The 55927-nt window shown below is 65.2% G+C and carries 55 protein-coding genes and 1 pseudogene (2 of these 56 cut by a window edge); 34 read left to right on the top strand and 22 right to left on the bottom strand.

Annotated elements, in window-relative coordinates:
* The 3 genes from MRBLMI1_RS15580 to MRBLMI1_RS15570 form a co-directional block, all read left to right on the top strand.
* Positions 1-451, top strand: the 3' portion of a protein-coding gene (locus MRBLMI1_RS15580; RefSeq protein ID WP_160897557.1) for a hypothetical protein. Its footprint begins 113 nt before the window's first position; 451 of the gene's 564 nt are visible here — the last part of the coding sequence; its start codon lies off the left edge, out of view; it ends in the stop codon at positions 449-451.
* A gap of 988 nt (positions 452-1439) precedes the next feature.
* Positions 1440-2840, top strand: a complete 1401-nt coding sequence (locus tag MRBLMI1_RS15575; RefSeq protein ID WP_367734383.1) for a ParB/RepB/Spo0J family partition protein — start codon at positions 1440-1442, stop codon at positions 2838-2840.
* Between the two features lie 114 nt (positions 2841-2954).
* The gene (locus MRBLMI1_RS15570) at positions 2955-3377 is read left to right on the top strand and encodes a hypothetical protein (RefSeq protein ID WP_154921736.1); all 423 of its coding nucleotides are present in this window, start codon (positions 2955-2957) and stop codon (positions 3375-3377) included.
* A 102-nt stretch (positions 3378-3479) separates the two neighbouring features.
* Here the strand turns inward: MRBLMI1_RS15570 and MRBLMI1_RS15565 are convergent, their stop codons facing one another.
* On the bottom strand, positions 3480-3728 hold the full coding sequence (locus MRBLMI1_RS15565; protein WP_139168174.1) for a hypothetical protein: 249 nt from the start codon (positions 3726-3728) through the stop codon (positions 3480-3482).
* 249 nt (positions 3729-3977) lie between these two features.
* On the opposite strand from MRBLMI1_RS15565, the gene MRBLMI1_RS15560 reads away from it, so the two are divergent.
* The 13 genes and pseudogenes from MRBLMI1_RS15560 to MRBLMI1_RS15500 all read left to right on the top strand — a co-directional run.
* Complete coding sequence (locus MRBLMI1_RS15560; RefSeq protein ID WP_058233665.1) at positions 3978-4364, top strand: ArsR/SmtB family transcription factor; 387 nt, start codon at positions 3978-3980, stop codon at positions 4362-4364.
* Complete coding sequence (locus tag MRBLMI1_RS15555) at positions 4364-5305, top strand: cation diffusion facilitator family transporter (protein WP_058233664.1); 942 nt, start codon at positions 4364-4366, stop codon at positions 5303-5305. Before MRBLMI1_RS15560 ends, MRBLMI1_RS15555 begins: the two co-directional genes overlap by 1 nt.
* Before the next feature lie 116 nt (positions 5306-5421).
* A complete protein-coding gene (locus MRBLMI1_RS15550) occupies positions 5422-5853 on the top strand; it encodes a hypothetical protein (RefSeq protein ID WP_139168173.1) in 432 nt (143 codons plus the stop codon).
* Positions 5854-5931: 78 nt separating this feature from the next.
* Positions 5932-6600 (top strand): DsbA family protein, encoded by a 669-nt coding sequence (locus MRBLMI1_RS15545; protein WP_154921735.1) that lies wholly within the window; start codon positions 5932-5934, stop codon positions 6598-6600.
* The gene (locus tag MRBLMI1_RS15540; RefSeq protein ID WP_154921734.1) at positions 6549-7601 is read left to right on the top strand and encodes an NAD(P)-binding domain-containing protein; all 1053 of its coding nucleotides are present in this window, start codon (positions 6549-6551) and stop codon (positions 7599-7601) included. The genes MRBLMI1_RS15545 and MRBLMI1_RS15540 overlap by 52 nt, the downstream gene beginning before the upstream one ends.
* A 412-nt stretch (positions 7602-8013) precedes the next feature.
* The gene (locus MRBLMI1_RS15535; RefSeq protein ID WP_292892874.1) at positions 8014-8556 is read left to right on the top strand and encodes a signal peptidase II; all 543 of its coding nucleotides are present in this window, start codon (positions 8014-8016) and stop codon (positions 8554-8556) included.
* On the top strand, positions 8553-8885 hold the full coding sequence (locus tag MRBLMI1_RS15530) for a DUF6804 family protein (protein WP_154921732.1): 333 nt from the start codon (positions 8553-8555) through the stop codon (positions 8883-8885). The genes MRBLMI1_RS15535 and MRBLMI1_RS15530 overlap by 4 nt, the downstream gene beginning before the upstream one ends.
* The gene (locus MRBLMI1_RS15525; protein ID WP_292892869.1) at positions 8882-9469 is read left to right on the top strand and encodes a TlpA family protein disulfide reductase; all 588 of its coding nucleotides are present in this window, start codon (positions 8882-8884) and stop codon (positions 9467-9469) included. Before MRBLMI1_RS15530 ends, MRBLMI1_RS15525 begins: the two co-directional genes overlap by 4 nt.
* Entirely contained in the window at positions 9466-10233 is a 768-nt protein-coding gene (locus tag MRBLMI1_RS15520; protein ID WP_154921730.1) for a cytochrome c biogenesis CcdA family protein, read from the top strand. Before MRBLMI1_RS15525 ends, MRBLMI1_RS15520 begins: the two co-directional genes overlap by 4 nt.
* Positions 10214-11899, top strand: a complete 1686-nt coding sequence (resB, locus tag MRBLMI1_RS15515) for a cytochrome c biogenesis protein ResB (RefSeq protein WP_154921729.1) — start codon at positions 10214-10216, stop codon at positions 11897-11899. The genes MRBLMI1_RS15520 and resB overlap by 20 nt, the downstream gene beginning before the upstream one ends.
* A 10-nt stretch (positions 11900-11909) precedes the next feature.
* A complete protein-coding gene (locus tag MRBLMI1_RS15510; protein WP_154921728.1) occupies positions 11910-12836 on the top strand; it encodes a cytochrome c oxidase assembly protein in 927 nt (308 codons plus the stop codon).
* Positions 12837-12949: 113 nt separating this feature from the next.
* On the top strand, positions 12950-14395 hold the full coding sequence (lnt, locus tag MRBLMI1_RS15505; RefSeq protein ID WP_261742765.1) for an apolipoprotein N-acyltransferase: 1446 nt from the start codon (positions 12950-12952) through the stop codon (positions 14393-14395).
* Between the two features lie 722 nt (positions 14396-15117).
* A pseudogene (locus MRBLMI1_RS15500) lies at positions 15118-15504 on the top strand (copper resistance CopC family protein); the annotation flags it as partial.
* A 129-nt stretch (positions 15505-15633) separates the two neighbouring features.
* On the opposite strand, the gene MRBLMI1_RS15495 reads toward MRBLMI1_RS15500, so the two are convergent.
* On the bottom strand, positions 15634-15786 hold the full coding sequence (locus tag MRBLMI1_RS15495) for a hypothetical protein (RefSeq protein WP_261742736.1): 153 nt from the start codon (positions 15784-15786) through the stop codon (positions 15634-15636).
* 220 nt (positions 15787-16006) lie between these two features.
* Between MRBLMI1_RS15495 and MRBLMI1_RS15490 the strand changes: the two genes are divergently transcribed.
* The 4 genes from MRBLMI1_RS15490 (at position 16007) to MRBLMI1_RS15475 (ending at position 20041) form a co-directional block, all read left to right on the top strand.
* Complete coding sequence (locus tag MRBLMI1_RS15490) at positions 16007-16654, top strand: M23 family metallopeptidase (protein WP_261742735.1); 648 nt, start codon at positions 16007-16009, stop codon at positions 16652-16654.
* Positions 16630-17103 carry a DUF4307 domain-containing protein gene (locus MRBLMI1_RS15485; RefSeq protein WP_318278021.1) on the top strand — a complete coding sequence of 158 codons (474 nt, stop codon included), beginning with the start codon at positions 16630-16632 and terminating at the stop codon, positions 17101-17103. The genes MRBLMI1_RS15490 and MRBLMI1_RS15485 overlap by 25 nt, the downstream gene beginning before the upstream one ends.
* 11 nt (positions 17104-17114) lie before the next feature.
* Positions 17115-18098 (top strand): c-type cytochrome biogenesis protein CcsB, encoded by a 984-nt coding sequence (gene ccsB, locus MRBLMI1_RS15480; protein WP_261742733.1) that lies wholly within the window; start codon positions 17115-17117, stop codon positions 18096-18098.
* Between the two features lie 110 nt (positions 18099-18208).
* Positions 18209-20041, top strand: a complete 1833-nt coding sequence (locus tag MRBLMI1_RS15475; protein ID WP_367734368.1) for a cytochrome c oxidase assembly protein — start codon at positions 18209-18211, stop codon at positions 20039-20041.
* A 71-nt stretch (positions 20042-20112) separates the two neighbouring features.
* Here the strand turns inward: MRBLMI1_RS15475 and MRBLMI1_RS15470 are convergent, their stop codons facing one another.
* Positions 20113-20784, bottom strand: a complete 672-nt coding sequence (locus MRBLMI1_RS15470) for a cation diffusion facilitator family transporter (RefSeq protein WP_058233657.1) — start codon at positions 20782-20784, stop codon at positions 20113-20115.
* Positions 20781-21158, bottom strand: coding sequence for an ArsR/SmtB family transcription factor (locus tag MRBLMI1_RS15465; RefSeq protein ID WP_076677834.1), 378 nt, complete (start codon positions 21156-21158; stop codon positions 20781-20783). Before MRBLMI1_RS15465 ends, MRBLMI1_RS15470 begins: the two co-directional genes overlap by 4 nt.
* 89 nt (positions 21159-21247) lie before the next feature.
* On the opposite strand from MRBLMI1_RS15465, the gene MRBLMI1_RS15460 reads away from it, so the two are divergent.
* The 8 genes from MRBLMI1_RS15460 (at position 21248) to MRBLMI1_RS15425 (ending at position 29021) form a co-directional block, all read left to right on the top strand.
* Positions 21248-21529, top strand: a complete 282-nt coding sequence (locus MRBLMI1_RS15460; protein ID WP_058233655.1) for a metal-sensitive transcriptional regulator — start codon at positions 21248-21250, stop codon at positions 21527-21529.
* Between the two features lie 28 nt (positions 21530-21557).
* Positions 21558-21881 (top strand): cation transporter, encoded by a 324-nt coding sequence (locus tag MRBLMI1_RS15455; RefSeq protein ID WP_367734366.1) that lies wholly within the window; start codon positions 21558-21560, stop codon positions 21879-21881.
* Entirely contained in the window at positions 21878-24139 is a 2262-nt protein-coding gene (locus MRBLMI1_RS15450; RefSeq protein WP_367734364.1) for a heavy metal translocating P-type ATPase, read from the top strand. Before MRBLMI1_RS15455 ends, MRBLMI1_RS15450 begins: the two co-directional genes overlap by 4 nt.
* Positions 24140-24179: 40 nt before the next feature.
* Entirely contained in the window at positions 24180-26330 is a 2151-nt protein-coding gene (locus tag MRBLMI1_RS15445; RefSeq protein ID WP_414685926.1) for a heavy metal translocating P-type ATPase, read from the top strand.
* A gap of 93 nt (positions 26331-26423) precedes the next feature.
* On the top strand, positions 26424-26828 hold the full coding sequence (locus MRBLMI1_RS15440; protein WP_108320501.1) for a four-helix bundle copper-binding protein: 405 nt from the start codon (positions 26424-26426) through the stop codon (positions 26826-26828).
* A 108-nt stretch (positions 26829-26936) separates the two neighbouring features.
* Positions 26937-27389, top strand: a complete 453-nt coding sequence (locus tag MRBLMI1_RS15435) for a DUF6153 family protein (protein WP_108320502.1) — start codon at positions 26937-26939, stop codon at positions 27387-27389.
* An 89-nt stretch (positions 27390-27478) separates the two neighbouring features.
* Positions 27479-28084 carry a DUF305 domain-containing protein gene (locus MRBLMI1_RS15430; protein ID WP_108320503.1) on the top strand — a complete coding sequence of 202 codons (606 nt, stop codon included), beginning with the start codon at positions 27479-27481 and terminating at the stop codon, positions 28082-28084.
* A gap of 64 nt (positions 28085-28148) precedes the next feature.
* Positions 28149-29021, top strand: coding sequence for a F510_1955 family glycosylhydrolase (locus tag MRBLMI1_RS15425; protein WP_239277143.1), 873 nt, complete (start codon positions 28149-28151; stop codon positions 29019-29021).
* 81 nt (positions 29022-29102) lie between these two features.
* Here MRBLMI1_RS15425 and MRBLMI1_RS15420 read toward each other — a convergent pair whose 3' ends face one another.
* The 3 genes from MRBLMI1_RS15420 to MRBLMI1_RS15410 are packed head-to-tail and all read right to left on the bottom strand — an operon-like array spanning position 29103 to position 30567.
* Complete coding sequence (locus MRBLMI1_RS15420; RefSeq protein ID WP_164878281.1) at positions 29103-29630, bottom strand: signal peptidase II; 528 nt, start codon at positions 29628-29630, stop codon at positions 29103-29105.
* Complete coding sequence (locus MRBLMI1_RS15415; RefSeq protein WP_108320784.1) at positions 29627-30238, bottom strand: cadmium resistance transporter; 612 nt, start codon at positions 30236-30238, stop codon at positions 29627-29629. The genes MRBLMI1_RS15420 and MRBLMI1_RS15415 overlap by 4 nt, the downstream gene beginning before the upstream one ends.
* Positions 30235-30567 (bottom strand): ArsR/SmtB family transcription factor, encoded by a 333-nt coding sequence (locus MRBLMI1_RS15410; protein WP_108320785.1) that lies wholly within the window; start codon positions 30565-30567, stop codon positions 30235-30237. Before MRBLMI1_RS15410 ends, MRBLMI1_RS15415 begins: the two co-directional genes overlap by 4 nt.
* A 302-nt stretch (positions 30568-30869) precedes the next feature.
* Here MRBLMI1_RS15410 and MRBLMI1_RS15405 point away from each other — a divergent pair, with 302 nt between their 5' ends.
* Positions 30870-31475: a recombinase family protein gene (locus tag MRBLMI1_RS15405; protein ID WP_367734359.1), complete on the top strand. Its 606-nt coding sequence runs from the start codon at positions 30870-30872 to the stop codon at positions 31473-31475.
* A 505-nt stretch (positions 31476-31980) separates the two neighbouring features.
* Here the strand turns inward: MRBLMI1_RS15405 and MRBLMI1_RS15400 are convergent.
* Complete coding sequence (locus MRBLMI1_RS15400) at positions 31981-32355, bottom strand: hypothetical protein (RefSeq protein WP_367734357.1); 375 nt, start codon at positions 32353-32355, stop codon at positions 31981-31983.
* A gap of 205 nt (positions 32356-32560) precedes the next feature.
* Here MRBLMI1_RS15400 and MRBLMI1_RS15395 point away from each other — a divergent pair, with 205 nt between their 5' ends.
* The 3 genes from MRBLMI1_RS15395 to MRBLMI1_RS15385 are packed head-to-tail and all read left to right on the top strand — an operon-like array spanning position 32561 to position 35553.
* Positions 32561-32959 (top strand): MobC family plasmid mobilization relaxosome protein, encoded by a 399-nt coding sequence (locus MRBLMI1_RS15395; RefSeq protein WP_367734354.1) that lies wholly within the window; start codon positions 32561-32563, stop codon positions 32957-32959.
* On the top strand, positions 32959-34695 hold the full coding sequence (locus tag MRBLMI1_RS15390) for a relaxase/mobilization nuclease domain-containing protein (protein ID WP_367734352.1): 1737 nt from the start codon (positions 32959-32961) through the stop codon (positions 34693-34695). The genes MRBLMI1_RS15395 and MRBLMI1_RS15390 overlap by 1 nt, the downstream gene beginning before the upstream one ends.
* Before the next feature lie 12 nt (positions 34696-34707).
* The gene (locus MRBLMI1_RS15385; RefSeq protein WP_367734350.1) at positions 34708-35553 is read left to right on the top strand and encodes a hypothetical protein; all 846 of its coding nucleotides are present in this window, start codon (positions 34708-34710) and stop codon (positions 35551-35553) included.
* A 2012-nt stretch (positions 35554-37565) separates the two neighbouring features.
* Here MRBLMI1_RS15385 and MRBLMI1_RS15380 read toward each other — a convergent pair.
* A complete protein-coding gene (locus MRBLMI1_RS15380) occupies positions 37566-37904 on the bottom strand; it encodes a hypothetical protein (RefSeq protein WP_367734348.1) in 339 nt (112 codons plus the stop codon).
* A gap of 128 nt (positions 37905-38032) precedes the next feature.
* Here MRBLMI1_RS15380 and MRBLMI1_RS15375 point away from each other — a divergent pair, with 128 nt between their 5' ends.
* On the top strand, positions 38033-38284 hold the full coding sequence (locus MRBLMI1_RS15375; protein ID WP_367734346.1) for an RNA polymerase sigma factor: 252 nt from the start codon (positions 38033-38035) through the stop codon (positions 38282-38284).
* On the opposite strand, the gene MRBLMI1_RS15370 is transcribed toward MRBLMI1_RS15375, so the two are convergent.
* The 10 genes from MRBLMI1_RS15370 to MRBLMI1_RS15325 all read right to left on the bottom strand — a co-directional run bounded on the left by MRBLMI1_RS15370 (position 38245) and on the right by MRBLMI1_RS15325 (position 49186).
* The gene (locus tag MRBLMI1_RS15370) at positions 38245-38607 is read right to left on the bottom strand and encodes a hypothetical protein (RefSeq protein ID WP_367734344.1); all 363 of its coding nucleotides are present in this window, start codon (positions 38605-38607) and stop codon (positions 38245-38247) included. The genes MRBLMI1_RS15375 and MRBLMI1_RS15370 overlap by 40 nt on opposite strands.
* Before the next feature lie 767 nt (positions 38608-39374).
* Entirely contained in the window at positions 39375-39662 is a 288-nt protein-coding gene (locus tag MRBLMI1_RS15365; RefSeq protein WP_367734342.1) for a hypothetical protein, read from the bottom strand.
* 201 nt (positions 39663-39863) lie between these two features.
* A complete protein-coding gene (locus MRBLMI1_RS15360) occupies positions 39864-41111 on the bottom strand; it encodes an AAA family ATPase (protein ID WP_367734340.1) in 1248 nt (415 codons plus the stop codon).
* Positions 41112-41539: 428 nt separating this feature from the next.
* On the bottom strand, positions 41540-42247 hold the full coding sequence (locus MRBLMI1_RS15355) for a 7-carboxy-7-deazaguanine synthase QueE (RefSeq protein WP_367734338.1): 708 nt from the start codon (positions 42245-42247) through the stop codon (positions 41540-41542).
* Complete coding sequence (locus MRBLMI1_RS15350) at positions 42244-42606, bottom strand: 6-pyruvoyl trahydropterin synthase family protein (RefSeq protein ID WP_367734336.1); 363 nt, start codon at positions 42604-42606, stop codon at positions 42244-42246. The genes MRBLMI1_RS15355 and MRBLMI1_RS15350 overlap by 4 nt, the downstream gene beginning before the upstream one ends.
* Positions 42607-43299: 693 nt before the next feature.
* The gene (locus tag MRBLMI1_RS15345) at positions 43300-43917 is read right to left on the bottom strand and encodes a 7-cyano-7-deazaguanine synthase (protein WP_367734334.1); all 618 of its coding nucleotides are present in this window, start codon (positions 43915-43917) and stop codon (positions 43300-43302) included.
* Positions 43898-45091, bottom strand: a complete 1194-nt coding sequence (locus tag MRBLMI1_RS15340; RefSeq protein ID WP_367734332.1) for a PfkB family carbohydrate kinase — start codon at positions 45089-45091, stop codon at positions 43898-43900. Before MRBLMI1_RS15340 ends, MRBLMI1_RS15345 begins: the two co-directional genes overlap by 20 nt.
* On the bottom strand, positions 45088-45408 hold the full coding sequence (locus tag MRBLMI1_RS15335; RefSeq protein ID WP_367734330.1) for a hypothetical protein: 321 nt from the start codon (positions 45406-45408) through the stop codon (positions 45088-45090). The genes MRBLMI1_RS15340 and MRBLMI1_RS15335 overlap by 4 nt, the downstream gene beginning before the upstream one ends.
* 65 nt (positions 45409-45473) lie before the next feature.
* A complete protein-coding gene (locus tag MRBLMI1_RS15330) occupies positions 45474-46202 on the bottom strand; it encodes a hypothetical protein (protein WP_367734328.1) in 729 nt (242 codons plus the stop codon).
* 176 nt (positions 46203-46378) lie between these two features.
* Positions 46379-49186: a DNA methyltransferase gene (locus MRBLMI1_RS15325; protein ID WP_367734325.1), complete on the bottom strand. Its 2808-nt coding sequence runs from the start codon at positions 49184-49186 to the stop codon at positions 46379-46381.
* Positions 49187-49369: 183 nt separating this feature from the next.
* Between MRBLMI1_RS15325 and MRBLMI1_RS15320 the strand changes: the two genes are divergently transcribed.
* A complete protein-coding gene (locus MRBLMI1_RS15320; protein WP_367734323.1) occupies positions 49370-51424 on the top strand; it encodes a hypothetical protein in 2055 nt (684 codons plus the stop codon).
* A gap of 242 nt (positions 51425-51666) precedes the next feature.
* Here the strand turns inward: MRBLMI1_RS15320 and MRBLMI1_RS15315 are convergent, their stop codons facing one another.
* The 3 genes in view from MRBLMI1_RS15315 to MRBLMI1_RS15305 are tightly spaced (at most 36 nt apart) and all read right to left on the bottom strand, a layout consistent with a single transcriptional unit that may run on beyond the window.
* Complete coding sequence (locus MRBLMI1_RS15315; protein ID WP_367734320.1) at positions 51667-53421, bottom strand: amylo-alpha-1,6-glucosidase; 1755 nt, start codon at positions 53419-53421, stop codon at positions 51667-51669.
* A gap of 36 nt (positions 53422-53457) precedes the next feature.
* On the bottom strand, positions 53458-55413 hold the full coding sequence (locus tag MRBLMI1_RS15310) for a glycoside hydrolase family 127 protein (protein WP_367734318.1): 1956 nt from the start codon (positions 55411-55413) through the stop codon (positions 53458-53460).
* Between the two features lie 3 nt (positions 55414-55416).
* Positions 55417-55927: the 3' portion of a carbohydrate ABC transporter permease gene (locus MRBLMI1_RS15305; protein WP_367734316.1), read on the bottom strand. 308 nt of this gene lie beyond the right edge of the window; 511 of the gene's 819 nt are visible here — the last part of the coding sequence; its start codon lies beyond the right edge, outside the window; its stop codon occupies positions 55417-55419.

Here is a 55927-nt window from a genome sequence, read left to right as displayed (position 1 = left end):
GCACGTGCGCAACACCCTCACCCTGCCGGGCGAGGGCGCGCCGGGCGGGCATCCCGTCACCGACAACGGCACCGAATACGCCGCGGCGCTTGTCGCGTTCCTGACCCCGACCCCGAGCGCTGACGCCCTGCTCGCCACGATCGAGCAGCTACAACAACAGGTGTGGGCCGCGGCCCCGGTCCTCATGGTCGTCACGGTGACCGATGACGGGGAGACGTACCGCGCGCTGCGCTGCCCGGTCTGCGACCAGCTCGTCACCGACTCCTACGGCGACCTGTACGCCGTGGACGTCTCGACCAGGTGGAACATCGCGGAAACGGACGACGATCACCAGCAGATGAGCGTCAGCCGAGGGGACGACGATTACAGCAGCACCCTGTACTACCTGCACACGACAGGCCAGCCGCACGCCGTCGTCCCGCCCGAGGACTGGACCGAGAGCTGGAGCTGACCCAGCGGGGGAGGGGCCGGCCTCCGGGCCAGCCACGAGGGGCGACCCCCTCGCGCTCCCCAGTGTTCCGCCTGCGGCGGGGCGCGAGCTCCGCCCGCACAGCAGTGACGGAACGCCTTGGTGAGGCGTGCCGTTGTGGGCGGGTTTTATTTGAAGGTCGCCGTCCGAAGCGTCGCAGGTTCGATCATCTTCCCCGTCGTTCGCCCGAGAAGCCGTCTCGTCCCGTGATCAAAGTGACCAGTGCATATAGGTCGAGACAGATTCCTACGAAGATCAGCCCTCCTGGGGGGCGGGTCATCGGCTCAGGAAGCATTCCTTGGCTTCCCAACCACATGCCGAGGATGCCAAGGCCGATGAGGACGAAGCCAACCGACATGACCACGAAAGACCCGAACCGAGGGCTGCGTGCACCTCCCATGAGGTTGCCTCCGTCCCCGTCAGCTCAGGCCTTCCTCTGGAGGAATAGTGTCGACCGGCGTCGTTGACGGCAATCGGTTGACTTCGACTTTCGTCGGCCGCAAGCGATGGCGTTCGGGTACGAGGGTTCGTTGGTTCCGCACCACAACCGTCCGTCGCGCGCTGGCTCGGCTCTATATGCGAGGGCTGGCCGGCGGCACCGGCCACGAGGGGCGACCCCCTCGCGCTCCCCGGTGTTCCGCCTGCGGCGGGGCGCGAGCTCCGCCCGCGCAGCGGTGACGGAGCACCGCCGGCAGGAGCCGCTACGCGGCAGAATTCCCCGTTTTCTTCACCTCTCCGCGGTTTCAACCTACTTCGCTCCAACGGCTACGTGCCGTCTTTCTCGGACGCGGTCGCAAGCTCCCTTATTTCGCCCGAGAAAGACGTCACTCCGCCGCCTCCACTCAGTTGGTTTTCACTCGCCGGAGAGGCAAAGAAAAACGATCTGGAAGACGACAAAAGCCCCGTAGTAATGGAAGTACCACGGGACCCGTCGCCTTCATGATCGCACACCGATCAAGGAGAAACCATCGTGAGCATCACCACCGGAACCGGGACCATCGAGCACATCGACCCGACCACCCTCGTCATCGAGGCGAACGTGCGCACCAGCGCTCCCGTTACGAAGGATTTCATCGCGTCGATCCGCGAGAACGGCGTCATCACCCCGATCCTCGCCCGCCGCGACGAGCACGGAAACGTCATCGTCCGCGCCGGTCAGCGCCGCACCCTCGCCGCCCGCGAGGCCGAAGTGCCGACCGTCCCCGTCTACGTCGTGGAGGGCGACGACACCACCGCGGACCGGATCATTCAGCAGATCATCGAGAACGACCAGCGCGCCGACCTCAGCACCGCGGATCGCACCGCCGCATGGGCGCAGCTGGCGTTCGAGGGCATCAGCGCCGCGCAGATCGCCAAGCGCACCGGCACCAAGACCGACGCGGTGAAGAAGGGCCTCGCCGTCGCGGAGTCCGCGACCGTCACGTCGGCTCTGCACGAGCACGCGCTGACCCTGGACCAGGCCGCGGTGTTGTTGGAGTTCGAGGGCGACGCCGATGCCCGCGCGCACCTGATCGAGGTCGCCACCACCGACCCGACCCAGTTCGAGCACACCGCGCAGAGCCTTCGCGAGGACGCCGCGGAGAAGGCCCGCCTCGCCGCCGTCGAGCAGGAGCTGACCGCGGGCGGGTTCCAGGTGCTCACCCGTGGTGAGGCGTACGGGGAGGAAAGCCCGTGGGTGATCCTTCGCAAGCTCCACACCGCGGACGGCGTACAGGTCACCGCCGAGCACATCGCCACCGTCGCGGAGCGCGGCGCGCTCATCGACGTCAACTGGCGCGGCGAGATTGACGTGACCTACTTCGTTCAGAACCCCACCGATGCGGGCTTCACCTACGCCTGGGGCGCACCCGGCACCCCCGCCGAGCCGCTGACCGCGGAGCAGATCGAGGAAGAGCGCGTCGAGAAGTCCGCCGAGCGCAAGGCGCTCATCGCCAACAACAAGGCGTGGACCGCCGCCGAGACGGTGCGCCGCGAATGGATCGCGACGTTCCTCTCCCGTAAGACGCTCCCGAAGGACGCTGACCGGGTGATCGCGCTGGGCCTGACCGCTCACCGGTTCTCGGTGTCGTCCGCGATGTCGGGCGGCAACGACCTCGCGCACACGTTCCTCGGCGTCGAGCGGCCCTCCGGTTACCGCATGGACGCCCTGGCCGCGCTGGTGGAGGCCAACCCCGGCAAGGCCCGCCTGGTGGCCCTGGCGGTCGTTCTCGCCGGTGCCGAGGCAGGCACCAGCAAGGAATCGTGGCGACGCGGCGACGAGCGCGCCGCCGCCCTGTTCCGCCAGCTCGCCGCGTGGGGATACGCCCTCTCCCCGGTCGAGCAGATCGTCACCGGCGACACCACCCCCGCCGAAGCCGCGGGCCTCGCCTGACCAACCGGACGGGGACCGGCTCACGCCGGTCCCCGTCACCCCCGGCATCACCCCGCCTCATCACCCTTTTTCTCACCCCCCGGCATCACCCTCAGCTGCACAGAAAGGCTCACCATGACCACCACCACGACACCCGCCGTCGACGTCGACGAGTGGGGACACACCGCGGCCCTGCGCGAAGCGGAAGCCGCCGTCGACGCCGCCACAACATCCGGCGACGTCGACCAGATCGCCGCGGCCGCGCACGCGCTCATCGTCGCCGCGGCCGCGCACGGCTGGCACACCGCGACCGCCCTGGTGTTCACGTACGAAACGACCGGCCCCGTCGCTCACCTGTGGGGGCTGTGGCGCGTGGTCGACGTCGACGGGCGCGTGCTGCGCGAATGGGAAGACGAACCCGGCGACATGACCGACGAGTCCGAGGAAGAGCTAGTTGCGCTCGACCTCATCACCAACCGCGCCGCGACGCTGCACGCCACGGACTACGGCACCCCGACGGGCACCGCGGCGACGGTGCTGCACACGCTCACGCTTTGAGCATGGCGGCGGGCCGACCCTGCTCGGGCCGGCTCCCGCACGAGGGGGAGACCCCCTCGACCCCCCTCCAACGCAGGTCGCGGGTTCCCCGCTCGAGCGCGCTCAGCTGCGCGGCCGCGGCTTGTACTTCTTACCCGCCCGGATGTTGACGTTCTCGATGACGCCGACAACGGCCAGACCCGTGGCGACGAGAAGGATGATCGTCCACCCGAGCACGTTCAGCCACGTGCCGGCGAACACCGCCGCCGTCTGCTCCGCCGCGATAGCGACAAGCATGAACGACGCCCCAAACCACACCATGCCGTTGGAGACCAACGCCGCTTGAGCGAGCTTCGACCGCTTCTTAGACATGCGCACACCATCCCACCGGGCGCGCATGGTGTCCACGGGGTGCGGGGCTACCGCGCCCGAGGCTCCGCCCAGCTTGTCCATTTCTTTCGCTGCGATTGCTGCGAGGAGTTGCATCAACCTTCTCGGTGACGCCGGAGCATGTTCGAAGCTGGCACACGTCGTGTGGCCCGCGATGTCGGGTGAGAATGAGCACCGTTCCCAACTCGGTTTGAAAGCGACGGCGACGGTGCCCGGCGATATCATCGTCTTATGGCGATGATTGAAGAGGGCGGTCTGCTCGACTCCCGCGCGACCGCCGTGTATGCGCACCTATTCGACGCACTGGGGGACCCCACGCGATTGGCGGTCCTCCAGCATCTGGCTTCTGGCGAGCACCGTGTCCGCGATCTCGTCCAGCACCTCGGACTGGCTCAATCGACTGTGAGCAAGCACCTCAGCTTTCTGCGGGACTGCCGCTTAGTTACTGTTCGCTCGGAGGGGCGCGCGTCCTGGTTTGATCTCGCGCAACCTGTCGCGACTGCGGCCCTCATCAACGCCGCCGAACTCTTGCTGAAGGACACCGGAACGCGTGTCACGCTATGTGCCCACCTCCATCAGCCTGGTGAACACTTCGCCGTCGGAACGGACGCGGCCTGATGGGCGCCGGTCACACGCACGCACCGTCTGCCGGCGCAGCCGGAGAACCCACCGACCACCGCGTGCGTCTTTGGATTGCCTTTGGAATCACCGCGGCAATCACCGCGACTCAAGCGATTGGATCCTTTCTCACTGGCAGTCTCGCCCTCCTCACGGACACGGCCCACGCGCTCACTGACGCATCCGGACTTCTTGTTGCACTCATTGCCGCGACGCTGATGCTGCGCCCAGCTAGCGCGCGACGCACCTGGGGGTTCCGTCGTATCGAAGTCATCGCTGCCTTCGGGCAAGCGGCTTTGTTGATGGCGGTAGGGGGCTACACCGCCATCGAAGGGATACGACGGCTCTTCGAGCCCCCTGAGGTGCCAGCTGCCGAGCTGCTGGTTTTCGGAGTCATTGGGCTAGTCGCGAACATCATCGCCATCTTCGTGCTGTCGTCCAGTCGTGGAGCCAACTTCAACATGCGGGCGGCGTTCTTGGAAGTGCTGAACGACGCGCTGGGATCGCTTGGGGTCATTATTGCGGCTGTTCTCATCTGGACCACAGGTTTCCTTCAAGCTGACGCCATCGCCGGTCTCTTCATCGCTGCACTCATCGTGCCGCGTGCATTCAAGTTGCTGCGCGAGACGTCGCGGGTGCTCATGGAGTTCACCCCCGACGGTTTGAACCTGGACCATGTGCGATCACACATCCTCGAACTCGACCACGTCATAGACGTCCACGACCTACACGCCTCGACGGTCGCCACCGGCCTACCGACGATCAGCGCGCATGTCGTCGTCGAGGACGAATGTTTCACGGACGGACACGCAGCCGCTGTCCTCAGGGACGTCAGAGCCTGCGTGGCCCAGCACTTCGAGGTATCCGTAAGGCACTCCACCTTCCAGATTGAGACAGCCGACCTGCAAGATTCGGAACCCGGGGATGTCCGCCACGCTTAACCGCACACGGCGTCGATCCTCTGGGACAGGCGTGGTCGCCGCCCGAATCGCATGTCAGCATCAACGTCAGCTGTTTCCAGCATCTCGTGCGGAACCGCTACGTACACTGGCTACCGATGTCTATTGACGCTCGCTCACGGCGCTCCGTGCTGATGAAAGAGCACGGTGCGATAACGCGACTCATTACCATCATCGCCCTCGGGGCACTCATGCTGCTCGGGTTCGTGGCGCTCAGTCACGGCGACAACGGCCCGGTAAGCGGTACGGTCGTGACGGCATCTGACGCTGCGCCGCAAGAACCCGGCGCACCCGTCTCTACTTCAATCATTGAATCGGGCGTGTACGACGTGTCGCCGGGAATGGCGCTGTGCGTTCTCGGGGTCGTCTGCGGATTCGTTCTGTACCTCGTCATCCATCTCCTGGTACGTCGCCAACGGGCCGGGCTCACACTCTGGCGCGCCCTTCCGCCGTCTTTCATCCACGCTGTAACCGTCAGACGTGGGGGCCACGCCCTCACAATCGCGCAACTGGGCATCTCCAGAACCTGACATCGGCACGTCGCCCCCGCGGCGACACTCATCCCGGGCAACCCGGGCTTCCTTGTGCCGTTAAGTGCTGGAGTACCCATGAAAATCAATTGGAAGGCGACGGTCATTACCGCCGCTGCTGCCGTCGCCGTCGTCGCGGGGGCTGTCATCTACATCCTCGTCGATCAGAACAACACTCGCGTCGCCGCCGAGGAAAGGGGAGGAGGGACGGTAGCAGTCGTTCGAGACGACTCCCACGTCCTCGACGACGCCGGCGACGACGCCATCACCATCGTGGAGTTCTTGGACTTCGAGTGCGAAGCTTGCGGCGCTTATTACCCCGTCGTGGAAGAGCTCCGTGTGAAGTACGCGGGACAGATCAACTACGTCGTCCGCTACTTCCCTCTTCCCGGCCACCTCAACTCCGAAAATTCCGCGGTCGCCGCGGAGGCCGCGGCACAGCAGGGACGCTTCGAAGAGATGTATAAGCGTCTCTTCGACACGCAAGCACAATGGGGAGAATCTCAGCAAAGCCAAGCGGAGCTGTTTCGCTCGTACGCGACCGAGTTGGGCTTGGACATGGCGAGCTACGACGCAGCTGTCGCCGACCCTGCCACTCTCGAGCGTGTTCGATCCGACCTCGACGACGGACGCGTCCTTGGCGTGGACCGAACCCCCACCTTCTTTGTCGACGGTGAACCCCTTGTCATTGAACGATGGAACGACCTCGAAGAAGCCATCACTACCCGCCTGGACGGCACCCCCTAGTGGCGGGCCTGTCACACCGACGAGTCATCATCGTGGGCGCAGGGCAGGCTGGACTGGCAACTGCAGCGGCACTGATCGCTCGCGGCATGGAACCGCAACGCGACTTCGTTGTCATTGACCGTTCCCCGCGGGCACAACGCGCGTGGAGTGAGCGCTGGCCTTCCATGCGGTTGCTCAGCAACGCTGAGCACTCCAGCTTTCCCCGCAGACCGCTGGAGGGTGACCCGTACCGGCACCCCACCCCGGGAGACATCGAAAACTACCTGCACAGATTCGAAGCAGAGCTCGGCGTAGACCCCGTCTGGGGTGTGCGTGCCCTCACCGTCACCCGCTACGGAACCGGCCCGACGCTGTGCTTGAGAACCACCGTCGGCGAAGTTCAGACCCGCAATATCGTGTGCGCCACTGGCGCCGCAGCACGTCCCCGATTTCCGGAATGGGCTGCAGATGTCGAAGTCGAGGGGGTGCAGATGCACACCAACGCCTACAGAACACGCGAGCAAATCCCGCACGGCCGGGTCCTTATTGTCGGCGGCGGAAACGCCGGGGTCGAGGTCGCCTTCGACCTAGCAAACTCGCACGACGTCACTCTGGCGGTTCGCTCCGGTGGCACTGAAGTACAAGCGAGACGATTCCCCACCCACCCGCGGTTTTCACCGTGGCGACGCAGAAATGTCGCGCAAGAACCTCCCTACGACGCCCTCCGAAACAGAGGGGTCCGCATTCGAGACGCGACGACAGGGGCACAGGGAACCGAGTTCACCTTTTCGGACGGGTCTCGGCAGACCTACCAGTCAGTCGTCTTCGCCACGGGGTACGTAGCGGGCGATGAGTGGTTGCCCACGCTGCCGCAGCTTCAGCGACGCATCCCCACCGTGACGGCGCTGCCCGGTCTATTCGTTGCCGGAATCCCCACACACAGCCACGCCAAAGCCAACACCCTCCCCGGGGTATGGACGGACGCGACTCGTATTGCCCGGTTCATCCACGCCCGACCTTGAAAAAGATTGATGAGACTTTTACATATTTCCAGACATCGCCATCGCGCGTTGCAGATCAGGTCGACGCTGTGCACCACCGTCGCTCTTGGCACCGCCCTCATCGTTGCAGGACCCGCGGCACCGGCCTTCGCCGTCGTGGCCCCCGCGTGGGGCTTGGCCGCGGATATCAGCCCAACCATTGCATCTCGGAGCATCGAACGCTTAGAGACCTCCGACGCTCCGTCACCCGGTCATCAGACCCACCCTCACTCCACGGCGACCCCACGCACGGACGGTCGAGGAGTGCCCACCGGCGGTGGCGAGGCCGCTCCCGTGCTGGGAGTCTCCGCAGTGGCGCTCATTCTCGGGGGGGCGTTGGTCACGCTCTTGATGACAGCGCGGCGAACCCGCCACCTCAGAAAGGGCGAAGAAAGTGACCGCTGAGAAGACGCGGCCGTTCGCCGTCGCCTGCATGGTGGCAGCGGCCGCGGTGTTGACAGATCAATTCAGTAAGGCCCTTGCCTTGACTGCGCTTGCAGACGGGAGACGGGTGCCCATTTTCGGAGACGCATTCGGTCTGCAACTCGCTTTCAACCCCGGCGCGGTGCTGGGAACGGGTTCGGGCATGACCTGGGTCCTCACGCTAGTAGGCGTGGCAGCCGTCGCCGGTCTTTTCGTTATGGCGGCCCGCGCGCGAACGGTGGGATGGGCGGCTGGTTTGGGGCTGTTCCTCGGCGGAGCTGTCGGCAACCTCATCGACCGCTTCATGTCGCCGCCCGGATTCGCAATCGGCCACGTCACCGACTTCCTTGCATACGGGGATCTGTTCATCGGCAACTTGGCAGACATCTTCCTTGCCGCTGGAGCGATAGCGGTCGCGGCGATGCTGATGCTTCGCCAACGCGCCACCAGTGGCACCAAGGTTGCGCCTGCCACACCACCCACGTTCGACGTTCCCCCGGAGGCTAAGCAATGAAAAAGACAAAGACGCCATCTCGGTACCAGCGGAACGCCCTTGCCCCCGGGCTGATCGCTGCGGCCGTCTTGTTCGTGGCGCCGGCGCTGTTGGACAGCGGCTGGTTCACGGTCGTGCGCTTCATCGTGGCAATTTTGGCGCTCATCGTCGCCTCATTTGCCTACCAGGAGCGTCAGCTGTGGTGGGTGCCGGTGTTTGCCGTGATCGCAGCGGTATGGAACCCGGTGCTTCCGATCCCCGCTGAAGGTGCCCTTTGGACCGCGGCGCAACCCGTAGCCGCAGTCATCTTCCTTGTTGCGGGAGCCATCATCAAGAGGGAGCGGGCATGAACCACAGACTCATCGCTCTGAGCGCGGCACTCATCATTGTGGGCATGGTGACCGGTTGCACCGCAACGACTCCATCATCAGACGCCGGCGCGGGCGCTTCGTTCTCCGAAGGAGATTTCCAGGTAGCCGAGATCGCCGCGTCGGACAGAGGCGGACCCGTTCAGTTCGAAGGCGTCATCGAAACCGGTGAAACCGTCACCAGCGACGACTACCGAGGTGAGGTGCTCGTCGTGAACTTCTGGTACGCCGCCTGCGGACCGTGCATCGTCGAGGCTCCCATGCTCGAAGAAGTCTTCCTACGCTTCCAGGGCGAGGGGGTCAACTTCCTCGGAGTGAACACCTACGACCAAGCTGAGACAGCACTCTCTTTCGCGCGCGAGAACAACGTTACCTATCCCAGCGTCATCGACGTCAACGACGGTCAGGTGAAACTCGCCTTCGCGCAACTCACCCCGATCCAAGCCACACCCACAACGCTCGTGATGGACCGCCAAGGTCGCCTCGCCGCCCGCATCATCGGCCAACTTCCCAGCGCGTCCATCCTGTCCACCATCGTCGCGGACACGCTTGCGGAGGGACCATGAGCGCCGGGGCGGTCGTCGTCGACGGCGCGCTCTGGCTTGCCATCCCGCTCGCCCTGCTCGCCGGTCTCATCTCCTTCTTATCGCCCTGTGTCCTGCCGCTGGTGCCCGGCTACCTCGGGTATCTCGGCGGTGTGGCTGCCCCTCCCACCTCCACGACCGGAGAAAATGGTGCGACAGCGGTTACCGCACGCCCCCGGCTAGTAGCAGGCGTCCTCCTCTTCATCGCCGGATTCACCGTGGTCTTCGTCGCCGTCACCGTCCTGGGAGGATTCTTCGGAATCGCGCTGCTGCGCTACGCCGATCTCCTCACTCGCGTCTTCGGCATCGTGAACATCGTCCTGGGGTTGATCTTCATGGGCGCAATCCAGCTCGGACAGCGCGGCATCCGCCCAACCTTCCGCGGTCGAGCCGGGCTCGTTGGCGCCCCGCTTCTCGGATTCTCACTCGGTGTGGGCTGGACACCGTGCATCGGCCCCACACTCGCAGCAATCTTGTCCGTGTCGTGGAACCTCGGTGACCCCGCCCGAGCCGGGCTCCTCGGTCTGTCTTACTCACTCGGCCTCGGAATGCCATTCCTCGTACTGGCACTCGGATGGGGATGGGCCGCGCGGTCCGTCACAGTCCTTCGTACTCACATCCGCACACTCAACCTCATCGGAGGCGCCGTGCTCATCCTGCTCGGGCTGCTCATGGTGACGGGCGTATGGACCTTGCTCATGTCACTTCTGCAACAGGCGGTAATCAATGTCCCCCTCCCGCTCTGATACTCGCCACGTCGATTCAGACCCGCAGCGGCCGGCGGATCATCCAGACGGAACCCCGGACGATCAAGACAGCCCGCAGTGGAAGCTCGACGGCAAAGGATGGCTCCGCTGGACATGGCGCCAGCTCACCAGCATGCGCACCGCGCTCATCCTCCTGCTGTCTCTCGCCCTGGCCGCAGTACCCGGCTCACTATTTCCCCAACGAGGCGCCGACCCCAACGGTGTCATCCAATGGGAGCGCACCAACCCCGAATGGTTCCCGTTCCTCGACGCCGTCGGACTATTCGACGTCTACTACTCACCCTGGTTCTCGTCCATCTATCTGCTGCTATTTGTCTCCCTCATCGGCTGCGTCGTTCCGCGGGCAAAACATCATTACCGCGCCCTCAAAGGACACCCGCCGCGCACACCAATCCGGTTCGCTCGACTTCCCGAACACCTCGAGCGAGCCATCCCCACCGACCTCATCACCCCTGCAATAGCGCTGGATCTTGCCGAAACAGAACTCACCCGGCGTCGCTATCGCGTGCAGCGCTACGACGGGAAGGGGTGGACCTCCGTTTCGGCCGAACGCGGATATCTCCGCGAGACCGGAAACCTGCTCTTTCACATCGCCCTGGTCGGCGTGCTCGTCTCCGTCGTCGTGGGCAAGGCGTTCGCCTACACCGGCCAACGCGTCGTAGTGGAGGGAACAACCTTCGTGAACACCCTCAGCGACTTCTCCTCCTTCGACCCCGGACGGTTCGCGGACGGGTCCAATCTGTCGCCGTATTCCCTCACACTGGACCGTTTCGACGTCACCTACCAGCCGGCCGGGTCCCCTGGCGGTGGTCAAGCGGGCGACTTCGCCGCCAACGTCACCATCAGATCCCCCGGAGCGGACGACAGAACCGAGCGGGTGGTCGTCAACTACCCCATCACTGTAGGGACGGACCGCATTCATCTCCTCGGGAACGGTTACGCGCCTACCCTCACCATCCGTGATGCAGAAGGTCAGATCGTTTACAGCGACTCACTGCCCTTCCTCCCGCAGGACTCCAACATGACCTCACTAGGCGTTGTAAAAGTCCCGGACGGGTTACCACAGCAGCTCGGGCTGATTGGTTTCTTCTACCCCACACATGACACCTTGCCCTCGGGTGCCGCCACCTCGATCTACCCCGACGTGATCAACCCCGTCATCACCCTCAACGCCTTCGCAGGGGACCTGGGCATTGACGATGGAACCCCCCGTTCCGTCTACGCCCTGGAAGTCGACAAACTCACCCAGCTCACCGGCGGCGACACCGGACAGAATTCGATCGAACTTAGGCCCGGTACTACCGGTGCGCTGCCCAACGGGTGGGGCACCATCACCTGGGAGCAAGCAGACGGCGCCCCGGTGAAAAGGTTCGCGTCCCTGCAGATACAACGCGACCCCAGCAGTGGCTGGGTCCTCGCGTTCTCTGTGCTGGCCTGCGTTGGACTGTTCACCGGACTTCTCATACCCCGCCGCCGAATCTGGGTGAAAGTGCAGTCGTCGACCACAACTGACTCGACGATCCAGGTGGAGTACGCCGGCCTCGCCCGAGGCGATGACCCTGGACTCGCCCGCGCCGTCGAGCACCTAGCGGAGGTCCACATCCAAGCGTGTGAGCGGGCGAATACGGCCGCGCAGCCACGATAGGTCCAAAGCTATGAATGCTCCCCTCGGCCTTGGCGACTACTTGCTGCCCGCAGCGAACCCCTTGACCCCTTTGCCGGTCGCCGCGACGGTGATGGCCACCGTCTATCTCCTCGGGGCGCTGTGTCTGTGGAGGCAGCATCGACGGTGGTCGGTGTTGCGCACGATAAGTTTCGTTTCCGGCTGCGCGGCCCTTACAGCTGTCACGGGACTCGCGGTAGAGGACTACGGCAAAGCTCTGCTTTCGGTGTTCATGTTCCAGCAGCTGACCTTAATGATGGCCATACCACCGCTGCTCGTGCTTGGTTCCCCAGGTACCCTTCTGTTGCGCGCCACCCCGCACCGCGGCGTCGGTAAAAGTGCCTTGAGAGTGGCGCACGGGGCGTTGCGGTGGAGAGTGTCGAGATGGGCTCTAAGCCCCTGGGTCGCATTACCTGCCTACCTTGCGGCCTTCTACGGCCTGTACATCGCCGATCTGCTCGATCTCGTTCTGGCCGTGCCTGGCGGTCACACCGCCTTAGAGGCTGCGTTCCTTATCAGCGGGATCCTATTCACCATCCCGGTGCTTTCCGCAGATCCGCTGCCGGTTCGCATGAGCCACGGAGGCCGGGCGCTGGACCTGTTCGCTGAAGCGGCATTGCACGCTTTTTTTGGGGTGTTCCTCATGATGGCGACCAGTCTGGTGGTTACAACATTCGCTGAATCGACCATGTCCCTAGGGATCGATCCGATCGAGGATCAACGCGTAGCCGGCGGTCTCGCATGGTCCTACGGCGAAGCGCCCACGCTCATCATGATCCTGATTGTGATGCACCGATGGTTCCGGCATGACTCCGTTCGTGACGCCGCCGCCAGCAGATGGGCCGACGCGCACGGGGATCCGGAGCTTGACGAGTACAACGATTACCTGCGCCGTCTGGAAAGAGGCGGGTCCGCATGACAGCACTTCGCTGGACAACCGGCGCATCGCGCAACTCTCAGGTGTGCGTCAGTCGGACGGATGCCTTGCCCTTGACGGCGGCGTTGCCCGCGGCGGCAGTGGCGGGGTGGCTGATGGATGCGGCCACACCAGACCGCGGATGGTGGCCTCTCGCTTTCGTCAGCGTGACAATGTTGCTCCCAACTCTCCTCGGGAGAGGCACGCTCGCATCCTTCATCGTGGGATGCGTCTTCGGGGCCGTGTTCAACCTCGCCCACCTCATCTGGGTGGCGCAGTTCCTCGGACCCGTGCCCTGGCTGGCCCTCAGCGCCCTGCAGACAGTCCTGATCGGTGTCGGCAGCGTAAGCATCACCCTCGTCTACCGTTGGGTGAAAATACGTCGTCTCAGTGGAACCCTAGACCTGCTGGGTATCCCCGCGCTGATAGCCACCACGTGGAGCGCGCGGGAAGTGCTCGTCGGAATGTGGCCGTACTCGGGTTTCCCCTGGGCGCGGGTAGGAATGACGCAGGTCCCGGGACCTTTCCCTGAAGTGGCGTCGTGGGTGGGAACGACAGGTCTGTCCTTCTTCGTCGTGGGCGTGTGCGCCGCCATCGTGCAGGCGCTCAGGCCGGGGCGTCGCACGCTCCGTGCTGGTGTGCCGGCTGTCGTGGGGGTCCTGCTCATGGCGGTCATACCCCAGTACCCCACTCAAAGTGTCGGGACGTTCACCGTCGGGTGGGTCCAAGGCAACGGACCTGCAGGCTATTTCGACGACCGCGACGAAGGCGACATGCTCCGAGCCCAAGCATCGACATCGAAAGCGATTCTGGGCCAGCTGATGGATGTGCTCGCCTGGCCAGAGGGCTCTGTGGACATCGATCCGGCGTCTTCAGAACTCACCCGTCGACTGCTGAGCGAAATCGCCGCCGTGTACGGTGCCCCGCTCCTGATGAACGCGGCAACCACGAGAGGCGAGCAAACGTTCAACTCAACCATGCTGTGGACGGCGGACGGCAGCGAGCAGAGCTACGACAAGATCAACCCGGTCCCGTTTGGCGAATACGTGCCCGACCGGTGGCTGTTTGAACGTCTCGCGCCTGACCTTGTCGGTCTGATCCAGCGGGAATACACCCCAGGCACATCGGCGCCGGTGATGGACGTGGGAGACACCCGCATCGGCCTGGCGATCTGTTTCGACGTCATCTACGACGACGTGATCTTCGATGCAGCACGGCGAGGCGCGCAGATCTACATCTTCCAGACAAACAACGCCGACTTCCGCGGAACAGACGAAAACGTGCAGCAGCTCGCCATCGCTCGCATGCGAGCCATCGAAACGGGGCGCGCAGTGGTCAACGTCTCCACTGTGGGAACAAGCCAAGTGATCAACCCCGATGGGTCGACCGCAGAGACCATCGGGGTGGACACTGCCGCTGGGCGAGTGAGTGAAGTGCCGCTACGAACGGGGGCCACACCGGCCAGTCTGCTCAGCCCCACCCTTGAGACCGCGATGGTCGTCGCGTCGGCCGGTGCGCTCTTGTGGGTTCGCCTGCGCATCCACACCCAGAAGAGGCAATGAGCTGCACAGGACGGAGGACTGCATCGCACCCCGCACGAGCCGCGCACGCTGTACGACCGCGAGCTGCCCCGGCCCGGCTGTGACGGGCAGGTGGGATTGGTACTATCGCTGCAATGCCGGTGACCGCGGGACGCGCCCCACTAGGATCCACTACCGCCTCCGTCGTGAGAATGAGGATCATAGCCAGCCTCGTCCTGCTCTTGATGTGTCTCCTTGCTATGTGGTCGAGCAGCCACTCTGATGCTTCCGCGATCTCCGACGTGCCCTCCTTGACCCTCACGGGAGAGAGCGGTCAAGGTAGCCAAACAGTCCTAGATGAGCCCGCCGGTGACGTTGTTACCAGCCTGACGCAGGCTCTCCCGGCGGCGGCTGTAGCCCTATGCCTGGTCGGAGTGTGTGTTGGGGGAATGCTGCTGGAGCGTCGCTTCCGCCTCACGCGGTCCCAACTCAATGCCATTTGCTCACATCGACGCGATCAGCCTCGTCCCGTGCGGACCGTCCGTCCACACCCCACGACGCTGAGCTTGACTGAATTGTCTCTCTCACGGACCTGAGCCATGCCGGTGCTCTGAGACACTACGCCAACGAAGCTGTAGTCAAACGCATCATTCCCACCTCACAGGGCGGGCCGTACAGATGCACTCAGAGCGTTCAAGGTCCGATTGATCGACGACTGCCATAGGTGACCAGTCCCAGGCGCCGCAGTCCCACTGAAAGTCGCCATGCACACGCTTTTTGCCACCCGTTCGCCTCGCTGGTTCGCAGCCGCCGGCATTATCGCGACGGCACTGTCAGTAATGCTCGTCCTGTCTAGTTCCCCGCCGGCTCGTGCTCACGACGCTTTAGTCCAGTCCTCTCCAACAGCAGACTCAGTGGTCACGTCAACTCCTGCCGAGGTGTCAATGACCTACAGCGGGGAGGTCTTCGACGCCTCCAGCGCCATCGCGGTAGAAGTGATTGACTCCTCTGGAGCGAACGTTGCACGGACGCCTCCGGTCGTCACTGACACGACGGTCACTCAGGCGGTGGAGCCGGTCCTCTCTCCAGGCATAGTCACGGTGCGCTGGCGCGTGGTCTCCAGCGACGGTCACCCCATCAGCGGTGAGTATGCGTTCACAGTTGACGCTCCCGTGGCGCCTACGTCCTCCGCCGAACCGGACCCTTCTCCTGCCACGGGTGCCCCCTCCGCACCTGGGCAGAGCCCTGCCGTCTCTTCGACACCAGAACAGAGCGCGACATCAGGCGCCATGGCGGAGGTCGAAGAGCCGCACAGCGGCATCGGTCTCCCGCTGGTAGCGACTGGAACCGCCGTCGTCATTCTGGGGGTGGCAGCGCTTGTGCTTTTTTCGTTCGGACGGCGTCAACGACAGCAGATGGAGCAGCAGCGACAAGGGGGCACTGTCGATGAGCAGTGAGATTCAGCCAGCTCACCAGCCACGCCCCCTGACCCGCAAGGAACGGCGCCACGCTAATGGGTTCAGGATGCGTGACGCGTGGCGCTCCCGCCGGCCCAAGGCCGCGCACTCATCGCGCGCTCGCCCGCTGGTCGCAAGTGCGTTAGCGGTGGCCCTGATGTGTCCTCTGGCGCTGCCGGCGTACGCCGCTTCACCCGTGGTCACCGAGCTCACTCTGCAGCAAGCCGGTGCGGGCGACTCACAACAATTCACCGCATCCCGCGCGCTGCCCGCTTTCCCCTTGGACAGGCAAAGCTACGCCGCAACCTCCCAGGAAGAAATCGAACAAAAGAAGGCGAAAGAGGCTGCGGCAGCTGCGGCCGCCGCAGCACGCGCCGCAGGTGCAGCTCGACCCGCCACCACCTCCGCCACCGGACGTGCAGTCCCTGTCCTCGCCACCGGTAGCGGCGTCGTGCGCTGGCCACTGACCTCGACGTTCAATGTCACCGACCGATTCGGGGCACGAGGCGGGGCGCACATGGGCACCGATATGGTCACCGCGGGAGGCACGCCAATCTACGCGTCCGTGGCCGGTACAGTCGGCATCTCGAGCGAGAGCTATGGCGCCTATGGCGTCGCCGTCACCGTAGATTCCGTCGTCAACGGCCAACGTATCCGGGCCGTCTACCCGCACATGCAGTACAACAGCCGACAGGTCGGCAGCGGCCAGCAAGTGCAGGCGGGTCAACTCCTCGGCCTCGTCGGAAGCACGGGCCGCTCCACCGCAAACCACTTGCATTTCGAGGTGTCCGTCAACGACGTCACCGTGGATTCCCTGGCGTGGTTGGAAGCGAATGCTCAGTGACTAAATGCGCCCCTACAAAGCGCGGCGGCAGGCGCCGCGCCGCACCGCAGCGAACGGCACTGCAAACGAAACTCGACGATCGATACGGCCGCACTGCGCTTCCCTGGCGTCGCCGAGCTTTCTGGGTCAGTGTCGCTGTGTTCGCGGTGGCTGCCATTGCCTACCTGGTCTGGATCACACTTCAAAACAGCTTGGACGACATCTCCATCGCCGAGACCGGCTACCTCGTCGTCGATGAGCGGGCTGTGACGGTGTCCTTTCAAGCCACCCCTCCCTCCGGCGCACGGTTTGCGTGCGCCATCCAAGCCCTGGACGAGGATTTCGGCGTCGTGGGGTGGCGGGTCGTCGAGTACGGCCCCTTCCCCGAGACCACTCGATCCTTCACCGAACGCGTTCCGACCCTCGCCCTAGCAACCACCGGCACCGTCAAAGAGTGCTGGACAATCTAAGGATTCCACCCGTGACCGAATCATCCGCCCTCACCCTTGATGGGCTGTCCCTGCTGATGGTGTGGACGGCCATCGGCGTTTACGCGCTCGCCTTTGCGGCGTATGCCATCGACCTTGCCGTGCGCGTGTCTCGCGTCGAGGCGCGCGCTGCGGAACTCGTAACGGTCGGGGACGGGGCTCCCCCGGTGGCGACCCCGGCGGCCGCGGTGCAATTGCAAGTGCCGCCACGTGAGCGCGAACGTCTCGTATGGGCTCGTATTGGAACAGCTCTCACCATTTTGGGATTCGCGCTGCAGCTGAGCGGGGATGTCCTCCGAGGCATCGCCGCAGCCCGTGTGCCGTGGGCGAACATGTACGAATTCGCACTCACCGGCACCCTTCTCATCGTCGGCGTGTTCCTTTTCGTCCTTCGGTGGTACGACCTGCGTTTCCTCGGCTCCTTCTTGCTTGGAATGGTCGTCCTTCTTCTGGGTGGTGCGACCTTGGCGTTCTACGTCGAAGTCACCCCTCTGATGGACCCGCTGCGAAGCGTGTGGCTTGTCATCCACGTCTTCGTGGCCTCCCTTGCGACTGCGCTGTTCGCCATCGCGTGCGGCCTGTCCGTGACGCAACTTCTGCAACACCGGCGCGAGAATCGCCCCTCCGTCAACACGCGGCGGGGCCTGCTTCGAACCCTGCCCACCTCTGAAGATCTGGAAGCCCTGGCTTACCGGTTCGCCATCATTGGCTTCATCTTCTGGACCTTCACCCTGATCGCCGGAGCCATCTGGGCAAACGACTCCTGGGGACGCTTCTGGGGTTTTGATACCAAAGAGGTGTGGACTTTCATCATCTGGGTGCTGTACGCCGGGTACATCCACGCCCGTGCCACCCGTGGATGGCGCGGTAACCGTTCTGCGTGGCTGTCCATCGTCGGGTTCGCTGCGGTGCTATTCAACTTCACTGCCGTGAACATGTTCTTTAAGGGTCTGCATGCCTATTCGGGGCTGAACTGATGCCTACTTCCGGCGCCAAGCTTGGGCGCGCCCACCCGACGGTGACGGTGGGGTCACCTGGCTCCACGCGGCTTCCGTCTCTGCAACCGCGCCGTTGGAACGTGTACCGCGTGATTGCGCTCATCATCCTCGTCGTCAGCGCAGTCGCTGCCTTGGTGTGCGCTCTCGCAGTCGGCGGTGGCGCTGCCCCCTTGCAACTAGCCGACGCAGGGCCCCTCGCAAGGTGGGGGCTGCCAGTGTCAAAGCTCGTCGTAAACATGAGCGCCGCGGGGATGGGAGGGGCGCTCTTTGTCGCCTTGTTCACGTTGCGCGTCGAACAGCGCGGGTTTGAATTGGCGTTGGATGTTGCCGCGGTATGTGCCGCCATCTTCACTGTGGCATCTGCTGCTACTGGCTTCTTCAGCTTCATGGTCATCTTCAACCCCGCGTTCAATGCCGGTCCCGAATTCGGGTCTCAGCTTGGCCGGTACCTCGTGCAGACCGAGGGGGGACGTGTGTGGTTGATGACGACCATCGCGGGTGCCATTCTCGCGGTGCTCACATTTGCGGTGCGTTCGTGGGGCGGGACAGCAACCGTGGCACTTCTCGCGCTGGCAGCGCTTGTCCCGATGGGAACACAAGGCCATTCAGGTGATGAGGCCTCTCACCAGCAAGCCACGACAGCCATCGTCATACACCTCATCGCCGCAGCGGTCTGGCTCGGTGGTCTGCTGCTGCTGGCGATCATTCGTTCCGTCACTTCCAAGAGTGAGATGGCGACAGTTCTGATGCGGTACTCCACCATCGCCGTTATTGCCTTCGCGCTCGTCGCGTTCTCGGGCACGGTTCGAGCCGCCATCGGCCTAGAAACTCTCGGTGCTCTCGCCTCCCCTTACGGCCTCATCCTCATCGTCAAGGTTGTAGCCCTCACCGCCATCGGTGTTCTGGGGGCGATCTACCGACTGCGTCTACTCCGAAGGATGCGCGCCAACCCCAGCGACGCCAAGACTTTCTGGCTGCTGTTGTGTGCGGAGTTGGGATTGATGGGGATGGCTAGTGGAGCGGCTGCCGCTCTCGCGAGAACACCGCCGCCGATTCTCCCCGAACCTGCAGGCGCGCTCACACCCGCTGAGGTACTCACCGGCGCTCCGCTACCTCCTGAGTGGACTATGTCGCGTTGGTTCACGGCGTGGAGCCCCGACCTGCTGTGGTTAGTTGCCGCCGTGCTCGGACTCATCTTCTACGTGAGCGCTGTGCTGCGGCTAAAGGCGCGTGGGTACCGATGGAACCCCTGGCGGGCGACCGCGTGGGTGGCAGGGACGCTCCTCTTGGTATGGGTCACTAGCGGAGCGTTGGGCGCTTACCGTAGCTACATCTACAGTGCGCACGTTCTTGGGATAGTCATTCTCCTTGTCGGGGTGGTGCCCCTTCTCGCAGCCGGGGCGCCAATCGAGCTCGCCCGCAAGGCAGCCCATCGCCGCGAAGACGGCAGCAGGGGAGGGTATGAATGGGCGCAGGTGCTCATGCATTCGCGAGGTGTGCGTTTCGCTTCGGCACCCGTGGTCGCTGTCCCGGCCACCGCGATGTTGATTTGGCTGCTTTTCAGTTCTGACCTCCTCCGTTGGACAGTAGGGGATCTCCTAGGGCGGCAAATGGCGACGGCAGCAACCCTCGTCGTGGGATCTCTGCTCGTGCGTGGCTTGATAGGTGGTGACGGGTCCAGCCGCCGGCCGACACAGATGAAGCTGCTGATGGTCGTCGGTTTAGCTGTGGCGATGGCGGTTGTATCTGTGTACATCTCTACTGCCGGTCTAGTAGCCGCCGACTGGTTCGGTGCGATGGGCCGCACCTGGGGTAGAGCACCAGCCGAAGACCAAGACTTCGGTGGAGTGGTGCTGGCTGCTGGCTCCGCGATCGCGGTCGTTCTGGGTGGGTGGGTGGTGTTCCTCTCCCGTGCGCGGTAGAACGACGTCCTAGATTCCTCATGCGGCGTGCGACAGAAGCCGTCATGGCTGATCTGAGGTGCTCTACCCGCTCAGCGGTGATGGTCGTCGTCGTGCTCTTCCTCGAGGAGCATTCCCACGGAGGTGGCGCAGGCGTCGCCGCGCCATGCCTCGATACCCTCTCGGATTGCGAAGGCGGCGATGACGAGTCCGGCGATCGCATCGGCCCACCACCAGCCGAACAGGCTGTTGACAATGAGGCCGACGAGAACCGCGGCGGACAGGTAGGTGCAGATGAGGGTCTGCTTGGAGTCGGCCACAGCGGTTGCCGATCCCAGCTCGCGGCCCGCGCGTCGTTCCGCCAGCGAGAGGAATGGCATGATGACGACGCTGAGCGCGGTGAGCACGATTCCGACAGTGGAGTGCTGCACGTCGACTTGGCCCACGAGCGCGAGCACCGACGTTGCGGTGACGTAGGCGGCAAGGGCGAAGAACGCCACGGCGATAACGCGCAGCGTGCCCTTCTCCCACCGCTCGGGGTCGCGGCGGGTGAACTGCCAGGCCACGGCTGCCGCCGAGAGGACTTCGATCGTGGAGTCCAGGCCGAACCCGATCAGCGCAGCCGATGAGGCGACGGTGCCGGCGGTGATGGCGACGACGGCCTCAATGAGGTTGTAGGCGATCGTCGCGGTGACGATCCACTTGATGCGGCGTTGGAGAGTGTGCCGGCGGTCGTCTGTGGGGCGAGGGGTGGTGGTGGTCATGCGCAGGTGCAGCTTTCTCCGGCGCAGCAGCCCGGTTCGACATAGAGGACGACGCGTAGCAGCTCGTCCAGGGCGGGTGAGAGGTGAGAGTCAGCAAGCCGATACCAGGTGCGCCGCCCATCCGGCACAGCCTCCACGAGCCCGCACCCTCGAAGGCACGCGAGCTGGTTCGACATGACCTGTCGGGAGACGCCGAGAGCGTCCGCTAGGTCGGAGGGGTAGGCGGGTGCTTCCCGCAGTGCCAGCAGCACGCCCGCGCGCGTGGAGTCGGAGAGCGCGTGGCCGAGGCGCGCGAGCGCGGCGGTATGCGTCACGGTGGCAGTCGCAGTGGCTGTGGACACGTGTCGACAGTACAGGACTTGCTGAATAATCATCCCCGGTTGGGCGGCCCACTCCGGTGGACGCGCGCAGGGGGATGAATAGGAGTGTTGCGCTACATACCCTAGGGGGGTATGGTATCTAGGTGAACGGATACGAGGGCAACAAAGACGACCTCCAGAAGCGGCTGCGTCGCGTCGAGGGTCAGGTACGAGGGATCGCCCGAATGGTCGATGAAGACAAGTACTGCATCGACATCCTTACGCAGGTCTCCGCCGCGACGAAGGCTTTGGAGACGGTTGCTCTATCCCTGCTCGGGGATCACCTCCGCCACTGCGTCGCGGAGGCGAGCGCAGAGGGCGGCCAGGTTGCCGCAGAGAAGATTCGTGAGGCCAACGACGCGATTGCACGGCTCGTCCGTTCCTGATCCCGCACCAACCCCAGAGGAGCAAATCATGACCGACCGCATCGACCTCGGCCTGAAAGACACCAACGCCGGCTGCGCTTGCTGCGCCACGTCCGCAGCGACAGACGCACCCGCGTCCACCGCGGCGACGGTGACAGAAGACGTCCTGGTGACCGGAATGACATGCTCGCACTGCGTGTCGAGCGTCACGGAGGAGCTGACTGCGATCGACGGTGTCGAGAACGTCACGGTAGACCTCAACGCCGGCGGTACGTCGCGCGTCACCATCCACAGCTCGACCCCGATCGATGCCGCCGCAGTGCAGGCCGCGGTGGAGGAGGCCGGCTACACCCTGGCCGGCGCACCCGCATGAGCGCGGTCGACGTCGAACTCGATATTTCCGGGATGACATGCGCGTCGTGTGCGACCCGGATTGAACGCAAGCTGAACAAGCTTCCCGGTGTGGAAGCAACGGTGAACTACGCCACCGAGAAAGCACGTGTTCGCGGGAACGACGTCGACCCTGCCACCCTGATCGCCGCCGTCGAATCCGCGGGGTACCAGGCGGCTCTCCCCGCACCGCCACCGAGCGGTGACATCGATGAGAACACCCCAAACCGAGAGGACGGCGAGGTCGGGGCGCTACGGCGGCGTCTGCTGATTAGTGCCGCCCTGTCGCTGCCGGTGGCAGTGTTGTCGATGGTCCCGGCGTTGCAGTTCGAGTACTGGCAGTGGCTTGCCCTCACTCTCACCGCCCCGGTGGCGGTCTGGGGCGCGTGGCCGTTCCACCGGGCCGCGGCCGTCAACGCCCGACACGGCGCGGCGACCATGGACACCCTCATCAGCGTTGGCGTCATCGCCGCATTCGGGTGGTCCCTTTACGCGCTGTTCTTCGGTGGCGCAGGCATGCCCGGCATGACGATGACGTTCACCCTCGTCGGTACCCCGCAGGCCGGGGGCCACGAAATCTATCTGGAAGTGGCCGCGCTGGTCACCGTCTTCATCCTGGCCGGGCGGTATGCCGAAGCGCGCGCGAGGAAATCATCGTCGGAGGCGTTACGGGCGCTGCTGGAGATGGGCGCGAAGCACGCCACGCAGCTCGTCGACGGCGCCGAACGGATGGTGCCGGTCGCGCAGCTGTCGGTCGGAGACACTGTGCTCGTTCGACCGGGGGAGAAGATTCCCTCCGACGGGCTGGTGATCGATGGTGCCTCCGCCGTCGATGCCAGCATGCTCACCGGAGAATCAGTCCCCGTCGAGGTGACGACTGGGTCGCGTGTCATAGGAGCGACGGTGAATGTCGGCGGCCGCCTCACCGTAGAAATCACCCGGGTCGGCGCCGACACCGAGCTCGCGCGCATGCGCCGGCTGATGGAGGAAGCCCAAACCGGCAAGGCCAAGGTGCAACGCATCGCTGACCGGGTGTCGGCCGTGTTCGTCCCGATCGTCATCGGACTTGCCGCCGCCGCCTTCGTCGGCTGGATGATCGCTGGGACATCGCTGGAACAAGCGTTCACCGCCGCGGTCGCGACACTAATCATCGCGTGCCCGTGCGCGCTTGGCCTCGCCACCCCCACCGCCCTCTTGGTGGGCACCGGCCGGGGCTCGCAGCTGGGAATCTTGATCCGTGGACCGCAGGTGCTGGAGCAGACCCGCACCGTCGACACCATCGTGCTCGACAAGACCGGCACCGTGACCACCGGCAAGATGACCGTCACCACCGTTCACCCCGCCCCTGGTGTCACCCGGGACGAGCTGCTGCGGGTCGCCGCTGCGGTCGAGGCGGGCTCCGAGCATCCCGTCGCCCGCGCGATCACCGCCACCGCGCCTGGTGCATATGCGGACAGCTTCGCCTCGCACGCCGGGTTCGGTGTGCAGGGGATCGTGGACGGCGCCGCGGTGGTCGCGGGCCGCGCCTCCTGGCTGGCCGAGCAGTGGGGCATCCGCCCACCGTCGGAGGCCGCAGCGGAGCTGAACACGCTCGCTCGTACCAGTACCGCAATCGCGGTCGGCCGCGACGGGCAGTACCTGGGCGCGATCGGCGTGGCGGACACGGTGAAGCCGACCAGCTCGACCGCCATCGCACTGTTCCGCGCACTCGGGCTGCGCCCGGTGCTCCTCACCGGCGACAACGACACCACGGCCGCACGGATTGCCGCTGAGGTCGGCATCTCCGACGTGCACGCCGGCGTCACCCCCGCCGGGAAGCTCGAAGTGATCCGCCGGCTCCAAAACGATGGCCACGTGGTCGCAATGGTCGGTGACGGCGTCAACGACGCCGCGGCCCTCGCCGCAGCCGACCTCGGCCTTGCGATGGGGGGCGGCACGGACGCGGCGATCGCCGCCAGTGACATCACGATCGTCTCCGGCGACCTGACCGTCGTGGCCGACGCGATCCGACTTTCCCGCCGCACCCTCCGCACCATCAAGAGCAATCTGTTCTGGGCCTTCGCCTACAACGTCGCCGCCATCCCGATCGCCATGGCCGGGCTGCTGAACCCGCTCGTCGCCGCGGCGGCCATGGCGCTGTCGTCGGTGTTCGTCGTGACCAACAGCCTCCGGCTGCGCCGGTTCCGCCCCGAGCCGGCACCCGTGCACATCGCCCGCACTCCCATGCCCCAACCGGCCTGAATCGTGCGCCGTGGCGGCGCACCCAGCGAAGGAGGCTCCCATGAGCCAGCACGAACATCACAACCACTCGGCCCGCACGAACCACCAGGGCCACAACGCTCCGGCGGCAACGGCAGTACACGACCACGCAGCGATGGGCCACCCGCACGGCACGGATGATCGGGCACCTGCGGCGGGGCACGCCGGGCACGGTCACGCCGACCACGGCGGTCACGCCGGTCACGGTGATCACGTCGCCCGGTTCCGGCGGCTGTTCTGGATCATGCTGGTTCTCGCGGTGCCGGTCGTGGCTTTCTCCAGCATGTTCTCGATGCTGATCGGCTACCCGCTGCCGGACGCGGCGTGGGTGGGATGGGTGTCCCCGATTCTCGGGACCGTCATGTATGTCTGGGGTGGCGCCCCGTTCCTTACCGGCGCCGTCAGCGAGCTGCGCGCCCGCAAGCCCGGCATGATGCTTCTCATTGCCCTCGCGATCACCGTCGCGTTCCTCGCGTCCTGGGGGGCAAGCCTCGGGCTGTTGCACCACGAGTTGGACTTCTGGTGGGAGCTGGCGCTGCTGGTCGTCATCATGCTTCTCGGGCACTGGATCGAGATGCGATCCCTCGCCCAGACCACCTCCGCCCTCGACTCCCTCGCCGCGCTCCTGCCCGACGAGGCCGAGAAGGTGGACGGGGAAACCACCGTCACCGTCGCCCCCGCTGAGCTGCAGGTCGGTGACGTGGTTGTGGTCCGCCCCGGTGGGCGGGTTCCCGCGGACGGGCGGATCGTGCAGGGCTCGGCCAGCATGGACGAGTCGATGATCACCGGAGAATCCCGCCCCGTTCGCCGCGGCGACGGCGATCAGGTCGTCGCCGGCACGGTCGCCACCGACTCCGGAGTTCGCGTAGAAATCACCGCGGTCGGGCAGGACACCGCCCTCGCGGGCATCCAAAAGCTCGTCTCTGAGGCTCAAAACTCCTCCTCTCGCGCGCAGCGGCTCGCGGACCGTGCTGCGGGGTGGCTGTTCTGGTTCGCGCTCGGCGCGGCCGCGGTCACCGCTGTGGTGTGGTCCCTGGTGGGATTCCCCGACGAAGCGGTCATCCGCACCATCACCGTTCTGGTCATCGCCTGCCCGCACGCCTTGGGACTGGCGATCCCGCTCGTCGTGTCGATCGCCACGGAGCGTGCCGCGCGCGGCGGTGTTCTGATCAAGGACCGTCTCGCGCTGGAAAGCATGCGCACCGTCGACACGGTGCTGTTCGACAAGACCGGCACACTCACCAAGGGAACGCCGGCCGTCACCGCGATCGACCCTGCCGAAGGGGTCGATGCAGACGAACTGCTGGCTTTGGCCGCCGCCGCCGAGGCGGACTCTGAACACCCCCTTGCTCGGGCGATCATGAACGCCGCGAAAGAGAAGCAGCTCACCGTGCCCTCCTCCAACGACTTTGAATCGTCCCCGGCCGTCGGTGTCCGCGCGCACGTCACCGGGCGCACCGTCCAGGTCGGCGGCCCCTACATGCTCGAGCAGGAGAAGGCCGCTGAGCGGTCGATCGCGAACGAGTGGCGCAAGGAGGGTGCGATCATCCTCCACGTTCTCATCGACGGGCAGGTGGCAGGAGCGCTGCGCCTGGCGGATGAGATCCGCCCCGAATCGCGCGCTGCGGTCGACGCGCTGCACCAGCGGGGCGTGCAGGTGGTCATGATCACCGGAGACGCCGAAGCGGTTGCCGCCTCCGTCGCCGCCGACCTCGGCATCGACCGCTTCTTCGCCGGGGTCCGCCCAGAAGACAAGGCATCCAAGGTCAAGCAGCTCCAGAACGAATCCCGCAAGGTCGCCATGGTCGGCGACGGGGTGAACGACGCACCCGCCCTCGCACAAGCCGATGTCGGTATCGCCATCGGCGCGGGCACCGACGTCGCCATCGCGTCCGCCGGGGTCATCCTCGCCAGCGACGACCCCCGCTCCGTGCTGTCCGTGATCGACCTGTCGCGGGCCAGCTACCGGAAGATGAAGCAGAACCTGTGGTGGGCCGCCGGATACAACCTCATCTCCGTCCCCCTCGCCGCCGGAGTGCTCGCCCCTATCGGGTTCGTCCTCCCCATGTCCGTCGGAGCGATCCTGATGTCGCTGTCCACGATCGTCGTCGCGCTCAACGCGCAACTCCTGCGTCGGCTCGACCTCAGCCCGCAAGCCGTCGCCGCGAAGTAGTTTCCCCGCGCCCGCAACCCCCCGAATCGTCCCCGTCGCCCGCTCGTATCGTGGCAGGCGCCGGGGACGGTCCCCGGGAAAGGACCAGCGAACATGACTGCTATCGATCAGATGCTCACTACTCACCCCAAGGCCGCGTCCATTGAGGCCGCGGACGTACTCGCCCGCTGCATTGAGGCCTGCATCGAATGCGCGCAGACCTGCACCGCGTGTGCCGACGCGTGCCTGTCAGAAGACATGGTGGCCGAGCTGGTGACGTGCATCACCAAAAACGCCAACTGCGCCGACATCTGCACCGCGACCGGTGCGGTGCTTTCTCGACAGACGACGGTGGACGTCGAGGTGGTTCGCGCTGTTGTGGAGGCATGCCGCACCGCGTGCGCCGCGTGCGCGCAGGAATGCGAGCAGCACGCCGACATGCACGAGCACTGCCGGGTCTGCGCAGAGGCATGCCGCCGCTGCGAGCAGGCGTGCAACGACCTCCTCGCGGCGTTGTAACCCACCAGTTCCCGTCACCCACTCGCGGGCAAAGCGCGCGTTGGCCGTCAAGCGGCCCACCCGCCCTCGCCGGCGAAAGTTAGCCTAGAAACCGACCAGGAGGTGAAGATGTCGCTGATTACCCTCGCGCAGCATGTGCGTGGCCAGCGTGCATTCACCCGCACCCTGCTGATGGTGATCGCTGTAACCGGCGCCGTCATCGTGGGGCTCCTGGCAATGCACTCCCTCAACACCCACACCACCGCCTCCGGACATGGCGACACGGTGGCTGTCGCGGGAGAGGTATCGACCCATCACGATGCGTCGCCCCTCTCCGCCCAGCTGAACACGACCGCCGCCCACGACGACGGCTGCGGCGACTGTGGCGACGATCACGCCATGGCCTGGATGGCGTGCGTGTTGGCGCTGCTTGTCAGCGTGCTCGTGCTCGCACGTCACCGTATCGGGTGGCGCATTACCGTCCGAGACGACGTACTCCGCGCGGTACAGGCCCGGTGGCCCGCGCCCGCACAGATTGTCCCGCCACCTTCCCTCACGGTTCTCTGCATCAGTCGCACGTGATGACGCGTACGCCCGCCTTCCGCGCGGGCAACGCATCTTCCCGCACGACAACCGTCGTGCCTCATCACCGACCGATGGAGACAACCACCATGAAGACCCGCGCCGCGGCGACCGCCGCGTTCACTCTCGCCGCCCTGCTCACTCTCGCCGGATGCTCCGGCGGGACCACCTCGGGCGGCAGCATGCCCGGAATGGACCACGGCAGCAGCAGCAGTGCTAGCCCCGCGCAGTCCGCGGACGCCAACGAGGCGGACGTCATGTTCGCCAGCATGATGATCGAGCACCACACTCAAGCGATCGAGATGTCCGACACGCTCCTGTCGAAAGACGGCATCGACGAGCGCGTCACCGCCCTGGCGGAGCAGATCAAGGCCGCTCAAGAGCCTGAAATTGCGACCATGGAAGGGTGGCTCGAGGACTGGGGAGCCACCTCCTCCGACATGGGCGGCATGGACCACAGCGGCGGCGGCATGATGAGCGAGGACGACATGCAGGCCCTCGAGCAGGCCACCGGCACGGACGCCGCCCGACTGTTCCTTCAGCAGATGATCGAACACCACCGCGGCGCGATCGAGATGGCCCAGGAAGAGGCCAGCAACGGCCAGAACAGCGACGCCGTCGCCCTGGCCAACCAGATCGTCGAATCGCAGACGTCCGAAATCGCGACCATGGAGGAGCTTCTGGCAACTCTCTGATCACCCGGGTGGGGCGCGGAAAACCACCGCGCCCCACCACCCGATCAGACGAAACGCACCCCCAATGCAGCACCACCACACCAACCTCACCGCGCCGGGCTCCCGCACCCGCGCCTTGTCCTTGGTCACCCTCGTCCCCATGGTCGCGCTCGCTCTCGCAGGCTGCGCCGGTTCACCGTCCCTCACCGGTGACGACCACCCTGAGCAGCCGCTCACACACGTGCACGGCATCGTTGATGACCCCGCCACCGATGGGTTCCTTATCGGAACCCACGAGGGCATCTTCACCGTCACCCGTGACGGTGAGCTGGGCGCCCGCCTGGCGAAGACGGACTTCGACGCGATGGGCCTGACCGTCCTTGACGACACACTCGTGGCATCTGGCCACCCCGGTCGGACCACCCCGCCCGAGCTGGGAGCCCCCAACCTGGGCATCATCCGAAGCTCCGACAACGGGCAGAGCTGGCAACCCACCGCATTCACAGGCGAGAAAGACTTTCACGCCCTCGCCGCGGACCCCCGCGGAACGCTCTACGGCGTCGCCACCGACGCCAATGAAATGCTCACCAGCACAGACGGCGGTGTCTCCTGGCAGCCCACCGGGGCACCCGTCTACGCCATGTCGCTCGCCGTTGACGCAGCAGGGCGAGTGATGGCCTCCACCGCGGATGGTCTGCTGGTCAGCACCGACCGGGCTGCCACATTTCAGGCGTGGCCGGATGCTCCCCTTCTTGCCGGGCTCAGCGCCTCCCCGGACCACAACCGCGTGGTCGGTATCGGCACCCAGGGACGGATCTGGGCCACAACCGCGGGAGCGCAGAACTGGTTCGAAGTCGGAACGATCCACGGCACCGCCCAAGCCGTCACCATCACCAACAACGGCGACATCCTCGTCGTCGATGACAGCGGCCTGAGCCTCATCCCCTACCAGCAGTAACGCGCATCGCGGCGGGCACCGCCCTCCGCCACCCGCGAAGGGCCCGCACGAATACCCGTGCGGGCCCTCCTCGTTCCCAGATCAGCCGCGGTGCTGGGAACCGTCACCGGTGCTCCCGCTGATGGGAGCGTGGTCTCGACGGAGCAGATACAAGGCTGCCCACCCGAGCAGGCCGAGCGTTGTGAAGATGTCAGCCACGTTGAAGATGGCGAACCAGTCGACAGCGATGAAGTCGACCACCTCTCCGCTGAGCGGTCCGGTTTCAGCGCGTGTGGTGCGGTCCCACAGGTTGCCGATCGCGCCGCCGAGGGCGGCAGCCAGCAGCGCAGTAGCGCCCATGCTCTGCCTCCGCAGCACTCGGATGACGATCCACGTGAGCAGCGCGGCGACAAGGACCATAACGCCGACGACAAGCGGCGCTCCCACATCGCCGCCGAGACCGAATGCGACCCCAGGGTTGAACACGAGGCGCAGGGATACGCCCAGCCCAAGGTCGATATCACGGCCTCCGTCGAGGTAGGACAGGGCCCACGCTTTGGTGAGTTGGTCGACCGTGAAGGCGGCAACTACGGCAGCAGCGGCAGCGAGGAGGCGTGTGAACCTGCTCACGACAGGACTTCGATGAGACGAACGATCACGCCGGACTCGACCAGGATGTACAGACCCAACCCGATGAACACGGCCGGCACGAGCCAGTGCTCGATCTTCTCAAGAGCCTCTGTGACAGCCTTGCTGGTACCCACGAAGCGGGCGATAAGACACCACACGGCAACGAGTACCAAGAACACGATGATGGTAACGATGGTGTCCGGAACCGGGTTGGTGCGGAAGACAGGTGTGTACAGCGAGATGTTGTCGGCACCGTTCGCGATGGTAATGCCGGCAACTCCGAGCAGGCCCCCGGCGCTGATGGAGCTTTCGTCGTCGTCGTCATCGTCGCCGCGATGTCGGAGCGTACGAATCAGCCCGTACACACCGATCGCAAGTGGGACCAGGCCCAGCAGCCCGACCCATTCATCCGGAACGATGGTGAGGCCTGCGGCGGCGAGGCTGCTGATTGCGACCAGAGCGATGAAGCCGAGGTACTGTCCGGCCACGACCTTCCATCCCGGGAGGGCTCCGCGTGCGGACGCGAGAAACAGAACGGTGAGGACGACGATGTCGTCGATGTTCGTCGCCGCGAACAGGCCGATGGCGGCCACGATGGTTCCGATCATCGGGCGTCGCTCCCGTACGTCTTGCACAGATCGACCTTGAAACCCGTCGCGGCGAGGAGTCGCTCGGCCGCTTCGAGAACATCGATCACCTCGGGAGTGGAGACAGAGTAAAAGTTCTGTCGGCCCTCACTGCGGGCAACAACGAGTCCGCATTCGCGGAGGCATCCAACGTGCTCTGACACGGTTGACTGCGCCAAGCCGAGTTCGTCGGTGAGGTCCCTCACCCGCGCTTCACCAACGGACAGCCGACGCAGGATCGTCAGGCGACTGTGATCGGCAAGAGAGTGGAACAGAGATACAGCAGCTGCGAGCTCTTGTGTCATCGGCATGTGACGATCATATCGGTAACTGCCGATTAATAAGTGGTGCGAAACCGATCGGTTTTGCACCGCTCCCGAGCTCATCGACGAGGTGCCGGAAATCCGCCTCTCGCTGTGGTGTAAAACCCCGTCGCAAAATCCGAAACGATGCAAAAACGAGAGGAACCCTTTTGCATCATCTAGTAGAGTCGAGGACCGAGGGGAGCAACCATGGCCGAGTCGCAGACGAAGATCGAGCAGCAGTACCCGGAGCTGATCGCGCAGCTCACCGACAAGCAGCGTCGGGCCGTGGTGCAGTCGCTCGCCGCCTTATGACGAACGTGATTGGGTACGCCCGCGTCTCACGTCGGGAGCAGAACCCGGCAGCGCAGGAGGCCGAGCTGCGCGCGGCCGGCGCTACCCGTGTGTTCGTCGATCACGGCGAGTCCAGCCGGATCGCTGCGCGCCCGCAGTGGGTCGCATGCCTCGATTACCTCCGCGAGGGTGACACTCTCTTGGTGCGCCGCCTCGACCGTCTCGGCGGCAGCGAACGGATCATCCTCGACACCCTCAATGAGCTGCGCGAACGCGGCATCGACATTCGCAGTCTGACCGAACCGCAGATCGACACGACAACCCCGATGGGCCGTGCCTTGTTCGGGATCGTCGCTGTGTTCGCAGAGCTGCGCATCGACACGATCCGAGAGAACACGCAGCGCGGCATGGATCACGCCCGCGCGCAAGGAAAGGCGATTGGTCGACCCTCGAAGCTCGACGCCGACCAGCTCGCGCAGCTCCGCCGCATGCGCGAGGAAGACGGGCTCAGTTTCGCGCGGATCGGAAACGTGCTCGGCGTCGACAAGTCGACCGCCTCTCGCGCTTACGCCGACATCATCCGCTACGCGGACGAGCAGCCCGTTTCTGGCGGCGTCTCGTGAGGTGGCTGGGGTGGATGAGGTCGCCCCGCGTGTGGCTGGTCCTCTTAGTCGTCGACGTGCTTGTCGTCGTTGCGTCGGCCGTCGTTCTTGCGTTGGGTGCGGCTGAGTTCCCAACGCTCCTCGTGGTCGCTTTCTGGGTACTTCTCTCGATCGGGCTCAGCAACGTCGTGACAAGTTCGGTGCAGCTGCGGCGGACACGCCGGCTCCGTGCCGAGCAGCCGCCAGCGTTCTGACCGGACGTCATCGCCACTCTTTCCCCAGCCCCCTGATAAATGCCGTCCTTCACAGAACGGCACCCCGTCAAGGGTGCGGCGTGCCGCATCACGGAGTGACGCGAAGCGCTCTTGACGGAGTGCTGGGCTGTGACAATCCCGGGCATCAGGGGGAAGGGGGTCTCCCCAGCGAGGCCGCTGAGCGGTCGGACAACTAGGGTCCCGCTGTCCACCTGTGGGCGGGTGGAGCCCGGAGGTAGCTCGGGCCGTCCACAGGTGGTCAGGGGGATACGTCAGCCGCCGTACGACTGACTCTCGGAGGCGTCGGCCGGCGGCGTGGCGGCGGCCTCGTTGGACGATGACTTGCGCGCTGCGCGCTGTCGCGGTGCGCGCTTCTTGCCCGCCTCCGTGAAGCCGATCTTGCGCAGCTCGGCGGGCGTCCAGCCGGCGTCGATCGTCGAGCTGTAGGCGCGTGCGTCGTCGCGCTCAGCGGCGGCGACTTTCTCGCGCTCTTCGCGCTCGACCTCAGCGATGCGCGCCGCGGATGCCTCGCGCACGTTTGCGAGTTTCTGCCGAGATTCGGCCAGCTCGCGTACCGACGTCAGTCGATCGTCAAGGGCGCGCTGCGCGCGCTCCATTGCTTCCTGGGGGGAGAGTTCCTTAGCCATGCAAGCAGCCTACGTATGCTGCACCGTCCGCGTGAGGCTCCTGGCACTTCGTACACCCCACACACGCAATTGACGGAGCAAGCTATACATTTAGGTGCCCTAAATGGTCTCGACCTGTCGACATGCGTCGAGAGGTGCGGCACACTTGACGTGTGCGGTCCCCGCAGGTGCGGGGGCGCTGCGCTGGGCCGAGGGGAGGGTGAGCATGTCTGATGAGACGCCTACGCCTCGCCCGTCCGAGCGTCGTCGTCGCCCGAATGTGGCCGGCGGTCGTGTGGCGCGTCATGTCGTGAAGGCCAGCCCCGAAGAGGAGGGCGTGCTGTTGCGCCTGGCCCTCACGCAGGGCGTCACGATCCCACGTCTTCTCGTGGAGAGCGCGCTTGCGCAGGATGCCGGTGAGACGGCATCGGAGCGGCGTGCGACGATCACGAAGCTGTACGAGCTGCATCGGCTGCTCGCCGCTATCTCGAACAACGTGAACCAGATCGCGAAGGCCACCAACGCCACGCATGAGCTGCACCCCGAGACGTTCGCGACGCTTGCCGCGGTGCGCAAGACGGCGATGCGGATTGACGAGCTGACCGACGAGCTGAGCGTGACGTGATGCCGAACATCACGCGGGGCGATCGCATGTCGGGCCTCGTGACGTATCTCGTCGGTGGCGGTCGCCACAACGAGCACAGCGAGCCCCACCTTGTCGCGGGCGACGATGCGCTCATGGCGTGGTACGACGATGCCGAGCTGAGCCGCGACAGCGGCCTGGCGATCGCGCGTCACCTGGACCGCCCGCACAAGCAGCTTGGGGTCGACGTCAAGGGCGGTCACGTCTGGCACGCTTCCCTCTCGCTTCGCGCGGAGGAGGGCATCAAGACCGACGCCGAGTGGAACGCAATTGCCACCGACTTTGTGGCCGCGATGGGGTTTGACGACAACGGCGGAACCAAGGCACCGTGTCGCTGGGTGGCTGTCCGTCACGGCCTCTCGAAGGCCGGTAATGACCACGTGCATATCGCCGTGAATCTCGTGCGCGAGGACGGTACGAAGGCGTCTACTCACCTCGATTACGTGCGCGCCCAAAACGCCGCGCGAGCGCTCGAAGTGAAGCACGGTCTCGAGCTGTTGGAGTCGGCCAAGGGGGAGCGCGCGACGCGCGGCTACAGCCCCGCCGAACAGGCCAAGGTCGAGGAGCGTTCGGCGCTGTTCGCACAGCGCAAGTACGAAACGCACGCCGCGCAGATCGCCGGCGACGTCACCCCGTGGCACCAGCTCGACCCCCGCGAACGGCAGACCCGGATTACCGCTGAGATTCGTCTCAACGCGCCCCGGAACGACCTCGCCCGCAAGGTGCGCGCGTGCGCGAGCGCGAGCGAGAACGAAGCTGAGTTCGTGCGCCGTCTGCGCCGCTCCGGGGTCGTCGTGCGGCCCCGCTACGCGGAGAGTCAGTTCGACGTCATCACCGGGTATTCGGTGGCCGCGAAGCCCGCACAGGGGGAGCGTCCCATTTGGTACGGCGGCGGTCACCTGGGCCGGGACCTTACCCTGCCAAGGCTTCGCGCCGAGTGGCCTGACAGTCCGACGGGTGCAAAGGACGCCGCGGCCGAGTGGGACGCGGCGCAGCGCAACAAGCGGCCCGTCGCACCGGGACGCGAGACGGCGGAACCTGACCCCGAGTTGTGGGACCGGTACACCGCCGAGCTAGCAGAGCTGCACGAGACGTTGCGCTCGGTTCCGCTGGATGACCGCGACACATGGGCGCGCGTTGCACGGCAAACCTCAGGGGCGTTCGCGGCGTGGTCCAACGCCGTCGAGGACATTCCCGGCGACCTCGCCGCAGCCTCGGACGAGTTGGCGAAATCGGCGCAGACCTACCGCGGCCAAGGGACGCCGAAGAAGGCGCGCCGAGTTTCTGCCTGCGGTGCCGCAATGCTCCTTGCGACCGCCGTCCGAGGCGGTCAAGGAACCGCCGCACAGGCGGCGATGCTGCGTCAGCTCATGGGGCTCACCCAGGCCGTCTACGAGGCCGCGAAAGCCACGCAGCAGGCACGACACGCGGAAGCAATCGCGACCGAAGTCCGCACCCGTTTGGGTCGGGTGCGCGCCGCTCTGCCGGCAGCGTCAACGAGCGCCGCGCCGACCGCCGCCCAGGCAGCCACCAAGATGGCACCGCGGCGCATCGACATGTCGGCCGTCATTGACGAGGCAACTCGCGAAGCACTGGACAAGATGAACCGGGCCGAGGAGAACCGTCGCGAGGGAACGACCTCGCCGCTTCCGTCGACGATCGAATCGAACCGCCCCAGGACTACAACCCCCGGTCTCGACGGAGGCGTGGAACGATGAAAGGAGCACGCCATGGTCGATGAGAGCGACGGTATTTCGGAAGCTTTCGAGGAGCAGCTCCGCGTCGCGGTGACAGCCGGCGGACGCGTGGGCGAAATCATCGCTCGACAGCGCGAGAAAGCAGCCCGACGCGCACAGGCCGCGAGCCAGCAGCACGCGCGCGAGCTGGCATCGCGGTTCGATGCCGAACGACAGTCCGCCCGCGCTCAGCTCAGCGTCGTTCACCGCAATGAATGGTGGGAGCACGCCACCCCCAAGCAGATTGGCGCGACGTTGGCCACGGCCCGCGCGTGGGGCGGGGAAGACCCCGAGGCTATGCGCGCCGAGGGACGCATGCGCGAAGAGCTGCGCACCCGCTACGGCCTCAACGCTCACCAAGCCGGCGGTGACCCTCAGGCGGTGGGAGCAGCCGTCGACGCCGAGCTGTCGCGGCGGCAGTCCGAGACAAAGCAGCAGCACGGCACGAGCGAAGAAACAAAAGCGGCGCTACTGATGCGTGAAGCCGACCGCGCCGACCGCCAGGCCGACACGACGGGCGAGCGCGTAAGGGACGTTCTTGCAGGCTCGGACGAGCGAACCCAGGCCCGCGAGGAGGCGCAGTCGTACCAGCGTGCAGCCACGTCCGCCCGCGTCGCGGCCGGCAGCACGTACGACTCCGTAGAACGCCGCAAGATCGAGGCGAGCAAGCTTCATGCCCAGGGCGTCGAGGGGGAGGCCGTGGCTGCCAGAATGAGCGCTGATCTTGGCAACGCTAAGCCAGCTACCGAGGCCGTCAAGGGCACCCCCGGGGTCGGTGTCAGGGCGCGGCCGGCTCAATATGGGGCGGCCCGCGTACACCGCGATGAGCGGGCGCGATAGTGAAGGCACCAGTCGCCGGCCGATCAGGTGAGCAACGGAGGGCCAATGGAACTTCGCCTCATCAGATGGAGCGCGTCTTCGATGTCAAGGGAGTCGCCCCTCACCCCATCATCGGGCTGGCCTCCATCTGGTCCGCCGGCTCCGGGACGATGTAGAGACCCACTGGCGAGCTCGCGGTGTGCATAAGAGCCTCCAGCCAAGCGCGATTGAGAGACGGCGCCCGCCCGCCGTGAAATTTGAACGTGAGGGAAGCCCCCTGATGCACCCACACGCTGACACGGCCGCCGCCCGTGCTCTGATAGTCCCGAAATGTGAAGTAGAACGGCTCACCGCGGCGCAGCTTGTTGCCAATGACAACCTGCAGATGCGCTAAAAGGCGGCCTCAAAGTCCGCCCGCACATCCTGCTCGTAGACAAACTTACCCATGCAACTATCTAACCGTCGGCTCCACGGGCCCCAATCACATCGCGGTGGTGGGGGAGGAAGTCACTGCAATCCCCGGACCGGGTCAGCTATCAACGAGACTCACCCGACCCGCGCGCGAGCAAACCCGGTCGTGGGGTAAGGCGGCAATGTGGTTGGCCATAAGCCGTCGCGGTTCTGCGTCGTTGCCCCCGCACTCCTCCTATCCCGACGGCGCCGCACTTGTCCGTGAACGATATCGGGCAGGTTCACCCCGCCCAGGACAGCCCCAACCATCACTAGCGTTGACAGATTTAGATTAGGAAGGGCTCGGTGGCCGGCTTCTCGCTCGTGAGGCTCGAGATCCTCGATTGTGAACCAGCTCACATGGGATGTGGTGCTCTCATCGACGTTGTCCCTCACCCGTTCACCGTATTCCAGCTTCTTGTCCGGCGACGAGGAACGCGCCACCCGCCGGGCGGTTAATCGACTACCAGGACGCCTATTGGGGGTCTGCTGGCGGCGGAGCGGCACGATGCCATTCATGAAGCCGTGGTGCGGTAGCGCTGACGGTACTCGCCGCCTATCAGTCGGCTTGCAGTGCCCAGCTTGCCCTCACGTACGGCGACCGCCGTGTCGAAGTTTGCCGTGTCGTACATTCATGACGGGTCGTATGCCCCGACGAAGGCGCCACCGTAGGGCCCGCTGCTTGTCCCCGTCGTCCCTCGGATCGACACCTCATCCACTTCCGCGCCGACCTCGTCCCTCGCCGCCTCCTCCACTTCCGCGCCGACTTCGTCCCTCGCCGCCTCCTCGAACTATGCCGGTCGCTGCCCGCAAACCTGGCCCATCCCGGAAATGTCGGTGGCGGCTTTCGGAGTGACCTCCAATGCAGCGGCGGGCGCGCGCGACGTGAGTAGAGGAGCACAGAAGTACATGTCAACTGGGCTCGTTGGTTCGTCATGTCCCCTATTTGGGGGACATGATTGGGGGTGGGTCCTCTTCGTATCGACGGCACCTCGTGCGAAGAGGACCCACTTGCAGCATCTCACCTGCACAGTGGCTGGGCGAGGTCGCGGTTGTGACGGAACAAAAGCCCGCCCGCGGGGCGCGACGATTACCCCCGTCGAGCCCGTAGCGCGGCCGTGACAAAGGCGATGGCAAGAACGCTCAGCACAAGGGTGGTTTTTCGAGGGTGCCGCCGATAGCTCGCGTGGATCCGCGACAACGCGTCAGAGACGGATCGGACGGCAACGTCAATTGCCTTGGTTGCTCCCTTCGCGGCGGTGTCGAGGGTTAATGCCATACCGTCCGCGGCTGTCTTACCCGCCCGGGGGAGGAGGTGAAATCGCCGATGTTTAGGTGTGGGCGTGTTTTCTCCTCGGAGGGCGTTGCTTGCTCGGGCGAGGTGTTCGCGAGCGATGGTGGCTGCGTCTTCGTCGGAGACCGTCACCGACGTGTTCACAGTTCGCGGTCTGATGCGAGCGTGTGTGCTCGTCGGTCCTGGCGCCCGGCGGGTGGGGTGTGCGGCAGGGGAGGCCGGCTCGGCACGGGGCGGGGTTTGGTGCGCCTGGAGCTGGTGATGGCCGCGTGACGGCCGGTGCCGGGCGTCATCGTGTAGCCACCTTGCCGTGCGCCTTCTCCTGGTCCTCCCAGGTGGCGGCGCCAACGATGATGCCGCCGCTGGAGTTGGCTTGGGCGGCAAGGTTATGCAGGTAAGCGGGGTGGAGACGCTCGGGCTGGGTGCCGTCGTAGACGAAACGGATCTGGATCGCGGGTTGGAGCCAGATCGTCGTGCGTGCTTCGGGCGCTCCGGGCGCAGAAGTCCACGAGAGCGTGAACGACTCGCCGCGGCGCATCTTGGTGGCAATCACCACCTGCAGGTAGGCGAGGAGCCGGTCGTGGATGGGAAGGGAAGTGTTTGCGGTGCCGTAGAACAGCTGGCCCATGTACGTCCTTGGGAAGCGGAGGAGGTCGCGTTGGGGTAATACCTTGCCGCGGAAGCGGTCGAATCGCTCCACAGATAAGAGCACGGGGGACGGCAATCGTCACAAAAAAGATGTGAGAAAGTTGGGCGGTGAGGGCAGACCGCAGCGCCGTGGCACTTCATGCCGCCGATGATGCGATTTTGGTGGGGCGCGCTGCCGCTGGAGACACCGCTGCCTTCGCTGTGCTGGTACGGCGCCACTTGCCTCTTCTTCGCGTTCTCATCACCCGCATTGTGGGTAGCTCCACCGACGCGGACGATGTTGTGCAGGAGTCGTTCGTGATTGCCTGGCGAGAGATGTCTCAGCTTCGAGACGCGTCCGCGGTGCGTGCCTGTCGATGAGGGATTCGTGTTGCGTACGAAAGGTTCTCGAGCTCAGTGCACATTTCGTAAATGGTGTGCATGGTCTGAATCAACGTGGCCATGTCCGAGGTGGTGAGGGTGACGTCGACGTCGGACGTTTCCATCACCGTGTGCCACGCGTAATCGCGGTCAGGGTCGGGCTCGATGAGCAGGTCCCACCCGGTGGGGCCGACCCTTACATGAATTGACGGGGTGTTGCGGGATCCGTAGGACTGCTCACGCACCCTGGCGGTGGCCTCGAAGATGACCCCGCGCTTCAGATAGCTGGTGAGCCAGCGGGCAAGGTCATCAGCGTTCAGCACACTCCCCAGGCTAAGTACAGGCACCACCCGCGGGTCGTCCTCAAGGAAGCGTGCTACTACGGCAGGTCCCCGGGCTGCGTTCCCGTACGTCACTTCCAGCGGTGGAGTGTGGCTCACTGACCAGTGTCGACGATCCCGCCACGGATGGGCGCTTCGCGCAGGGCTTTAAAGAGTGCACGGGCCCTCTCCTAAGGGCGGGGAGGGGGCCCGTACACCTGCCGGCACAGGGGTGGAGCCGACGTATTCCAAATTTAGGGTGCACGCGCGTCGATCAGGTCGCAACACGTCACGTCGCGGGGCGAGTTAGGGACGCGCGCGGGTGGGATACCTAGTGCGCCCTGCAGTGCTCGGGCTTGGCCCCTAGCGCCAGCGACGTCGCGGCCGCATTTCGTGCCACGTCATGTCTGCCCGAGCGAGTCTGAGACGCGCCGGTGGCCCCCTGGGGGTCACCGGCGGGGGTGGCCACGTTACGCAGGATCCAACCCGAAACGCCGCCCGGTCCGAAATACTTGATGTGGCCCTCCCGTTCCGCGCCCCTTGCACTCGGGAGGGCCACACCAGCATTACCTTCCCATCCGCTGCAGCGCTTCCTCATGGGTTTCACCGTGCCTGTAGCCGAGCGCCGACATGGGGATGGCCGCAATTGAGGGCAATCCGTAAACCGCGAGGGCTGGCTTCACTGAGGCGACATGCCTGGCCGACGGCCTCTGGCATAGCAGTGATCGTGAAGCCGGCAGACGCTGCATACCGCGCTTTCTAGGGACGGGCTATCTAAGAAATGGCGGGTCTGTGTAGGGGTACCAATGGCCGGTAGATTCACCGTCGGCGTTGTCCGAGTCCAGGTCGGCTGTTTCCACACCAACGGTCACCTGCGATGTGGCCGTAATCAAAACGCTCAGCTGGATGCCGTTGTCAAGGTCGAGTTCGACAAAACCGCCTCCAGCCCGCACGGCGTCCATGACGGCGGTCTTGATCTGTTCGGCGTGCTCGGTGGGGGCTAGGGTGTACGGCACCCCCGCCACCGAGACGGATACCCGCTCGAGTGTGTGCGTCACCCGCCGGAAGCTAGCCTTCCTCGTTCTTGCACACCATCCCCGTTGCACGGATGTGCAAAACGTGGCATGCCGTTGGAGTGAGGACAGGTTTCGCGAGCCGAGGATGCGCCGCGAGATTTGCCACGGTCTCGACCCAGTGGCCGTCAGCCGGATTGTCACGCCTGCCCGGTGAGGGATGGGCCGGGCTGCGCGCGGCGATGTCTACCGTGGCGGGCGCTCGCCGATTGCCGGCCAGTCGCTGGTGAGGAACGCCTCGATGGCGCGGTGGCGGAAGGTGTAGACCTTGCCGCGCCCGATGATGCCCCGCACGCGGTCCAGGCGTTGAGAGGGTGTGCCGGCGTCGGTGGCTTTGGCGAAGCCTGCGCGAGCGGCGATCTGGCCCTGACTTCTGTCCCGCGGGGGAAGCTCTGCCATCGCGGTGACGAACTCGCGTTCTCTCTGGGGAAGTCGCTCCAGGATCCGTTCGACGTGCGAGACGGCTTCGGGTTGCGCTTGACGCCACCCAGTCAGCACGTCGCCGCGGGTGATGACATCGCCGTCGCCGGCGTACCATGCGCGTTGCCCGGCCAGCTGGAAGAGGAATGGCTCCCCCCGGCATACGTCAACGATGGTCTCCGCTGCGTCAGGGGCAAGCCGCACCACCCTCATCTCACCTGCGGGGGAGGGCAGCTCCCATCCGGACACGATGAGCGGACGAAGAGCACTTCTCAGGTCGTCATCACCGATGGGTTCCAAAGTGGTCGTGGCAAAGCGTCGCGCGAACGTCGCGCCTTTGCGGGCGCCCGAGCGGTCATCGAACTCGGTTAGACCGGTGAGATACACCGCGATAGGCAGCGATCGGGTGACGACTCCCACTGCCGGGACATCGACATCGACTTCCCGGGTGATGGCATCGCCGAGGGAGATGAGAATCTGCGACAGCAAGCTCTCATCGGTGATGTTCTGAACCTCGTCGACGTGAATCAACACCACCGCGCCCTGACGGATGGCTGCGTAACCAATCTCGACCAGCAGCTCGGTCAGCGCGATATGCGGTTCCACGCCCACCCGATCACGCAGGCCCACCGACACGCCGCTGGCCGCGACCGACTGCACCCGGTCCAATAAAGCCGTGATCCGGTTTTCCCGCGCCGCCGGCAGACCCGCCATCTCCGCGAGCCGCAAGACTTCCGTAGCGATCCGCTTGACCGGGTCCGTGCCGAGCGCCAGGCGGATCTGAGGGGTGACCCAGTCGCCGTCTCGCTCAGCCTGAGCCGCGATCCGGCGCACAAGAGATGACTTACCCAGTCCAGGTTCACCCAGGATTGTGCGACCACGCTCGAACAGCCCGGCCTGCAGCCGGGGCCGCAACACGTCGCGCCAGTCGCTGAGCTGCTCGGTGCGGCCCGCCCAGATCTCAGGCACCACGTCGGATCCCGGCTGAAATGGGTTCGAAAGCGCATCCCGCATGTTGTTAAATTTAACATGTAATGCTGGATCAAGATCTAAAGGTCAGGCATGCAGACGATGCCCCTGCCTCAACTCCGCCGCTCGTCAACCTCAAAGCACGTACAGAGGACGTCGACGCGGAGATCTCGAAGACTGAGTCGACACGACCGTCGATCCCCTGAGAGGTGGGGGGAGGGCGGGGGAGCCCAAGGGCGATGCACGCAAAGTCAGTCCTGCGCCGCAGTCACCCGCCCGCCGGACTGACATACGACCGATTATCGGCGCCGGGGAGTAGGCGGACGCCTTCGCCATCGACGGGTCAACTATCGAGGTCGTCGATCGCTTCGACTTCGATTTGACGAGCTCACCAGTTCCGGTCGCTCCTCACCGCCCGCGGTTTCATCCGGTGGCGCAAGACCGAGCAGTCGTACCTCACGGCGTCTAGCCGTCTAGGTTCCCCGCGCATCCCCCCACGCGAGGATATGCAGCCGTGCAGAGAGACGCACCCCAGCGGCGATGGCGGCAGGTGCAAGCGTAGCGATGAGCGGCCCCACCTCGCTCGCCGACGTGGTTTGCGGCATGACCCATACCCGCGATGTCGCGTAGCCGTTCGAGCGCGCGACCTCAACAGCTTCTGCAACATCAATTGGTGCTTCGACGACGAATTTCACTACGGAGGGAAGTGCGGCCAGCGCGCTTAAAAATCGCGATTTCAGGCGCAGCTTCTGGGGCATGCCGGAGTTCGCGAGCTTCGGACTGACGACGAAGAGGTGAACGAGCGCCGCAAATTTCGGGTCAGGCGGGATAGTGCCGTTTGTCTCCACTTCTACTCGCACGTCCGGGCGACTGATTCGGAGCGCGGAAAGTAGAGGCGCCATCGGCCGTTGGTGCAGAAGCGGTTCCCCGCCCGTTAAAACTAAAAGGTGGACGCGGGGGGGAATTCCTGCCTCGAGCCGGTGGAGCAGTATGTCTGCCGGGACGTCTTCCACCTCTTGTGAGCGGTCAAATTGTTCCCAATCCCAGCTGTGCTTCGTGTCGCACCAGGAACATGAAAGGTTGCAGTGTGCCAGTCTGAGGAAGAAGGCGGGCTCGCCGGAGCTGGGCCCTTCCCCTTGCAACGAGACGAACGTCTCGATGACGGGCAGCGTCGCGCTCATGCTCGACGCACAAGAGCCGAGGACGTGCGGGTCTCCCACAGACGAACGGCTTCCACAGGCAGCGGTGTATCCGCGACGAGCGTGAAGATGAAGGCAGCGATTCGCTCGGCCGTGGGGTTGTCGAGTACGTCATTGAGGTAGGTGTGGTCCAGGCAGGCCATAAGCGTGCTCTCGACGAAGACCGCGACGACGTCGAAGTCGACGATGACGCCATTGGCGTCAAGATCCCCGCCGAAGGTGAGCTCGCAGCGGTAACTGTGGCCGTGCATGGAACGGCAGGGTCCTTGATGCCAGTGAAGTTGATGAGCCGCCTGGAACTCAAACTCGTACGTGATGGTTGAGACAATACCTTCGCTCACGTTGGGCCTTTCGACAGGGTCAGTGCGCCGACATCGACCAGGTCATCCGCCGCGCCTCGGAGCGGGAAATGCGTTGTCTCTGTAATTCCCGCGATGCAGGACTGTAGCCCCATGCTCGCCGCGACCAGGTGGGCCATCGTGAGAAAGGCGCCTGCGTCCCGCCACACCAGCGAATGCCCGTCGGGGTACTTCGACAGGGTCCGACGAAATCGCGCGAGGACAACGATTACGGTGGATGGCACCTCGACGGCGCGCACGGCATGTGCGGTTGCGTCTAGCACTCGTTGCACCTCTGCGTGATGGTCCGTCACTTCGAAAAGGGTGGGGATAGTGGAGGGGCTAACAGCCCATGCCCGGTGGTCGGGCGTGTCCGCGGCTCTGTGGATGAGAAGCGCCGTCAGTGGGTGCCGCGCTCCAGCAGAGGGGACCAGCGTTCGGAGTTCGATGTACCCGTCGGCGCCAGCCCAGGCTGAGCGGGCAGTCAGGATGGGGGCAAGCACGTTGATTGCATCGGCGGCGCTGACTGGTGCGCTCGAGTACTCACTACGACGCATCGCCGGTCCTAGGCGCAATCCGCTGAACGTGGAGTGCACCGGCTCACCTACGGCAGTTGCGGCTGCAAGGGTCTCGGCGTCGGTAGTGGTGAACCCTGTGGCGTCCCGCTCAGCGGGTGGCAGAGGCGATCTCACCCGTTTAGCCTTCCTGCAAGTATTCCGCGAGGACGAGTTCGCGCTTCCAGCACCCGGGACAGTCGCCGCACGGTTCGTTTGCACGGTGGCAGGACACGGTCCAGCCGAGGAGCGCGCGGTCTGCCGTCGCTTGGCGCAGGAGGTCGACCGTCGTGGTCTGGGCTGCTGGAGCAACAACCTCTATCCCTCCTTCCTGCATCTTCATGAGCGCATTCAGCTGCCGATAGAACGCCTGAGACCCGTCAACGTGTCGGTCACCGTCGCCTTCGACGGAGGCGAGGGCGACCCGCGAGAGGCCGTGGCGGAGGGCAACGGCCGCGCCGGCGGTGGCGAGGAACTGGTTTCGGTAGGGCCACCACTCTGGACTCGGGCTTCCCGGGAGGGGTGTGTCATCCATCATCAAACCGCCGCCAAGCTCGCGCAGGGGCAGTCGGACCCGCTCGAAGGGGAGGCCCAGGTGCGCGGCAACCGCGCCCGCGGCGCGTGACTCGGCGGTGTGGGGCAGCTGACCGTAATCGATAAACACGGTGAGGGCCGGCCTTAGAAGCGATGCCAGCGCAGTGGAGTCGAGGCCGCCCGACAGCAGCACAAGGGCGGAAGGGTCAGCTGCGATGGTGCTCACTGTGGATTCCTGGTATCAACTTGAGTCCTTGGCCGGCCCAGATAGCCCGGTACATTGCCGTCGTCAGGTCATCGTGAATTTCGGCTCCCATCCCAACAAGCATCTTGGTCTCTTTCGGATGACGTTCTGAACTGAAACCCACAATGGGGATGTTCTGCCGCGCAGCCCAACCGGTCTCGTAGACGGTGCCAGGGTCGAACCCGTCGAGCAATGCGAGGACCACATCGCAGCTGTCCAAGCCGTCCAGGTCTTTCTGTGCTACCTCGATGTCGCCCGGGCCCACGTCGTGAATAGGGCTGAATACACGGGCGCCGAGCGCATCGAGTACGACGCGGGCGCGCTCCACGAGCCACCTTTCGGCAAGGGTGAAAAAGGGGCCTGCAAGGTACACCCTCGGTGCGTAGCCGGGGTGCAGGGGAAGCGTGTTGCCGTGAGATGTCGAGTCGCCTGCAACGTGCCGCGACACCTCCGTGTTTGCCCGGTGAGCGGCGTCGAATGCTGTTTCCCCGGCAAACCATTCGCGGGCAAAAATGCTCGAGAACACGTCTCCGGAGCCAAGCGAATTGACGGTCAGGCTCGGCGCGGCATGTTGCCAGTGTGCGCTTGACTTCTCTGCGACGACGTACCCCAGGGCGCCGCATTTGACGACAGCCGTTTCGACGCGGGCGAGGTCGAGAAGCGCGATCGCTGCGTCTCGTGGCGAACTGCAGCCAGTGAGCATGCGGGCTTCCGCGCGGTTAGCGCACACCGCGATTTTCTCCGCGTTGATCCGACCTAGCACTTCCGGGTGCAGTTCACCGGGTGATTGCGGGTCGAAGACGACGCGTTCCGCGGCAACGTCGTAGCCGTGCGGGAACTCCGCGAGACCGAATGCGAGAACATCGTGGTCCGGGTACGACACCAGCGGGACGTCACCTGACAAGGCGGTCAGCCCGATGACGCGTGGTCCGAGAGCGGGGTCCAGATACTCGAACTCAACCCGAGACTGCCGACTGATCACTCGCGACGAGACGCGCCTGTAGATCTCTTGCTGTTCGTCTGTGGTCGCCACGGTCACGAGAACCTCGACCTCGTCCCCCAGGATCTCCGCTGAGCGAAGCCCGCTTCCCATGAAGACGCTCTCTCGCGAGGGGTATAGCACCGTCTCCGTATAGCTGCCGCCGACGACAATCACGGTGTGGGCTCGACGCGGACGCGGATATCTCCCCCGTGTGCGCTGAAGACCTCTGCCTGAAAGGGCACTCCGGCGTTCAGGCATCGCACAAGAGCGGGGTACGGATGCAGAGCGCCGACCGGATTGCCGCTTGCACGCAAAACGATGGTCACGGGTGCGGCCTGATTGACGACAACCTCGAGCACAGCACCGACCATGAAGGCAAACGCCGGGTCCGGAGCGGCGACCGTGTCATCCAGCCTCACGGCCGAGCAATCGTCGCCCACCGGACCGCCGTTGAACATCCCCCCGCCCGTGGGGCCGTCGCTTCCGCTCATCATCGAGATCCTTTCGTGTACCCGTACCGTAGCGGATGGCGCGGTCAGGTCGAGAGCCTTGCTCGTTAAAACGGACGCCGCGCGCGGTCGGCTTCCTCAGCCCAGATCGTCGCGTCCAGATCGGCGGTGTGAACGTGTTCCTGCCCCGCCCAGGCGACAAAAAGGGCCTCCAAGTAGTGGTACGAGGACTGCGCGGCGACGCCCCGGGGAAAAACCTGTGCGCGCGCGCCGGCGCGAAGGACATGAACATCCAAGATTGCCACCTGGGCTTCGGGCCATCGGTTTCGTACTATCCAGCTCGCCGTCTTGAGGCCAATGCCGGGCGCCCCTGTCAGGAAGTCGCGCATTTCCAAAGCTGAGGTTGGGTGAACGTTGGCGTTTAGGTAGGTAAGCGCGGCGGACAGCCTCTGCGCCCGCTGATGTGGGAAGCGGTAGCGCCTCATCGCCGCTCCGACGCGCAGTGGTTGCAGCAGCACCTCGGCGATGTCGGCCTCGGAGGGCGCGCGGGTGTGGGAGAGCACGCGCGCATGCAGCTCGGTGTAGGCCGCGAGAGCAAGTTCGTAGGGCATTCCGAAGCCCCCGAGCATGCACAGCGCCACCTCGTCGCACAACGTCTCTGTAAGGCGGTGGCGGTCGGGTTGTTGTGCTTGGGTGGCGCGGCGCGTTGCTTCGAGCCAATAGGCGGCGGTCCCGTGCTCCCACGACAGGCCCCACTGCACATCTCTAGTGCCCCAGGGACCCGCGTCGAGGGTGATGACTCCGGTGTCGACGGGTGCGGTGACGGTCAGAGTCACGGGTGCTCCTGGGGGGAAATGAGGTGAAGAGGGTCCATCGACAGTACCCAACCGTGCGCTGCTCGATCCAGGTCAGCGCGCAGCGCCCGTGGGGGATCGTTGATCGTGGCAATCCGCCCGTCAGCATGGACGATCTGGATTGCAACCGCCCCCTCCGGCATCGGGTGCCGCGGCTGTTACCGCCTGGTCCGAGAAGCCGCCTTTGCAATCGTCAGCATGTCTGAGGTGCCCGCCGCGACCCTGTCGAGAAGGAGAGCCAACCGGTCTGATTGAGTGGGGCGTCTACGCCGCAGTCCAAAAGCCGCGTCTACTGCGGTATCCAGGTCGGCGTGCGCCGTCAGCAGATTGCTCGGCATCGCGTCGGGGGAGTAGAGGTCGGCAAGCGTCGAACCAGGATGCTCGGCCCGCTCGCCTTCCACGTGGGCCCATGCCTCCGACAGGCGAGCCTGCGCTGCGTCGTTTAACGTCGGCCACGGAATTGGGAAGTACGCGAGTGCGGGCGAGATAGAGATGTCCGACTTCAAACGACCCGCGAACACAGAGACCCACGCCATGAACATGGAGGACTGCAGAAGAGCAGCGTGATGGGGGAGGGCGCCGGGAAAGATGATGAGTTTGTTGCCCGCAACGACGTCCGGGGTAAAAAAGCGTCCCGGGACCCACCGCCGAACCGAGGAAGATACCTCCGGGAGGGCGAAGAAGGGCTCGGGCGGCTGTCGGTCTTGGGTGAAGCGGGCGGGGCGCTCCGCGTATTCGCGGACAGACGCAGTCGGGGACGTTTCGCGCGATCGTCGAACGGATGCGAGGCGCTCCCGTAAGACTGGGGAGTTGCGGAGATCCCTGGGCTCGGCGTCACGCAGCCACAGGCACCACCGTGCGGGGCTGCCTTGGAGCATGTCCTGCCCCTGGACGAAGCGGCGGAGGTACCGGGCCGCCTGCGGGTCGGCGAGGACCAGCGGGTACTCCTCCTCTGTGACGATGAGCCCGCCACCGTCCGTGGGCTGGCTGCCCTTATGTGCATTGGGCATCGCAGGACTTGCCGGGCGGGTGAGCTTCTCGGGTACGACGTCGGGACCGTCGGTGAGGTAAAAGTTCAACCGCCTCACCGACTGCTCGATGGGGTCGGACTGCAGGGTGGGGTAGGTGAACAGGCGAGGTCTGCGTCGTGTACGGAATTGTGGGGAGAATCCGACGATGATGCAGTGAACCGCAGCGGCGCCAGGGGCCTCCGAGGTCCACCGGAAGGTCTGATGCCCGAAATCGACCGCGAAGCCGTTACGCGCGAGCAGGGGCAGCATGGTCCGCGCCTGCTCACCTTGGGTGAGGGAGTTGGTGGAGACAAACGCGATTTGTGCGGAGCGGGTGGTGCGTGTGTAGGCCATCGCTTTCGCGTACCAGCATGCAACGTAGTCGAGTCGGCCGGTTCGCAGTCCCGCCGAGTCCACTTCGGCGAACACGAGGCGGTTGTCTTCTTGTTGTTCTGTGCTCATTAGCGCCATGCCGATAAACGGCGGGTTACCGAGAACGTAGGTGTCGTCGGTGGGGGTCAGGACCTCGGACCACTGCATGCGGAGGGCGTTTCCGACGATGATGGATTCGACCTTGTCCAGGGGCAGCAGCTCGGGCGCGTGCCCGAGCGAGAGCTCCATCGCCTGGTTCGCCTGGTGCTCCACGAGGTGCAGGGCGGTCGCGGCGATGCGGGCTGGCCATTCCTCGAGTTCGATGCCATGGAAGTGCGCGAGGCGGACGGGGAGGTCGTCCACGTTGAAGTACAGCGTGGGGGCGGCTCCGCGCGCTCCGAGCTCTTGCAGGCGTTGCAGCACAGCCAGGTCCAGGGCGCGCATCTCCCGGTAGGCGACGACAAGGAAGTTGCCGCACCCGCACGCGGGGTCGAGAAAACGCATCTTGCTCATGTCGTCGCGGAGGCGACGGAGCTTGCGTTCATCGTTGGCGGCGTCGGCAAACCGCTGGCGCAGCTCGTCAAGGAACATGGGCCCGAGGACCTTCATGATGTTTGTCTCGGTCGTGTAGTGCTCGCCGAGCTCGCGGCGGGCCTGCCGGTTCTTCACGGCCTGGAACAGCGAACCGAAGATGGCAGGGGAGATCGCCGACCAGTCGAACAGGCACGCTTCGATGAGGCGGGTGCGCATCGCGGTGTCGAATGAGGGGATGCTCAGTGGCTCCTCAAAGATGCCGCCGTTGACGTACGGGAAGGACGCCGTCAGCTCATCGAGATTGCGCTGGCGGGCGTGGGCCGGGCGGGCCATCACCTGGTAAAGGAAGCTCAGCTGAGACCCGAGGTCGTGCCCGTCGGTCGCGGTGCGGGTCTCGATGAACTCGTAGAACAGCCCGCGCGGCCACACGCCCGCATCGTCTGCATAGAGCGCGAAAAGGGTGCGCACGAGGAAAATGCTCGCCTCGTGGTCGCTGTAGCCAGAGCCTTCTAGCTCCTCCCACAGGCCGGCCATTATCTGCGCCGCCTTGATGGACGCGCGTTCTTGTTCGGCGGAGCCGAAAGAGCGGGTGCCGTACCCGGCGATAAATGCGAGGCGATCAGCCTGAGCGGGGAGCTCGTCGAGGGTGAAGGTCGTGACGGCGTCGTCGGTGCGTGCGTGCAGATCAAGAAGGCGGAAGGTACGGAAGTCGCTGGTCAGAACCCAGCGCGGTAGCTCCACCTCGGCGAGGCGAGGCAGATAGTCCAGAGCCTGCTGCTCAGCTTCAACGAGATCCTTCCCGGCTGACTTCATCTCCACGAGCAGGAGCCCGGGGATGAGCGCGTCGATGTAGCCCGCGGCATCCGTCGACGCGCGTTTCACACGTCTCTCGTACACGGCAGCGCGGCTCTCCGTGACGCCGTAGACCTGAAGCAGATCCCGCAGAAAGGACTGAGCCTCACCGCGCTCATACCCCTCCGCATCGCGCCACGCGAGCGCCAAGCCCGCGGCTCGTTGGCGAATCTCGTTCAGGGAGAGCGGCTTGGTCACGATGTCACGTTATCGGGCGTGCCGACCGGGCCAAATACGGGGGACCCGGCCCGGTCAAGCATCAGTGGTCGAAGATACTTCAGTCGCGCTAGTGCGGAACTGCTCTGACCCCAGGGTGCGGCGGCCGGATGTCCCATGTCCGCTCTACGCTATGGACTAGCTACGAGCCATGGGAGATGTGCGGTGCCCGAGATTCAACAGTCGCTAATCGGCTACGCCGTTCTGCGCGCCAACTACAACGCCAGTGCGCCCAGCTTCCTGGATAACTTCAGCGGATTCGTCATAGAGGCGGTCTCCTCGCTGGACTCAGGTTCAAGTAGCAGTTCGGACATCGCGACGATGATTTCCAAGAGGTTCGGGATAGTAATACCGACGCTCGTTGTGAAGCGACTCGTAAAGCGGGCTATCACCGCCAAGATTGTGGAAGGCAATGACCGATCGGGGTACCGGCTCTCCACTCGGGGTGCACGAGAGGTGCCTCGCATTTCCGAACAGATTGTGCGGTTCGAGCGAGAGCAGTCGCAACTTGTGGCAAAGTTCCGCACCTTTCTTGAATTGGTTTCTCCACAACATGCGTCGGAATCTGATTCCGACCTGGCGGAGCAGCTGAGCGCCTACTTCCAGTCGCACTCAACGGTGCTGCTTGCGCAGGCGCTTAGGGGCGAAAACGCTTCGGCGGCACATAACGAACCCGGCTATGACTACTTGATCTCAACATTCGTCGCCCATTTGAGCACGACTGACCAGGTCGCATTTGGGTACGTGGAAAATGCTGCGAAGGGGGCAATTCTTGCGAGCACTGTTTCGCTTGACACGTCCAGCCTAAAGCAGGATCTGAAACAGTTGACTATCGTTCTGGACACGCCTGTCATGATCGATTTGATGGGCTGGCACGGGGAAGCGGCCGAAACTGCCACTAAGCAGCTCATCGCTCTCGCTTTAGCCGTCGGTGCGACGGTGGCAACCTTCGAGCATTCTGTGCGGGAGCTCGATGGTGTCCTCAGCAACGCGGAGCACGCGCTGCGGCCGCACAAAGGTACCCGGCGATCAACGGCGCGGATTGAAGCCCACTTCATCAGCACCGGTTGCCGGCCCGCAGATCTCGCCGCGATGCGCGGTCATCTCGAGGACGACCTCAAGTCTCGCGACGTTCAAGTGATCGAGAAGCCACAAGAATACGCCAGGTATGGGCTCGACGAGGCTGAACTCGGCGACCGCCTTGATCAGGCGATTGGGTATCGCAGTATCGGTACCCGGAACTACGATGTCGACAGTCTTTCTGCCGTCCACCGCATGCGACGCGGCTCCACCGCGCCTCAGATCGAGCGGTTGCGCGCGATCATGGTCACATCGAACGTCGATGTAGCCAGGGTCGCCAACGACCTTGCCCGCCCCGATCGCCAATGGCCATTAGCAGTGACGGATTTTGCACTCGCTGCGATCCTCTGGGTTCGACGGCCGAATGCAGCAGAGAGCCTGCCGAGGAAGCAACTGATCGCAACAGCGTTCGCGGGCATGCAACCGGCGCCGCATCTCTGGTCCGCCTACTTAGACGAGATAGATCGCCTCGTCGATCAGGGAGCTGTCTCTGCAGACGATGCTGTCATCTTCCGATCTGGTCACGACCCCCGGCGAGCACTGATGGAAGTCACACTGGGGGAGGCCGATGAGCTGGACGCCGACACTATTCAAGACGTTCTGGTCAGGATCCGAGAGGAGTACCGCCGTCCAGGCGAAACTAGAGCCGCTCAGGCCGAGAGGGACACCTCCGCGGCTCGCGCCGCTACCGATTCCGTCACACTCGACTGGCTAAAAAGCGAGGATGAGAAGGTTGCCCTGCGTGGCCAAGTCGCCCGCCTTGAGGCGGAGCGCGAGGAAGCTACTGCCGAGAAAGTCCGCAGGCGAGAGGCGGATGAGCAACGGATTGCGTCAATCGAATCTAGGGCGTCGCGACGTGCCCGAGGTCTTTTGCGCATCCCCGTTTTCTCGGTCGCCGCTATCATTATTCTGGGAGCGCTGCTGAGCTGGGTTTTTCCCGACGCTCTCCCTTCGGAACTGGACTGGCTCAGCATGCCTCTCAAGATCGCAGCTGGCTTGATCCTCGCGCTCACGATCGCACAGCTCTTTTTCCCGGGCACCCTGCTGGATTGGTTGCAACCCGTTGAGCGTCGCATGCAAAAGTGGGACGCTGAACGCGGGTTGAAGCAGGCTGGGTTATACGAGCAACGTGGACCCTAATCGCGCGTGGTGCCAGGGGAATCATGCAGATCTGCGCAACCGGTTAGCGCGCCAAACTGACATAATATCCATTATCGGCGCTCATACACGCTGCACAAGTAGTCCATCGGCGGCTTTTCTTTGTGTCGTAAATAGGGGTGTGGTGGAGCGTTCTCAACCCGCGGGGTCCGGGGTAGCACCAGATGTCGGACACCCCACCGGCTCCTGTGCTGGTACCACCCCGCACCCCGCGGGCACGGGTTCTACGCCGGTTTTCGTGCGCGCCGGGCGGCGTCGCCGGCGAGGATTAAATACACGGCGGCGGTCCATGTGTAGGCGCGGTCTCGGAGGCCCTCGCCGGTGAGCGCGTCGAAGTTCTCGGCGAAGCCGTGCTGTCGGCAGAGACCCCGGAAGCGTTCGCTGATGTCGTCGGCCATGCCGACGTGGCCCGAGCGCCGCAGCCCGTCCTCGATGAGCATGGTCGAGGGCGCCCAGATCGGGCCGCGCCAGTAGCCGTCGGATTCGTAGTGTTCGCTGTCGGGTCTCTCGGTGGCCAGTCCCCAGGGCGTGAGGAACGGCGTAAGACCCTCGGCTAGGGCGTTGCGCGCCTCCTCGGGGAGAAGCGGCCCCGCCGCGATCGCGATGGAGGTGAGAAGCGTCGACCGGCCGGCGTCCGCGCCGTCGGCGACTCCGCGGGCCGTGTAGCCGTCGCCCCGCCACAACTCGGTGTCGAGGGCGGCGGCGATGCGTTCTCCCTCCGTGCGCCAGCCCGACCCGTCGAGTCCGAGCTCGTCTGCGAGGCGGGAGAGAGTGTCGAGCTGCAGGAGAAGGAATGCCGCCAGGTCGGGGGACTCGATCAGACGCGCCCGGTCGAAGGCGGTGGAGTTGTCCCATCCGCTGTCGTTGCCGTGCTGGTAATACGGCAGCGCGCGGCCGGGCACGCGTCGCTCGTCCAGCCAGAAGCGCGTCCACCTGCTGAGCTTGTCGTAGACGACCTCCCGCTCATCGCGGCTCAGTTCGAGACCGTCTCGGCGAAGTCGATCCAAGGCCCACCCGTGGATGGGCGGCTTGACGAAGTTGTAGAGCCGCTCGGAATGCGCGATCGAATCGGGGAGCGCGCCGGCAGCATCCTGATGGTCGAAAGGAGCGAGGAACTGATCCAGCGCGAGACGCGGATCACCCCGGACGAGTGCGATGGCGTTGAAGCAGTGATCCCAGCTCCAGACCTTGTCCATCCAGTGCTTCGACATGAGGACCGACTCGCGCTCGAGGAATCCGGCGGGTGCCACGGTGGCCGACCAGATGACGTAGGCGGCCAGCATCGCCGTGTCGCGCTCCTCCGGCGAGCGTTCGTCATCCTCCGTCCAGGGAGCGACCCCCGCGGCGAAGTCCACGAACTCCGTCTGCACCGTGGCGACGGCCTCGTCGAAAGTCTCCGTACGGCGATACGGCGAACGAGACGCTTCGAACTCCTCGAGGGCGATCTCCCACTCCCCCTGGTCTTCCGACGCTTCCACGATCACCGAACGGCGCGCCGCACCGAGCGCCTCGGCGCCCTCGATGCGCAGCGCGCCCTCCAGGGCCGTGACCCGGTAGCGAGCTCCCGTCTCATAGGCGGTGAAGATCGCGCTTCCATCACGGGGATCCCGGAAGAGGTACATGCCGGTGAACGGTGTGAGCTCCTCCGCGACCTCGGCGATCTCGAGTCGCGTGCCCGCGGAGCCCCGGACGCGGACGACGTCGACCTCGGCGAACACCGCCTCGACGCCAGCGTGGCCGTCGGACCACTGAAGGCGAGCGGCATCGGCATCCGTGGTCCACGCGCTGCTGATCAGACCGGTCGTCGCCGTTCGCGAGGGGATGAGCGCCAACACGGCGTGCATGCCCGTCCTGTGCGAGACGAGGTGCACGTCGTCGACCGTGCGGTGCGCGGCGACGACCGGCGAGAGGTCGAGCCACGACCCGCGACGGCTGAACGGAACGCTGCGCACATCGAAGGTGGGGACCGCGTGGGACATGTCTGCTTCCATGACGAGGGGTGAGATGCCGGCGCGTCAGCCGACCCGGGGGGTCCGAGCGTCGCTCAGGGGCAGGAAGACGCGCATCGTCGAGGGACCTCGGCCCGCCCAGCGGTGGTACGGGATGAGGCCGACCTCGACGGTGCCGTCGGTCTCCGTTCGGGTGTCGCCGCCGAAGGCCGGGCGGAAGTCCCCGGGCGATGCCACCCGTCTGACACGGGCGCGGATGCGCGCACCGTCGAGAGTGCTCTCGATGGGACCCCCGGCTTCAACAGAGATCTCGTCGATCCCGACCCCCTCGGGGAGGTCGACGGATTCCGCGCACAAGACCACGGGGCCCCGTTCGATCGCCACGGCCCCCCGGACGGCGTCGACCCGCGGGTCGGGGAAGGACATTCGCGGGGCCATCGGGAGGTCCAGGTCGATGACGTCGCCGGCGGCGAAGCTGCGGCGGACGTCCGCCCATCCCCGCGCCAGCAGGCGCTCGGCGCCGTCGGGCCCGCGCAAGACGGCGCCGTCCGCCCACTCCGGTACCCGGAGTCGCACGCGGCGCTCCTCAGCGGGAGCCGTCACAACCACGACCCGGATGGACCCGCTCCGGGGGTAGTCCGTCTCGACTCGCAGCCGGAAGCCGCCCGCGTCGATCTCGCCCGCTGCGTACTGGAGGAGTGAGACGCCGTCCTGATCCTCCGAAGCGAAGTAGGCCGGCAGCGAGGCCAGGGTGCGGGCGACGTTCGTCGGGCAGCACGACACGTCGAACCACGGCGCACGGGTGCTCCCCTCGGCTCTCGTGTTGACGCCTGCGACGGCCTCGCTTCCCGCCTCCCGCTGATGGAGGGTGTTGGCGTAGAAGAAGGCCCGCCCGTCGAGGCTCGGCGAGACGGCGATCACGTTGAACAGCGTGCGTTCGATGAGATCGGCGTAGTGCACATCGCCCGTGGACAGGTAAAGACGCCACGAGAACATGATCGACGCCACCCCCGCGCACGTCTCGCAGTACGCCCGGTCGCTGGGCAGCTCGAAGTCTTCGCCGAAGCCTTCGTCCTGGTGCCGCGACCCCATTCCCCCGGTGATGTACGTGCGCCTCTCGACGGTGCGCCGCCACTGCGCCGCCAACGCGGCGAGGAGCGGTTCGTCCCGGTCCTCGACGGCGACGTCGGTCGCGCCCGCCGACAGGTAGAGCGCCCGCACCGCATGACCGCGCAGAACGGCGGCCTCGCGCACGGGGATGTCGTCTTGGAAGTACTCCGCCGACAGAAGCGGACGCACCGGCAGGCTTCCGCGACCACGCCGCTCCACGAACAGGCGGGCCTGATCGAGATAGCGGCGCTCCCCGGTCGCGCGAGCGAACTCGGCCAGCCCCACCTCGATCTCGGGGTGCCCGCAGATCCCCTCGCGTCGGCCCTCTGCGAACTCCCGGCAGACGTGGTCGGCTGCTCGCCGCGCGACATCCACCAGGAGGTCTTCACCCTCGGTGCGCAGGCGAGCGACGGCGGCTTGGAGGAGGTGTCCGATGTTGTAGAGCTCGTGCCCCATCGCCAGGTCGCTGTAGCGCGGCGGGAGACCAGGGTGCCCGAAGGCGGTGCCGACGTATCCGTCCGGGTCCTGCGCTGCGGCGACGCGGCTGACGAGCGAACGGTACTCGGCGCTCAAGGCCTCGGTCGGACGCACCGCCAGCTCCCAGGCCATCGCCTCGAGGAGCTTGTAGATCTCCGAATCGGAGAACATCCACCCGGCGCGCTCGTCGGTGCGCGCGCCCCGGGCGATCCGGTCGAAGTTCTCGATCCACCCGAGCTCCCCCATCCACTGCAGGCAGTGCGAGAGGGTCGCCTCGGCGTTGACGAGCTGGCGGGAGCCCCAGAATCCGTCGGGATCCAGCACCACCTGCGAGAGGGAGACCCCGTCGCGGTCCGAGCGCGAGGGCGATACCGGTCGCCCGGAGGAACGGGATCCTCCGGTGGTGAACGTCGATTCGGAGAGGGAGAGAGTCATGGGTCAGTCCTTCACGGCACCGGCGGTCACACCGGCGGCCACATAGCGCTGCGCCATCACCAGCAGGATCGCGGCGGGGATGGAGGCGACGACTGCGGTCGCCATGATCGCGTTCCACTGGGTGGTGTTGTTGCCGATGTACGCGTAGATACCGAGCGTCACCGGCTTGAACGGACTGTTGCGGGCGAGGGTCGAGGCGAAGATGAAGTCCGACCATGCCCAGAGGAACGCGAAGAGGCTGACGGTGATCACCGAGTTGCGGCTCATGGGGAGCACGATCGAGACGAAGGTGCGCCAGGCGCCGGCGCCGTCGACACGCGCTGCCTGCAGGAGTTCACGCGGGAGGCCCGACATGAAGGCCGTGAACAGCAGCACTGCGAACGGCACCGCGATGGTCGAGTCGGCCAGGATGAGGCCGCCCAAGCTGTTGAGGAGCCCGAGCCGCACGTAGATCGCGTAGAAGCCCATCGCCATGACCACTGCGGGGATCATCTGGGCGACGAGGAGGATGAAG

It is taken from the genome of Microbacterium sp. LMI1-1-1.1 (assembly GCF_040815675.1).
Taxonomy (GTDB): domain Bacteria; phylum Actinomycetota; class Actinomycetes; order Actinomycetales; family Microbacteriaceae; genus Microbacterium.
Note: the sequence above shows the minus strand (reverse complement) of the source record. Positions and strands in the feature narration are given on the sequence as shown.

What these genes read in the sequence shown, in the direction of transcription:
- MRBLMI1_RS15570 (WP_154921736.1), top strand. Translation starts at nt 2,955, where the DNA reads ATGACCACCACCACGACACCCGCCGTCGACGTCGACGAGTGGGGACAC.
- MRBLMI1_RS15565 (WP_139168174.1), bottom strand. Translation starts at nt 3,728, where the DNA reads ATGTCTAAGAAGCGGTCGAAGCTCGCTCAAGCGGCGTTGGTCTCCAAC.
- MRBLMI1_RS15560 (WP_058233665.1), top strand. Translation starts at nt 3,978, where the DNA reads ATGGCGATGATTGAAGAGGGCGGTCTGCTCGACTCCCGCGCGACCGCC.
- MRBLMI1_RS15555 (WP_058233664.1), top strand. Translation starts at nt 4,364, where the DNA reads ATGGGCGCCGGTCACACGCACGCACCGTCTGCCGGCGCAGCCGGAGAA.
- MRBLMI1_RS15550 (WP_139168173.1), top strand. Translation starts at nt 5,422, where the DNA reads ATGTCTATTGACGCTCGCTCACGGCGCTCCGTGCTGATGAAAGAGCAC.
- MRBLMI1_RS15545 (WP_154921735.1), top strand. Translation starts at nt 5,932, where the DNA reads ATGAAAATCAATTGGAAGGCGACGGTCATTACCGCCGCTGCTGCCGTC.
- MRBLMI1_RS15540 (WP_154921734.1), top strand. Translation starts at nt 6,549, where the DNA reads ATGGAACGACCTCGAAGAAGCCATCACTACCCGCCTGGACGGCACCCC.
- MRBLMI1_RS15530 (WP_154921732.1), top strand. Translation starts at nt 8,553, where the DNA reads ATGAAAAAGACAAAGACGCCATCTCGGTACCAGCGGAACGCCCTTGCC.
- MRBLMI1_RS15525 (WP_292892869.1), top strand. Translation starts at nt 8,882, where the DNA reads ATGAACCACAGACTCATCGCTCTGAGCGCGGCACTCATCATTGTGGGC.
- MRBLMI1_RS15520 (WP_154921730.1), top strand. Translation starts at nt 9,466, where the DNA reads ATGAGCGCCGGGGCGGTCGTCGTCGACGGCGCGCTCTGGCTTGCCATC.
- resB (WP_154921729.1), top strand. Translation starts at nt 10,214, where the DNA reads ATGTCCCCCTCCCGCTCTGATACTCGCCACGTCGATTCAGACCCGCAG.
- MRBLMI1_RS15510 (WP_154921728.1), top strand. Translation starts at nt 11,910, where the DNA reads ATGAATGCTCCCCTCGGCCTTGGCGACTACTTGCTGCCCGCAGCGAAC.
- lnt (WP_261742765.1), top strand. Translation starts at nt 12,950, where the DNA reads ATGGATGCGGCCACACCAGACCGCGGATGGTGGCCTCTCGCTTTCGTC.
- MRBLMI1_RS15470 (WP_058233657.1), bottom strand. Translation starts at nt 20,784, where the DNA reads ATGACCACCACCACCCCTCGCCCCACAGACGACCGCCGGCACACTCTC.
- MRBLMI1_RS15465 (WP_076677834.1), bottom strand. Translation starts at nt 21,158, where the DNA reads ATGATTATTCAGCAAGTCCTGTACTGTCGACACGTGTCCACAGCCACT.
- MRBLMI1_RS15455 (WP_367734366.1), top strand. Translation starts at nt 21,558, where the DNA reads ATGACCGACCGCATCGACCTCGGCCTGAAAGACACCAACGCCGGCTGC.
- MRBLMI1_RS15450 (WP_367734364.1), top strand. Translation starts at nt 21,878, where the DNA reads ATGAGCGCGGTCGACGTCGAACTCGATATTTCCGGGATGACATGCGCG.
- MRBLMI1_RS15445 (WP_414685926.1), top strand. Translation starts at nt 24,180, where the DNA reads ATGAGCCAGCACGAACATCACAACCACTCGGCCCGCACGAACCACCAG.
- MRBLMI1_RS15440 (WP_108320501.1), top strand. Translation starts at nt 26,424, where the DNA reads ATGACTGCTATCGATCAGATGCTCACTACTCACCCCAAGGCCGCGTCC.
- MRBLMI1_RS15435 (WP_108320502.1), top strand. Translation starts at nt 26,937, where the DNA reads ATGTCGCTGATTACCCTCGCGCAGCATGTGCGTGGCCAGCGTGCATTC.
- MRBLMI1_RS15430 (WP_108320503.1), top strand. Translation starts at nt 27,479, where the DNA reads ATGAAGACCCGCGCCGCGGCGACCGCCGCGTTCACTCTCGCCGCCCTG.
- MRBLMI1_RS15425 (WP_239277143.1), top strand. Translation starts at nt 28,149, where the DNA reads ATGCAGCACCACCACACCAACCTCACCGCGCCGGGCTCCCGCACCCGC.
- MRBLMI1_RS15415 (WP_108320784.1), bottom strand. Translation starts at nt 30,238, where the DNA reads ATGATCGGAACCATCGTGGCCGCCATCGGCCTGTTCGCGGCGACGAAC.
- MRBLMI1_RS15410 (WP_108320785.1), bottom strand. Translation starts at nt 30,567, where the DNA reads ATGCCGATGACACAAGAGCTCGCAGCTGCTGTATCTCTGTTCCACTCT.
- MRBLMI1_RS15405 (WP_367734359.1), top strand. Translation starts at nt 30,870, where the DNA reads ATGACGAACGTGATTGGGTACGCCCGCGTCTCACGTCGGGAGCAGAAC.
- MRBLMI1_RS15400 (WP_367734357.1), bottom strand. Translation starts at nt 32,355, where the DNA reads ATGGCTAAGGAACTCTCCCCCCAGGAAGCAATGGAGCGCGCGCAGCGC.
- MRBLMI1_RS15395 (WP_367734354.1), top strand. Translation starts at nt 32,561, where the DNA reads ATGTCTGATGAGACGCCTACGCCTCGCCCGTCCGAGCGTCGTCGTCGC.
- MRBLMI1_RS15390 (WP_367734352.1), top strand. Translation starts at nt 32,959, where the DNA reads ATGCCGAACATCACGCGGGGCGATCGCATGTCGGGCCTCGTGACGTAT.
- MRBLMI1_RS15385 (WP_367734350.1), top strand. Translation starts at nt 34,708, where the DNA reads ATGGTCGATGAGAGCGACGGTATTTCGGAAGCTTTCGAGGAGCAGCTC.
- MRBLMI1_RS15380 (WP_367734348.1), bottom strand. Translation starts at nt 37,904, where the DNA reads ATGGGCCAGCTGTTCTACGGCACCGCAAACACTTCCCTTCCCATCCAC.
- MRBLMI1_RS15360 (WP_367734340.1), bottom strand. Translation starts at nt 41,111, where the DNA reads ATGCGGGATGCGCTTTCGAACCCATTTCAGCCGGGATCCGACGTGGTG.
- MRBLMI1_RS15355 (WP_367734338.1), bottom strand. Translation starts at nt 42,247, where the DNA reads ATGAGCGCGACGCTGCCCGTCATCGAGACGTTCGTCTCGTTGCAAGGG.
- MRBLMI1_RS15335 (WP_367734330.1), bottom strand. Translation starts at nt 45,408, where the DNA reads ATGAGCGGAAGCGACGGCCCCACGGGCGGGGGGATGTTCAACGGCGGT.
- MRBLMI1_RS15315 (WP_367734320.1), bottom strand. Translation starts at nt 53,421, where the DNA reads ATGTCCCACGCGGTCCCCACCTTCGATGTGCGCAGCGTTCCGTTCAGC.
- MRBLMI1_RS15310 (WP_367734318.1), bottom strand. Translation starts at nt 55,413, where the DNA reads ATGACTCTCTCCCTCTCCGAATCGACGTTCACCACCGGAGGATCCCGT.